The sequence below is a fragment of the Paraburkholderia sp. BL17N1 genome (assembly GCF_003634175.1).
Lineage (GTDB): Bacteria > Pseudomonadota > Gammaproteobacteria > Burkholderiales > Burkholderiaceae > Paraburkholderia.
This window is the reverse complement of record NZ_RBIW01000003.1, coordinates 288,358-346,028: the sequence shown is the minus strand read 5'-3', so window position 1 is coordinate 346,028 and position 57,671 is coordinate 288,358. Positions and strand designations below refer to the sequence as shown.

Here is a 57,671-nt window from a genome sequence, read left to right as displayed (position 1 = left end):
GCCTCGCACACCGCACTTAAACAGCCTTTGGCTGCATGACTGAGGCGAGTACCTTGACACGCGCCGGCTGACACCACGCCAAACGGATTGTTCAGGGCGGACGAAATAGCTTGCGCACGCCCGAAATATCGTCTCACAAATCAACCAACTCCCTTTATCAGTAGTGAGTCATGGCTGACGAAGCTACTCTCACGTTAGCTTGCTACAAACATCAATTTTATTTGTTTGATATGACCGCAGTCGATTTGATATCGTGGCATCCATGGATATTCGCCATGAATAGCATTTTTCTGCCGAGGAGCAGCACAGCTATCGGCAACGGAATAAATAACCTCGATCTCTTCTGTCGAAGGTCCCTGCGCTATTTCCAGCCATCATCATTCCTCAAGTGGATGCATTGCCACAAAGGAGAAAATCCATGAAAAATCACGTCGCATCTTCACAAAGTCCATCACCGACTGTTGACCTATTGTATGACTACGCGCCGTTCCTCCAGCTCTGCGAGTCTGAAGGGGCAATCGGCTCCTTTTCATCACGCACTCCAACTCCGCGCGTTGCCATCGTGGGGGCCGGTATTAGCGGTCTTGTGGCGGCGACTGAGCTGATGCGGGCAGGCGTAAACGACGTTACGGTCTTTGAGGCCCGCGATCGCATTGGAGGAAGAATATGGTCACAAGTATTTGATCCGCGGTACCCGCACCTTATTGCTGAAATGGGCGCAATGCGGGTCCCTCCGAGTGCAACCGGTCTTTTCCATTATTTGAACAAACACGGCATTTCCACGACCACGTCTTTCCCCGATCCAGGAGTGGTTGATACCGAATTGCATTATCGCGGCACTCGCCATACCTGGCCGGCGGGAGATTCACCGCCACCTTTGTTCAGGCTTGTTCATGAAAGCTGGAGGGCATTTTTACAGGAAGGGTGCGTGATCAATGGCACATCTCTTGTAGCGCCGGCAGAAATCACGGTCATGTTGAAATCACATCGCTTTCAGGAAGCGCGTGCGGCATGGCAAACGTGGCTCGATGTGTTCCGTGACAGTTCTTTCTATGCGGCCATTGTCGCGATTTTCACTGGCCCTCGCCCCCCGGAGGTATCCCTTGGGAAAGGCCTTATGACTTTGAGCTGTTTGGCTCTTTAGGAATAGGATCCGGAGGTTTCCTACCTGTTTATCAGGCCGGATTCACCGAAATACTGCGCTTGGTCGTTAACGGCTATCTGGATGATCAACGCCTGATTTCCTGCGGAATCTCTACACTGGCTGAGCGCCTGGCGGGAGCGGAGATCGCAGGGTGCTCCGTTTCTGAACGGGTTCGCTTCAATAGCGTGGGTCGCATCTACAAAGAGAATGGAAAGATAAAACTGGTAACTGATGAAGACGAGGCATTGGTTTTCGACCGAGTGATCGTCACTAGCAACAACAGGGCAATGCAGATGGTTCATTGCCTGACCGACGACGAAACGTTTCTCAGCCGCGACGTCTCACGAGCCGTCAGGGAAACGCATCTTACGGGTTCCTCAAAGCTGTTCATGCTCACCCGCGACAAGTTCTGGATCACTAAAGACCTGCCAGTCACCATCCAGTCTGACAGTTTTGCGAGAGGAGTATATTGCCTTGATTACGAACCCGATAAGCCAGATGGTCAGGGTGTAGTTTTGCTTAGTTACACTTGGGAAGATGACGCTCACAAGCTACTGAGTGTTCCCGACAAAAAACAGCGGTGTGAGTGCTTTGTTGACGACCTTGCTACATTCCATCCAGAACTTGCGCGCCACCTGGTTCCCGCCGATGACGACTATGAACGTAGCATCCTGCACCATGACTGGCTGACCGATCCGCATTCTTCGGGTGCCTTTAAGCTCAACTATCCGGGCGAAGATGTTTACTCGCAGCGTCTCTTCTTTCAGTTCAAGACCGCGAATGATCCCGCATGGGATTCCGGCCTTTATCTGGCAGGATGTGGCTGCTCTTTTACCGGTGGGTGGATTGAGGGAGCTGTGCAGACGGCTGTGAACAGCGCCTGCGCCGTCATACGTAGCGCAGGAGGAAATCTTTTACCGGGCAATCCTCTTGACGAGATCCGCAGTGCTTATCGTTACTGACATCGGACAGGATGACATCCTATTCGCGGAAATTTTATGTATCCAAAAAACACTGTGGAATCGCTTTGCGATGGCATACGTACCGGTGCACTTTCAGCGGCTGAAATCCGGGAGCGTGCACTCAGCGCTGATTCGCATCTGAAAAAGCTCAACTGCTTCATCCGCACTTGCGGCCCGGACGCGCATTTCGCTAAAGCGAATGATGCCCTGAAAGGCGCACCGCTCTACGGCATTCCCTTTTCCTTAAAGGACAATATTTGTGTTAAGGGGCTCCCTGTCACTGCCGGGACACCGGGGATGGAAGGTTGTATAGCCACGCGCGATGCGCTTGTTGTCAGAAAGCTGAGAGCGCTCGGTGCTGTCGTTGCCGGCAAGAACAACATGCATGAACTCAGCTTTGGTATCACATCGGTCAATCCTCGATGGGGAACGGTGGGAAATCCAGCGGCTCCAGGGCATTTGGCTGGTGGCAGCAGTGGCGGCTGTGCCGCTGCTGTGGCAGCCGGTATCGTTCCGATGGCGATCGGAACGGACACCGGCGGCTCCGTAAGGATACCGGCCGCCTTCTGTGGTATCACCGGCTTCAGGCCCACAAGTGGTCGCTGGTCTTCGGCCGGAATCATTCCAGTTTCTCGCACGAAGGATTCGCCGGGCCTTCTGACGCGGACGGCGAAAGATGCATTACTTCTATATGATCTGCTGTCCCCCGATAGCCACCTTCCGACAAAACAGAAAAATACTCGCGGCCGAATAGGCCTTCCGGCCTCCATGTGGACTGACCTGGAGGATGATGTCCGAAAGTATTGCTGGCATGCCGTCAGGCGATTGACTTGCGCTGGTTTCCAGTGCGTTGAACTGGATGACGCGGTTGTTGCTGACCTGAATAGAACCGGAACCTTCACCATTCCGGTTTACGAATTCTTCACTGACTTTCCCCGCACATTGCTTTCCTTAGGATGGGGAAACAGGATAAATGCTGTATTTGATAACATTCGCGACAAAATTGTTCGCAACATCATTCACGCCAATCTTGGTGGACAGCTTATATCTGCCGCAGATTATTCATCAGCAATCCAGAATATAGGCGTCTTACGTCTACAAATAGACTCCCTGTTCAGCACTCGAGGCATCGATTTTCTCGTGTACCCGACAGTTCCGCGTAGCGTCCCTCATCTGAGCGATGCCAGCAGGCCGGGACTGTTTGCCGAGGTGATACGTAACACCGACTTGGCCAGCAACGCCGCGATACCTTCTATCACCCTTCCAGTTGCTCCCGATGATGCATTACCGGTGGGGTTGAGTATTGACGCCGCGCGGGGCCAGGACCGCCGCCTTCTGGCCGCAGCAATGTCTATGGAAGACATTTTGGCTTCCTGAAAATGAGGCTGCCATTCAACACCGCACAGACGCACGGCACCGATAACAGCCAACATTCATACGCATTGCCAGGAGGCAGATAGCTAATGCAAATTTCGTTGAAAAGAATAAACGTGCTCTTTGACGCAGATAGTTTTGTTGACCGTCAACCTGCCGCAAAAAGTCATTTCATCTGCGGCGAAGGAACCATAAATTTGGTAAAAGCCTTTCTGGTCATGAATCGCGGAGGAGACTGTGAATTTCAGGGAGGCGGACAGTGGCGCACTGCCGAGCAGATCATCAGCACGGTAACTCGGGCCCGGGATAAACGTGCCCCCTTAATCTACATTCAGGACAAGGCAGGAGGGACAGGCAGTTTCGACACCACGAAAGTGCTCTCGCCGGACATGGCCAGATTACTTTTATCTCCATTCGGAATGGGCAGGGTCAGTGCATCCCTCGCAGAATTTGCAGAAGGAAATTTGCTAATTTCCGTCATACTCGGTCCGACCTCAGGTCCACTTGCTTTACCGTTGATGCTCGCAGACCTAGTGTTGATGACTGAGAAAGGTGCTCTATGTATGGGTCGTCCGGATATGGTGAAGGCAATGCTGGCCCAGGAGTCCGATCTCTATTCGCTAGGTGGAACAGACGTTCACAGCAAGGGCTCGGGCTCGGTTCAACTGGTATTCAAAGATGAAGAAAGTTTATTCAAGTGCATAAGAAAATTACTGCATGGAAGTTTCAAAGGCAAGGGACCCCATGGCCTTGAATATGAAGAACCCGATGCGGTTGATTTTGAAAAATTAATTCCAACAGATCATCGCACACCCTATGACATGCATCATTTGCTGAATTCCTTTATCGACAAAGGCAGCTTTACGGAAATAAGCGCCGAATACGCGGAGGAAGTGTTGACCGCCTACGCGAGCATCAAAGGAAATTTCGCTGTAATTATCGCCAACAACCCCCGACATAATGGAGGTGCAATTTATCGGAAATCCGCCTCAAAAATTGTAAAAATGATAAATATTGCCGCAAAAACCAACATGCCAATCATATTCATTGCCGATATCCCAGGATTTATGATCGGCAGAGAAGCTGAAAAAAGTGGCATATTTTCGGCTGCAGCGGAATTATTCAGAGCACATGTTCGATGCAAGGTACCAAAATTACTGCTCGTTGCCAGAAAAGCGTATACGGGAGGAGTGTACGCCATGGGTGGTCCTGGATTTGACCCTGTGGCAGTACTGGCGTATCCGCGGGCCCACATCGGCGTTTTCAGCCCGGACACGATGAAGAAAGTAATGTCTGAGTCTGATGAAACCACCAGATCCATAATGCGAAAACTGACCGATGAAATTGAAAACCCAGAATTGTTGAAAATTAATGGGCTGATTACTGATGTCATCGAGATAGAACATACTCGAGAACAAATTACCAAGTATTTGTTCCCTGTAGGGAGTGAAGCTAGCGCCTGAGTTGAATCGCAAGCGTCTCACTTCCACAGTCCAGCGCAGTCTGCTTGTCGGTAACGCGGATACATGGCGGGCGGATATCACCGCATTAAAGGGCGAAGTTTCGCGGTTTGGCCTCGGTCTGCCGTTGTTGAGAGCTAGCGAGGAGGTGCATGCGGCGTCGACTGAAGCCGACGCCGACCGAATGTCGACGAACCAAGTTGCAGTCTCCAGCGAAGCCACGCTCAACCGCGAGCAGATCCAGAAGGACCGAGAAAATGTTGAAACTAGCGCTTGCTGGCCGTGGAAGTCCGACGTTAAGTCGTGAGTTCGGTGCACGGAGTGGTGGCAGGCTGCCGAACCATCGCGATCACTCACAACCGTCCGAGAAACCTGTATTACATAACGGCCGCTAGCGTCGACCGACGACAGTCCCCGTGGCGCACAGCACGCGTACTGTGAGCGATAGACTTCATTAATGATCATCTTCAGCACCCAGCGACCGCGCAGTCGCAGCGTCGTCCATCACCGCAGCGCCATTCAGGCAACAACCAGATTGACACATGGCTTGCCGTTCGCGCCGAACCTGCTCGATCAGGCGTTTGCCGTCACCGCGCCGAATCAGGCCTGGTGTGGTGATATCCGTTATGTCGCCACAAAACCCTCGAAACCCCACAGATCCATGCCGCAAAAGCCTTGCTGAAAGATCCCATTTCCTAACCTGGGTGGATTGGTCTTCGCGTGGTCTCACGCGGAGCAACCATGCGTGACGCCTCCTGCAATATTATCTCCCGCATCCAGTTGCTTGCCGGATCACTGCTGTGAAGGGCAGACCATTGGACGGCCTCGGTGAATGCGGGCAGTGGCAGCGAAAGTTCGACGATCCGCAGAGGCATCGTTTTTTCGAAATGCTTGGCCAGCCTGAAGGGCATCGTCCCTATACGGTCAGTGTTTATTAGCATAGGCGGGATCATGCTAAAGCTCTGCACGATGACCTCGTTCCGTCTCTTGAGACCGTGCTCAAGCAAAAACCACTCGTCGATGGAGGGCCGCCGCGTACGTCCGAACCTGACCGAAACGTGCCCCATCGACATGTATCTCTCGAATGTAAGCTGCCCTGATAGCTGCTTGTTCGTGCGGCAGCCTACGCACACGAGTGTCTCCTCGAACAGCTTCGCTTTAGGATGCGCGCTCGACATGAACAATTCCGGCAAGATAAGAAAATCGGCTTCGCCGCGCCGGAGAACCTCATCGGGGTCATCGGCAAGTGGTAGCAATTCGAAGCCGACGGCGGGAGCTTCCCGTGCAATACGCTCCACGATCTTTCGAAAAAATACGACTGCCATGAAATCGGAAAGGATGATCCTGAAGCGGCGATCCGATTTGGCCGGGTTGAAGACGTCCCGGGAAATAACGGAGAGCTGGATGTGCACCAGAGCCTCGCGGATTGGAGCAGCGAGCCCTTCAGCACGCGGTGTGGGGACAAGTTCCCGGCCCCTCATCGTAAACAGTTCATCGCAGAAATAGGCGCGTAGCCGGGCGACGGCCGCGCTCATGGCCGGCTGGCTCAGGTTGATGCTGCGTGCCGCCGCGGTGAGGTTACGCTCGGTCATCAGAGCATCGAGCGCGACGAGGAGATTTAGATCGAGGCCCTTGAAACGCATGATCCCAACTTATAAATAATGTGGAGGTGTTCCATCAAAACAATCGACTTTACGAGTTGTGCGGCATGGAGGATAGTGTTCCTAGTACATCCGATTGAGTTTCGTCAACCTGCTGGCGCCTTCGTGGTGCCGGGGTAGCGGATGAAGTGTGTCGTAGAACTGAGCGAAGCCGAGGAAATGACATTGCAGCAGTTGTCGATCAATCACATGCATCGGGGCACGCGAGCGCGGCCCTGTCGCTGCTCGGACACAGGATCAAGCGCAAGCTACTCCAGCGGGCTTACTTCCACCGCCCTCCCATAGGATTCGTGCATCCGTCGATTCCATGAAGATTGTGGAGCTACTGAGCCTTACTGCAAGCAGCTCGACACTCGCCCACCGCCAGATTTTGCACAGACAGGAAGATTCCCCTGTGAAAACTTTGCCGCGCGGCAAAGCGTTCGTACCGCATTTGCATATAAACGTCTAAATTAGGAGTGCTATATGTACGGCCAACATCATTTCTTAATGACACCAGGCCCGTTGGCCTTGAGCGACGAAGTGAAGGCGCAGATGCAATTCGATATGGGCTCGCGCGACCGGAGCTTCAAAAACATCACGGCTTTGGTGCGTGAACTAATGATCGAGCTGATCGACGGGAATGACACACATTCGGTCGTCCCAATCCAGGGCAGCGGTTCCTACGGTATGGAAGCTGCGCTGGCTACCTTCATCTGTCCGTCTGATCGGCCGCTCGTCTGCATCAACGGAATTTATGGCGAGCGGATACTGAAAATACTGGAGCTGCGAGGCGTGCAGACCGTCAGCATGAAGGCGCCGAGCGATCAACCGCTCTCGGCCGCCGACATCGCCGCGTATCTGGAGCAGGACCGCACGATCACGCACCTTTGTTTCGTGCATTGCGAGACGACTACCGGTGTCATTAATCCACTCGATGCGATCGTGGATCTGGCTAAACGGCGCGGCGTCAGGACGATCATCGACGCGATGAGTTCTTTTGGCGCCACCGACATCAGTGCCAGGAGAATCGCTTTCGACGTGCTCGTAACGTCCAGCAATAAATGCATCGAGGGGCCGCCGGGCGCGGCTTTCGTCATCGCATCACTTGATCTGCTCAGGAGCAAGGGCAATCCGGTCAATTCCTTTGTCCTCGACGTCCGTAATCAGTGGCAAAGTTTCGAGCAAACCGGCGAATGGCGATCCACGCCACCCACGCATGTGATCCAGGCATGCGCAAAAGCGCTTGAAGTACTTGCCAGTGAAGGCGTGATTCACCGCGGCGAACGTTACGGCGCGGTGCGTGACGAAATCGTCCGCTCGACCGAACGATACGCATCGCCACTTCTAAACGCCCAAGTGCGCTCACCCGTGTGTCTGGCGCTCACGGCAAACGGCATCATTAATACCCAGAGGGATTTCGATGCGCTTTACGCGCATCTCACCAACTACAACCTCTATATCTATTCGAAGCTGCATCTTCAGACCCGCAGCTTCAGGATCGGATGCATCGGCTCCATCAAGCCGGCATGGATCCGCCTGCTGGCGACCGCATTTCGAGACTTTTTCGACGCGTCCCGGATTACCGGAAAGGCGTCAATCCACCCCGAAGCTGAATTCGTCAAAGAGGTCTTGTAACATGTCACGGAATATTCCCGGCACGGAAATGTCCCGAGAAACCGCGCTCCTGTATGCCGGTTATCGGCACGACCCCATCACCAAGGCCGTCGCGGTGCCGATCTACCAATCCACCGCCTATGAGCTCGACGGCGATCTGTCGAAGATTGCCGACATCTACAACGTCAAGGAAGACGGATTCACCTACACGCGGATCATCAATCCAACCACGCGCATCCTGGAACAGAGATATGCCACGGTGGACGGCGCCGCCGATGCACTCGCCGTGGCGTCGGGACAGGCCGCAACGTTCCTTGCCCTCGTGAATCTAAGCAGCGGGCAGCCTGGCGACAACGTGGTGGCATCGAAGTACCTGTACGGGAATTCTTGGAACCTGTTGTTCAACACGTTCAAACGGCTGGGCATCGAGGCGCGATCGGCCGACCCACGAGAGGTGTCATCGTTCGAATCGCAGATCGACGATAGAACCGTCGCGATCTTCGGCGAGGTGTTTTCCAACCCCTGTCTTATACCGTTTCCCGTCGCGGCGCTTGCCGAAATCGGCAAGCGCCGCGGCATTCCGCTTGTGGTCGACAACACGACCACGCCGCTCGTGTCCCGCCCCGCTTCGCTTGGCGCCGCCATCACAACATATTCGGCGACGAAATACATCTGCGGCCACGGCACGACGCTGGGCGGGTTGGTAGTCGACAACGGCAACTTCGCCTTCGACGATCCTTCCCGCTTGCCTTTACTCAATGAGCCCGACGAAGCGCATGGCGGAATACTCTGGCGCGATGCCGTGCGGAAACTGGGCGACCTTGGCGCGAGCGCCTATCTCCTGAAGGCACGGATGACCTGGCTTCGCGATACCGGTGCCGCGATCAGTCCGTTCGCGAGCTTCCAATTGATTCAAGGCCTAGAGACGCTGCATCTGCGCATGCAACGCCATTGCGAAAACGCGGCAGCGGTGGCCAGTTTCCTGAAGCAGCACCCGAAGGTCAGGCGCATCTCGTATCCGGGGCTCGCCACTGGACGCGATCGCGAACTCGTTGACGAACTGGTCGACGCCCGCGTCGGTCATGGCGCCATGATCATGTTCGAACTGGACGACGAGGCGGCTGGCCGGGCGTTCATCCAGAACATCCGGCTCATGTATCACGTTTCGAACGTGGGTGATGCGCGGACACTCGTGACGCATCCCGTCTCGACCACTCACACCACCGTCCCGAAAGAGAAACGCGAGGCCGCGGGAATATTCGACGGATCGATCCGCCTGTGCGTCGGCATCGAAAACGTGGACGACGTGATTTTCGATATTCAACGCGGGCTCGACGCCATCTGATGCCCAATCCGGCGAGGAAGATAACCATCATGGAAACGTCTCAAGTCTGGAAACTGCGGAACAAGCGGTTCGATACATTCCATTTCTCCCGCGACATCACGCGGGATCTGTCCGAATTGCGACCGGACAATATCACCGGCGCGCTGTACGTGCTGAAGGACTACCTGGTCATGCTGGCTTGTGCGTTTGTCACGGTTCGGTTCAGTTGGTGGCTTTACCCAATTGCGGTGCTCATGATTGGCGCGCATCAGCGGGGGCTGACGACGATCTCGCACGATGCCGCCCACCGGATACTCGCGAAAAATACAAAATGGAACCATTTTCTCGGCATTACGTTCGCCGCCTATCCGATCTTTCAACGGCACTGGGCCTATCGCGTTTCCCATGTGCATCTTCATCATCCGTACCTTGGCGATCCCGAGCAAGATCCCGACCTGCAGTTTTTCATCTCTTCCGGGGTTTATCAGGTGCGCGAGCCGCGCGAGTATGCGTTTTCGATCGTCTGGAAGGCCATTCTGGGCGGGGCCACGCTGCGCTATCTGAAGTACCTGTGGCACAACCGCTTTCTGATTTCGAACAAGGACGACAAGAGCGTCGACAAACGGGGCGCCGCCATCGATTCCTACGTGTTCGCGGCCTTCTGGGTGATCATCATTGCCGGCTTTGCCAAGGCCGGTGCGCTGCATTTACTGGTGCTGTTCTGGCTGATTCCCTATCTGACCACCTTCCAGATACTGGGCTGGTTCATTGAGATCGCCGAGCACTCGCCAATGTGCGAGACCGAGGTCGAAAACGTCTATCTCACGCGCAACCGAAAGGGCAACCTGATCGAACGGCTGCTGTTCGGCGTAAATTTCGATGAATACCATCTGGAGCACCATCTTTCGCCCGGTGTTCCGTTCTGGCTGTTAGCGCGCGCGCAGAACATCCGCATGCGCGATCCGAACTATGCCGAGATTACCGATTCCTGGGGCGGCCTGTTTGTGCGTGGCCCCAAGGGGCAGCCGAGCGTCATCGGCCAGTTGCTCGACCGGAACAGGCGTCTCTACGACGCGCGGCGTGCATCCCTCTCAACGGCGGTGCAAGAGCAATGATGGACAAACCTCGTGATGTGGGTCGCGCCGTCGTCGGAGTCACGGCCAATCGTCACCTTTACGACGGCGTTCACCGTGACTGGTTGCGGCGGCGCTACATCGATGCGCTCGACCGGCACGCATCCGTCGAATGCGTGATCCTGCCAACGATCGACGGCGATCTGCCCTGGGACGCAACCGTGCGCAATTTCCGCGAAGTGATGCGGCGCCTGGACGGCCTGGTATTGACCGGCGACGAATCGAATCTCGATCCCAGGATCTTCAACGAGCAGCAACGCGTCTGGAATCGCGGGGAAGACGATGTCATTCCCGGCGAGCGAGATCGGCCAAGGGATCGTCTGTCATGCGTCGCATTGTCGGTCGCTATTGAACTCGAAATGCCGGTCCTCGGTATCTGCCGCGGTTTGCAGGAGATGAGCGTTCATCGGAACGGCACGCTGCATGCCGACTTGTCAGTGGTGGGCCAAAGCATCGTGCATAGCGAGAACCCGAACGTGCCTCGCGATCAGCAGTATCTCCCCGTTCATACGATCCAGGTCGTTCCCGGCGGACTACTGTCGTCGATCGTCGAGAACCGCGAGCTCTACGTCAATTCCCTGCACAACCAGGGCATCACCACGGTGGCGTCCGGTGTTCAGTTGGAAGCGGTCGCCGAGGATGGCGTGATCGAGGCTCTGTCCTACACGACGTCAGCGGCCTTTCAACTCGCGGTGCAGTGGCACCCCGAATGGCATGCCGCCGCCGATACCACGAGCCGGAAGATATTCAGGGCATTCGGAAGTGCATGCCATGCTTATCAATCAACGGGGCAATTGTCGAAATAGCGGCCGGGCCGGTTTTTTGGCAATCCCATCTCCCTTGCAATTCAATCGCATCTTCAGGCTAACTGGACGATTTATGGATTTACATTTGTTGGCTTTGTTTTCCGTTGCCTTCACGTCCGCAATCGCCGTGCCCGGCCCCAACGTTGCGTTTGCAGTTGCCCAGGCGATCAGGCATGGAATCAAAACGACAATTCCCGGTGCATTATTCGGTTTTGGGCTGGGAACCGCCATTCACGCGACGGTCGTGCTGTCGGGCGTCGGTTTGATCATCTATGACCATCGCTGGATCCTGACTTACCTACGATGGATCGGGGCGATCTATCTCGCCTACCTCGCGGTCGGCGCCTTCTTCGCGAGATCCGGGCCGAGCGACGGGAAGGTCGGCGATTCGAGCCCGAAGCAGATGTTTGTCGATTCGCTGCTCGTTTCCCTGACCAACCCCAAGGGATGGCTGGCCAGCCTGCTCACCTACCCGAGTTTCATCAGCCCGCGCGTTTCGTACACCATCCAGGCAATCTCCTTGGGTCTGGCGGCGATGGTCATTTCGCTCTCGATCTATAGCGGGTATATGTTCCTCGCCCACAAGGCGCGCGCGGCCTTCGACAACAAATCTGCATTCAACAGGGTAACAGGCGTGATTTACGCGTTGGTCGCGCTTGGTCTGATCCTGTCTCCTTATTGACGGACTGGAATCACCGATGGTTTATCGATCAACGGCATGACAAAAAGGAGCACCATGATCTTCGACTATATTTTAATTGGCGGTGGCAGCGCGGATCGATCATCGCGCGACGGCTCGCCGATGCGAATATCGGCTCGGTCCTGCTCATCGAAGCAGGACCACCTGACGAGGGAATCCCCGCGATGATGGATATCTCCCGTCTGTTTGAACTCGATTCCGGTACGGACTGGGCGTTCCTGACCAAACCCAAGAAGCATTCCGGCCGCCAGATCACGTACTCGCGCGCCAGGATGCGGGGCGGCTGCGGCAATCACAACGACTGTGCCTACCTGGTACCGCCGGAAGCGAATTTTGATTCATGGCGCGAGCTTGGTACCGATGGATGGTCAGGAAAGGATGTCAGACCGTATTTCGAGCATCTGAAAGAACGCGTCACGATCGAGCAGCGTCCGGAGCGACACCTCGTTTCGCGCGCGTTTATCGAGGCAGGTGTCGCGCTCGGATTGCCGAAGGTCGATTTCGGCATTGGCATGCTGACCTTGAACGTGCACGGGCGCCTGAGGAATTCGTCGTCCGTCGCCTACCTCCATCCGTTGACGTCCTTGCCCCCTAATCTGGAGATCCAGACCGACACGCTCGTCGGCAGGATCAAGTTCATCGGCAGCGTGGCCAGCGCCTGCCTCACCGGGAGGGGGCGCATTGCCGCCGGGCGGGAAATCATTGTTTGCGCAGGGAGCATCCAACCTCCTCAGCTTCCTTTGAGCTCGGGAATCGGCGATGCGGCCGATCTGCGTGAACTCGGTATCGACGTGGTCCACCACAGTCCCGGTGTCGGCAAACACCCGATCGATCACTACTCAGTGCCGGTGATTTTCGAAACGGCGGCGCCGGTACCCGACCGGCACATCACGCCTTACGAGGCGATTGCCATGCTGAACACCACACCGGGCGCGCAATCGGTGGAGAGCCAGCTACAACTCGGCCCGACGGCCGGCTGGGTCAACGGGCGGTTCGGTGACGAATACCAAGCGTCGACCCCGAAGCGAGATCTATTATTGCGCTCGAGCCGAATGTCGCCAGAAGCCGGAGCCACGGGTTCCGAAAATTACCTCCCCCGATATTTGCGTCGCGCCGACAATCGACCTCAACTATCTTTCGGACGCCGATCATTACGACGAGAATATTCTGCTCGAGAGCGTTTCGTTTGCCGGCGGCTGGGCCAGACGGAAAGCTTCAAGAGAATTATCAGCAAGGAATTGCTGCCCGGCCCCGACATTATTCAAGAGAGCGATCTGCGCGAATACATCCGGAAAAATTGCCAGACGTACTATCACGCTGCCGGCACCTGTCGAGCAGGGTCCGCCAACGATCCGAACGCCGTCGCGTCCCCGATCTGAAGGTCAAGGGGGTTTCCGGGCTGCGCGTCTGCGACGCGTCCGTGTCCGTGTCCGTGTCCGTGTCCGGCGATGGTGTCGGTCAATATCAATACAACCGTCACGATGGTCGGCGAAAAGGCAGCAGATCTGATTGTTTCCGGTGCCAGGCAGTTTGCTTCCGCCGAAACTGGCAGCCAGTCAAGCGTGGATCGGCAAGTACCTGGCCGATCGATGCCGATATCGGCCAGATGCTCGGATTGGCATCGTCTCAGTCGCGCACTGAAGCAGAAAAGACGAATGAATACGCTGCAGAATAAATCGCAATTCCCGTATGGTTTCCGTGATCGATGCCGGCTGCGGCGAAAGCCGCGACCGAATCGTTTTGATACCTGGCGTACGTTTAACTCATAACGGAGGCTGCAAGCCCATGCCAATCAGAATTCCCAAAGGTTTGCCCGCAGTGTCCGCACTTGAGACGGAAGGCGTCACGGTGATGGACGAAGAGAGCACGGTATATCAGTATCACCGGCCGCTGCGCGTTGGCTTGCTGAATCTCATGCCAAACAAGATCAGTACGGAAATCCAGATTGCACGCCTGCTCGGCGCCACACCGTTGCAGGTCGAATTGACGCTCGTCAAGATCACCAACCACGCGCCCAAGAACACGCCGACTGAACATCTCGTGTCGTTCTACCACGACTGGTTGGACGTCAAGGCGCAGAAATTCGACGGATTCGTCATTACCGGGGCGCCGGTCGAAACGATCCCTTTTGAGGAAGTCAGTTATTGGGACGAGCTCGCCAGCATCTTCAGCTGGACGCAAACCAACGTCCACAGCTGCTTCAACATCTGCTGGGGAGCCCAGGCGGCAATGCATTATTTTCATGGCATGCCCAAATACGCGCTGAATGAAAAAGCCTTTGGTGTATTCAGGCATCACGGCCTAAAAATCGACTCGCCGTACCTGAAGGGTTTTTCCGACGATTTTGATATCCCGGTGTCACGTTGGACGGAAATGCGGCACACCGACATTCCGGCCGACAGCGGCGTCTCTGTGCTCATTGACTCGGCGGAAACCGGCCTCTGTCTGCTCAACGACTGCAAACATCACGCGCTCCAAATCTTCAACCACATCGAGTACGACTCACACACGCTGGCCGACGAGTACTTCCGCGATCGAAACGCGGGCAGAGACATCCATCTTCCGAGAAACTATTTCCCCGACGACTGCGAAACCTTGCCGCCAAAAAACCAGTGGCGTAGTCACGCACATCTGTTGTTCGGAAACTGGATAACCCAGATTTTTCAAACCACCCCATCCGATCCGGGCAGGATCGGCATCGATCGATGATGGCCGCCCGACGGCGTACGCCCATACGGATTGGAACCACCTCGGCCCCGGCCGCCCCAAGGGCCTCCCGTGCAGATAATTGAAATGACACCTTCTTCTTGATAGATGGCTGAAAACATGAGCATGAAATTCGATGAATTGAAGCACGCAGTGACCTCTGGCGCCATAGACACCGTGCTCGTCTGCATGGTGGACATGCAGGGCCGCCTGATGGGAAAGCGGTGTCATGCCGATTTTTTTGTCCATCACGGCTACCAAGAAACGCACGCCTGCAATTATTTATTGGCCGATGACATGGACATGCTGCCGGTGCCCGGTTATACCAGCGCCAGTTGGGTGGACGGTTATGGCGATTTCCTGCTCAAGCCCGACCTCTCCACCTTGCGGCGGCTGCCGTGGCTCGACGCAACCGCATTGGTGATCTGCGACGTGTTTGATCATAATGGGCAGCCGGTTGTCCATTCGCCGAGACAGATTCTGCAGAAACAGTTGCGCCGGCTGGCCGATCGCGGCATGTGCGCCTGTTTCGCATCGGAGCTGGAGTTCTATTTGTTCGATGAATCCTACGAGGCGATATCGAGAAAAAAATACAATAAGCTGGAGACATTCGGCGCCTACAATCAGGATTACCACATCCTGTCGACAACGCGCCAGGAATCCGTCATGCGCCCGATCAGAAACGGACTGCACGGCGCAGGAATCGCCATTGAATGCTCTAAGGGCGAAGGCGGTTCGGGTCAGGGAGAAATCAATGTCCGCTATTCCGACCCGCTGGTGATGGCCGATCACCATACGATCATTAAGCACGGTAGCAAGGAGATTGCGGCACAGCATGACAAGGCGATCACCTACATGGCAAAGTGGAGTTATGATCTGGCAGGTTCCTCCAGTCATGTCCACGCCTCGCTGCGGTCGCTGGACGGGCGACCGCTGTTTTATGACGACAAGTCGCCTCACGGCATGTCCGATCTGATGCACCATTACCTTGGGGGCCTGCTGAAATATTCGAAGGACATCACCCTCTTTCTGGCGCCCCACATCAACTCCTATAAGCGATTCCAGATTGGCACGTTCGCGCCGACCAAGGTCGCATGGAGCCAGGACAATCGGACGGTCGGTTTCCGCCTTTGCGGCGAAAGCTCGGACGCCGTCCGCGTGGAGTGCCGCATCGGCGGTGCGGATCTGAATCCGTATCTCGCTTTTGCGGCCCTGATCGCGGCGGGTCTTGCGGGCATCGACGAGAAACTGGCATTGCCAGACCCGTTTGTCGGCGACGCTTATCGGGATGCCGAGCTACCGGAAATTCCGAAAACGCTGCGGGACGCCACCGACATCAGTTCGAATTCGACGTGGCTGCGCGAGGTGTTGGGGAACGAGGTGGTCGATCATTACGTGCACGCCGCGCGATGGGAGCAGTTCGAATACGATCGGCGGGTCACGGATTGGGAGTTGGCCAGGGGATTCGAGAGAAGTTGAATCGCCACGGCACTGCCACGTTAAATTGTTCGCGACGCGATAGGGGTTGCCCTTCTACGAGCAGAAAGTTGTCAAGGTCATTTTCGAACTGACTCGTGAATCGCCGACATGTCCCTCCTACACCTCGTCAGGACGAGGTGATGTTGCTTAGTCGAATCTGCCGGGAGCACCCGTTTTGCAGTATCGAGTCCATATGTCGTAGCGTCCATCTGGGGCCTCTGTTCCTCAAGTGGTTGTGTCGCAACTCCACTTCGGCACATTGATGTCGTTCGGTCCTGGGGACCCTGAAGCGCGCCCACTTCTCCGGAGGGAGGGCGGCGTCCATTCCATCTCGACCTGTTCATGGCCAAATTGCTTTGTTAGCCTAATTATTTCGAGTACGCAGCAAGCGAACAGGTTCGACATTCCATCCGCTAGCGGATGGAACCGATCGAGCCACCTCCAGCGCGGCCGAATTGTCCGGAACGTAACATTCGCGACACGAACAATCGGACGATGCACCGCCATAACCCGACATTGTGCCGGTCGACATCCCGCAAATTGTGCCCCGACTGTAGATGCTCGCTTGGCACAACGCTTGCAATCCATCGGCGACAACTCAAGAGACCTGACATGCTCAATCCGATCATCAATGACACAACGCTTCGCGACGGCGAGCAGACCGCTGGCGTCGCATTTCGCACTGAGGAAAAATGCGCAATCGCCGCCGCACTGTCGCAGGCCGGCGTGGCCGAACTCGAAATCGGAATTCCTGCCATGGGTGAGGACGAAATGGCGTGCATCGCTGCAATCGTCGACCTGAACCTCGACGCTCGCCTGATGGTTTGGGGGCGCCTCACCGACGAGGATCTCACCGCGGCATTGCGTTGTGATGCCGATATCGTTCATCTCTCGGTTCCCGTTTCGGATATTCATTTGCAACACAAGCTGCGGCAGTCGCGCAGTTGGGTACTGGCGCAGATCGCACGCGTCGTCGGCGAGGCAGCGAAAAACCATCCCAGAATTTCCTTGGGCATGGAAGACGCCTCGCGCGCGGATCCCTCATTTCTCGTAGAAGTGGCTCAATGCGCGCAGCAGCACGGCGCCCAGCGCGTGCGCTTTGCCGACACTGTCGGTATCCTGGACCCCTTTAAGACCTTCTACGCCATTGCAGCGCTACGCGTTGCCGTCGATCTGGAGATCGAAATACATGCGCACGACGACCTCGGGCTCGCCACAGCCAACACACTAGCCGCCCTTGGGGCCGGCGCGACCCATGCGAGCACCACCGTCAACGGGTTGGGTGAGCGCGCCGGCAACGCAGCGCTGGAAGAAGTCGTGATGGGCGCACGGCACCTGCTGCGACGAGAAACTGGCGTCGACACCAGAGCGCTGCCCGACATTTCGTCGTTAGTCGAACAAGCCTCAGGCCGCGCAGTTTCCTTCAACAAGAGCATCATCGGTAGGAACATCTTTACTCACGAGTCGGGCATTCACACCGACGGCCTCGCGAAGCACCCCACGACCTACGAGGGATTCGATCCGGCAGAGCTCGGCCGGCAACGGTCGACGATACTCGGGAAACATTCTGGATCTCAAAGTGTGCGTGAGGCCTACGACGCACTAGGCGTGAGGGTGTCGGAGCGGCTCATCCCGCTCCTGCTTGCGCGCATCCGCTCTTTCGCCACGCAGTACAAGCAGGCGCCGAATGCAACCGATTTGCGCCGCTTCCTGACCCAAACCCGCAGCACGCGGGTGAAAGTCTCGTGAGTGTGGTTATGGCGGCCGAACTTGTCCAATAGAAGTAACGACATGCAAGAAGTTATCGAACAACTGCGTCACCTGTCGTCGGCCGAGGATTTCCTGCGATTCTTCGACATCGCATTCGACGAGAAAGTGGTGAACGTGAGCCGCCTGCACATCCTCAAGCGCTTCTTTCAGTGTATCGAGCAACAGAAAGAACTGCCGTGTAACAGCGCGACGGCCGTGCTCGCCGTTTACCGATGCTTACTGCAGAAGGCCGACAACGACTTCGTTGTATCCACGCCCGCGAAGCAAAAGGTATTCAAAGTTTTTTGGAAGCGGACGGTCGGCGGCTCGTCTCAGTTGACGACCTGCGCGCGTCGCTGCCGGCACGCGGCGGCGCCTGACCTGGAGTACCTCAATGCATATTGTCGTCTGCATCAAGCAGTTCCCGGATTCCGTGCAGGTCCGGGTTCACCCTGTCACCAACACTATCGTGCGCCAGGGTGTTTCGGCGATACAGTTCTTTACAACATACCCTGATCTCGTCGCTCAAGCGGCCCGCACCATGATTACGGTAAATGGCGTCGACAAAAAGACCAGAAAGCACGAGATCATGGCCAGTCTCCGCAAAAATCGCTCGCTGACCGGGCTGGTCAGCGACGCATACAAATTCGGAGAGCCTTCTGATGAAAACGGTCACTGTCAATATCGAGGAAAAGCTGTTTCAGAACCGCTACCGCGTGGACGTCGGGGCGCCGCACGTCCACATCAAAAGCATTGAAGTCTGCACCAACGACTGTGCCGAAAAAACTGCACGTTCGTGTGCCCGGTCTCCTGTTATCGGAAGGAGAGCAACGGCTCGGTCACGCAGATTACCGACGGCTGCCTGGAATGCGGTAGTTGCCGCATTCTGTGCACGGACCATCACAACCTCGAATGGGTGTATCCGCACGGCGGGCATGGCATCCAGTTTAAGTTCGGGTAGACAAACATATCCATCGTCACATCGGCTTCCGCGCGCCGCAAAAGCGGCCGGACGCCTCACCATATCGGAGTAAATTGTTGAATCTCATTACTGGTATCGAATCGACCGATCTGTTTGGCGGCAACGTCCCCTCCCCCGTGCTACAGTTGATCGAGACAACCCGCGGCGGCAGCAATCACGATGTGGCCGCCGCGTTGTGGACTGCGGTCCTGTCGTATCCGCGCTGCCTGCCATCCTACTATCTGCTGTATAAGTTCCATGCGAACCGGGGTGAACTTGGCGAGGCGCAGGAGGTCGCGACCAAGGCTTTGGCGGCCGCCGCCCGGCAAGCGTCGCTCGACAGCGACTGGTGTGCGGTGCAGCCGGGCGACACCGACTTCACCATTCTTGGTCCGGGCCGCTTCTGGCTCTTCACACTGAAGGCGCTCGCGTTCATCAGCGTGCGGCGCGGTGAGCGCGCCGTTGCACTGAAGCTGATCGCCAAGCTGCGCAGGCTGGACCCGCTCGATTGCATAGGCTTGGACGTCGTTGAAGCCTTGCTCGCACAGTCCGGGTCCCGATAATCGCCGTCGGAAGATCAACTGACAGATCGACAATATGCCCGCGGCATGGCTATGGTAGAACTCCATTGCAGTCCATGGCGATCGTTTCAGCATCGCTTCAGTAGTCAAAGCTGACGCTCACCGCACACTTCGCGCGGGCGCGCACGCAGGGCTACCTAGACAGCCAGATCTTCATTCTAGCCCGAAGCAATCCGCGAAATCGGCACAATCGCCGCTGAGCTCGGCTGAGAAAAGTGAACGCCAACATTCCGTAAAATTGAGGAATGGAGGTATTGATGAACCGAATCCCCAAGGCTGTGTACACTGTTACGTCGCACTAAATTTGGGTTTCAGCGGAGCTGTTCGTCTCGGTATCAAATAGGATAAGTTGTAGCACGCCGCCTTGAACATCATGAGATATGTCGGACGTGAAGAAGGCCAGTACTACTCTGTTATCGTGGGAAGTGACGAAGCCCCACACGAACAACAAACCAGACCGGCCTATGCCTCGAATTGTATTCGCGTTTCCTGTTCTTGAACGACATCTCAACGCGGCCGATCGCACGCCACAGGTCTATCGGCCCGTCGCTTGCGGGCACTGCGGCTGCTCGGGCGTGTGGTGTCACGGCCGCTATCACCGCAAGGCTGACCGCAGCGCCGCCGGTGATCTCAATCCGGTTCCCGTTTTGCGCTTTCGCTGTCGAGCCTGCAGCCGTACGTGTTCGCGCCTGCCGCTGTGCATTGCGCCCCACCGCTGGTACAACTGGGCGCTCCAGCAGCAGGTCCTGCTTCTGCTGTTTGCCGGCTGCTCGCAGCGCCCCGTGCCAGCGCGATCTTCGCGCTTGGTCGGCATACGGTACGGCGCTGGTGGCAACGCCTCGGCGAATGCAGTCTCACCTTCGAATTCTATTTGCGTAGCCGTTTCGGCCAACTCGGGCGCTCAGTCGAGATTGCTGAATTCTGGTTGCGCTGTCTGCAGCGCATGCCGCTGTGTGAGGCGATGGCCTGGCTCGATGGCGACGGTGTTTGCGTCCCGTGATCAACGGCTTCTGAACGGGTGCGCGACGGCGTAATTCCTGTCATTCCGGCTATCCACACACTTTGCCCACTCGCGCCGAATTCGGATCGCGGTTCTCATGGTTGCTCCCTTTTAACAATTGGAGTGCGCATGAAGGACATCGACCCGAAGGCCCTGTTTCGCCTATCTGTACTCGGACCACTGGTCAGTCGGGAACGGCTTGATCGTGGCGATTTGCAGAAGATCATCCGGCAACTGGCTCAGCAGGAGTACGCCATTCCGGGTTCCCGCCGACACCACATCGGCGAGAAGACGCTTCAGTCGTGGTATTACGCCTGGAAACAACACGGGCTGGAAGGCTTATGCGGCAAGCCTCGTGTTGATCGCTGGCAATCGAAGCTGCCGCCCGCAGTGCAAGCGGCGATCCTTGCGGCCAAACGCGAGAATCCGCGACGTTCGATCCGCCAGATCCGTCTATTGCTCGAGTCCGCCGGTATCGTGGCGCACGACACGCTCTCGCGCTGCGCCGTTCATCGGCTGTTGCAAGCCAATGGGCTCTCGCGGATCATTGGCTCGGCGAGTTTGCCCGAGGAGAAGCGCAGCTTCGTGGCCGAACACGCCGGCTCCATCTGGTACGGCGATGTTCTGCACGGTCCGCACCTGTCGCTCGGCCGTGGCCGCCGCAAGACTTACCTGGCCTCGTTGATGGACGACGCCTCGCGGCTCATCGCCCATAGCGCGTTCTGTTTCTCTGAGACCGCGATCGACATCGAGGGCGTGCTCAAACAGGCCTTGCTCAAACGCGGCGTACCGAAGATGTTGATCGTCGACAGTGGTGCCGCCTACCGCGCTTCCACACTGCCCGGGCGGTCACCCAAATTCCTCCGGGCGTGGTCACTTCAAACTCCCCCACCTTGCGGTCCGATCTGAGCAGACCGACGTCGCCGATCGCACCGCGTAGCCGGACGTTATTTTTACCTCCTTGGCCAGCCCGGGAGGTGGGAGTTGAACGTCTTGAAGCCGCATCAGCAAAGTACGGTGTTCACGTTGCTGGAACTCAACAAGAGCCAGCGCGAGATTCATCGGATCACTGGAATCGACCGCAAGACGATCCGCCGTTACATGGCGATCTTCGCTGCACGCGCAAGCGCGTCCGCAAATTCCCCCACTGCGGTGACCATCGGCTCGAGGCCACCAGATCAAACTCCTCCACCCCCGCGACCACCGGCTTTTGAGGTCGCACCGGCCGGGACACATAACTTCGATTTTGCCCGCTCGTTGTGCGAGCCTCACCGGCAATGGATCGAAGAGCAGGTCCGCCTGCAGCGAAACGCTCAGGCAATTTACCAGGATCTGGTCGACGAGTTTTCGTTCGCTGCGAGTTACGAGAGCGTCAAACGGTTCGTGCGCGCGCTGCGACACGTCGATCCCGAGCAATTCGACCGGCTCGATTTCCTGCCCGGCGAGGAGGCCCAGGTCGACTATGGCGAGGGCGCTCCGACCCGCGATCCAAAGACTGGACGTTATCGGCGACCGCGGCTATTTGTGATGACGTTGCGTTATTCGCGCCACAGTTTCCGGCGGGTTGTCTGGAAATCCGGGCAGGAGGTGTGGGCGCGACTGCACGAAGAAGCGTTCCGCTATTTCGGTGGTTGTGTTCATTACGTCGTCCTCGATAACCTCAAGGAAGGGGTTATCACACCGGACCTGTACGAGCCGGAGATCAATCATCTTTACGCTGCGATGCTCGATCACTATGGCGTGATCGCCGATCCTGCACGCGTCCGCGATCCGAACCGGAAGGGTACGGTTGAGAACGCGATCCAGCATACGCAAGGCACCGCGCTGCGCGGCCGGAGTTTCGATTCTATCGAAGAGCAGAACGCGTTCCTTGTGCGCTGGGAGGCGAACTGGGCGTCAAAGCGCCTGCATGGGCGCGCTCGCCGCCAGGTCGAGTCGATGTTCGAGGAGGAGAAGCCGCACCTCCGAGCATTGCCGCTGACTGCATTCCGTTACTTCAAGCAGGTCGTTCGCACTGTCTCCGACGATACGACCGTCCGGATCGACCATAGCTGGTACGCAGCCCGTCCCGCCGCAATCGGCAGCACGGTGCTGGTGCGCGTCTTCGATTCAACCATTGAAGTTCGGGATCGACAGACACAAGCGCTGTTACGCATCCACCCGCGTTTCACGGAGCCCGGTCAATTGCTACTGCCCGAGGACGAGCGTCCGTTCAATCCGTCCCGGCAAACCGCCTTCCTGCTCTCAGCCGCAGGCGACATCGGTCCGCAAACGAAGGCACTTTGCCAGCGAATGTTTGAAGCCCAGGGACGCGTTGGCCAGCGGGGCATGTGGGGCATCGTCGGTCTGGCAAAGAGATACCCGGCCCGCATCGTCGAGCAAGCCTGCAGCCAGGCACTGCAGTACCGCCTCCAATCCTACAAACAGGTTCGCAAGCTGGTCGAGCGACTGTTCGAGCAGGCACTGGAACAGCTTGATCAGGCGCCCCAGGTCGCTTTGCCTCTTACCCAGAATCACGCGCTAATCCGTCCAGCTGCCGAATACGGTGAGCTGTTCAGCCTCGGCGCACGACAGCAACTCAACCCATTGTCGTTGAACAACGGAGAGACCAACGAATGACCATGTCGATGCCAGAAATCGAGCGTTCGCTCAAACAGCTCCACCTGTCCGGCGTGCGCGACACGCTGGAGACCCGCATACTGCAGGCACAGGCGGCAAATCAACCGTTCATCGAAACCTTCTCGATCATTCTGCAGGACGAACTGGATCGTCGTCAGTCCCGGCTGATCGATCGTCGGCATAAACAGTCGGGCCTCGACGAGAAGCTCACGTTCGCCGAGTTTGACTGGACATTCAATCCAAAACTCCCTCGGCAGGCCTGTCTGGAGTTGCGAACGCTGAAGTTCGTTTCTGCTGGCGAGAACGCACTTCTCATCGGCAAACCCGGCACTGGCAAATCGCACATCGCGAAGGCCGTCGCGAATCAGGCGGTGATGCAAGGCTACAAAGTACAGTATCTCGAAACCGACGACTTCTTCGCCCGCTTCAATCTCAGCGAGCCCGAGCAGCAGGAGAAACGCCTGCGCACCATTCTCGACTGCGATCTGCTAGTTCTGGACGACCTGTTCCTGTCGCGATCGATTCCAGATGCCGCTGGTGCGCTGCTGCAGACCCTCGTCCATCAACGATACAAACTACGCCGCAGCACCATGGTCACGTCCAACCGCGTCGTTCAGGACTGGGGCGCCTACCTCGGCGATAACACCATGAGCAGCACCATTCTCGACCGACTCATGCACCACTGTCACTCGCTTGAATTCGACGGCCGAAGTTACCGGCTGAAGGAGGCTGCTGAAACTCTTGCGCGCAAAACCAAAGCGAGCTAAAAAACAATCTTGTCCTGCTGCCGGGTGGAGGAGTTTGCGCGACCACAAGTGGGGGAGTTTGAAGTGACCATCCGGGCACACTGCAAGGCATTTGCGCACGGCTGTCGATCAGGCTGGTTCATTGCAGGCCGTATGCGCCTGAGGGTTATGTGCCGGCCAAATATATGGCGCGGCGAACGGCCAGAAGTATGCAACATATTTTAAATCGTTCGATACTGGTTCGCCCATGTTTTCAAAGGAGGGCAAGCCATGTTGGAAACCCTATTCACTCGCCCTTGTCATCTGGCTCGACACTGCTCAAACCCGTTCGCCGCATCGATAGATCAGTATCTCGAACATTGCCTGGAACAAGGCTATCCACGGTCGTCATTGAAGAAGATCGCCTGGGTCGGCTTCGCCGCGCCGGAGAACCTCATCGGGGTCATCGGCAAGTGGTAGCAATTCGAAGCCGACGGCGGGAGCTTCCCGTGCAATACGCTCCACGATCTTTCGAAAAAATACGACTGCCATGAAATCGGAAAGGATGATCCTGAAGCGGCGATCCGATTTGGCCGGGTTGAAGACGTCCCGGGAAATAACGGAGAGCTGGATGTGCACCAGAGCCTCGCGGATTGGAGCAGCGAGCCCTTCAGCACGCGGTGTGGGGACAAGTTCCCGGCCCCTCATCGTAAACAGTTCATCGCAGAAATAGGCGCGTAGCCGGGCGACGGCCGCGCTCATGGCCGGCTGGCTCAGGTTGATGCTGCGTGCCGCCGCGGTGAGGTTACGCTCGGTCATCAGAGCATCGAGCGCGACGAGGAGATTTAGATCGAGGCCCTTGAAACGCATGATCCCAACTTATCCATAGTGTGGATGTGTTCCATCAAAACAATCGATTTCACGAATTGTACAGTATGGAGGATAGTGTTCCTGGTACATCCGATTGAGTTTCGTCAACCTGCTGGCGCCTTCGTGGTGCCGGGGTAGCGGATGAAGTGTGCGGTAGAACTGAGCGAAGCCGAGCAAATGACGTTGCAGCAGTCGTCGATCAATCACATGCGTCGGTAGTCTTCTTCGCGGGCCCGCCGCATGCTTGGCAACGATTTGGGATTTTCTCCAGGTTCCAGCGCCTCAGCTTTCTGGTCGCGTCATCCTTCAGCGCCAGGAAACGCGACCACTGGACCAAACGGTACGGAATTTTCATGAATTGCGGCGCCATTTTGCAGACGGACCCTACGCGAGATTCTTCGGGGCTGGTGAGGTCTGACTGGTATTCGCAGCGGCGAGCGATAGCCTACCTTACTTAGGTGGTACGGGTTCGAGTCTTGCCAATAGGGCCTTCCTCCCACAATCAAGGAGAGAGACATGCTGTGCTTAGGAGTGAGCGGCGGGCTGGACAAAGTTCATGAAAATCCACTCGAACTGCCGAACACATTTCTGCACGATGGCGCTGCGGTGCTTGTCCGGGACGGACGCGTAATAGCGGCCGTCGAAGAGGAGCGCCTCAACCGGATCAAGCACTCTAACAAGTTCCCGAGCAGTTCGATTCAATACTGCCTTGCATCCGCAGGGATTCAGCTCAGCGATATCGACCGCATCGCGTTTTACGCTACCGAGGCCTATTGCAACGTCATGCTCGAACGCCTGTTCCTGTCCCAGCCGAACATCTCCATTCCGGTGGATGCCAAGCTGTTTCTGCGTAAGTTACTAATGCAGGAGTTCGGTACCGAAGTCGATCCTTCGCGAGTCTCATTCGTGAGTCACCATCTGGCGCATGCCGTGAGCGCGTTTGCGATGTCTGGATTCGAGCAAAGTCTGATCCTCGCGGTCGATGGCGGTGGTGATTTCCTCTCGGGGCTTTTGGCGCTCGGGTCCGGAACAGAAATTACGCAACTCGCGACTTTCGCAGAGCATAATTCTCTAGGGCTGTTCTATCTCGAAACAATCCGGTATCTCGGTTACGGCTTGTTCGACGAATACAAGGTCATGGGGCTTGCACCTTATGGGGACCCCGCTCCCTATCGCGGGCTCTTCGAGCAATTCTATCAACTCTCCGCCGACGGTGAGTACCGCGTCTACCTGGACCGCATCGGTCCGACGTTGCTCCGCAGCATCCAGGTCCGGCGAAAGGGAATGCCATTCACACAGCAGCATCGAGATGTGGCTGCTTCATTGCAGGAAGCGCTGGAGCGGATCGTGTTTCACATTCTCCGCCATCATCGCGAGGTCACCGGTATGAAGCGGCTGTGTATAGCCGGAGGAGTAGCTCATAACTGCACCATGAACGGTAAGCTGCTGTATTCGGGACTTTTCGAAGACATCTTTGTGCAGCCCGCAGCGCACGACGCCGGTTGCGCATTAGGCGCCGCCCTTATGATGTCAAACGACTTCGGTCAGCCCGCGCCGCGTGAGCGATTGCAGGAGGTCTATTGGGGGCCAGATCTTGGGAGCGATCTAGTCGTGGAGCAAGAATTGAATGCGTGGGCCGGACACCTCGACGTTGAACGCAGTGATGACGTGGCAGGCAGAGCAGCCGACTGGATGGCAAATGGCGCCGTGATCGGCTGGGTGCAGGGTCGTTCGGAGTTCGGGCCACGCGCGCTTGGCAACCGCAGCATTCTTGCCGATCCCAGGCCGACCGCAAACAAGGACCGGATCAACGCCATGGTCAAGAAGCGCGAGGGTTACCGACCGTTCGCGCCATCAGTGCTGGAGGATGATGCGCACGAATTTTTTGACCTCCCAGAGGGTACCCGCGAATTCCCTTTTATGAATTTTGTAGTTCGCGTGCGCGACTCCAAGCGTGCCTTGCTCGGCGCCATCACGCACATTGACGGTACAGCGCGGCTGCAAACAGTATCGCGGAAAACCAATCCCGCCTACTGGGAGGTTATTAATGCGTTCAAGAAGCGGACAGGAATCCCAATTCTGCTCAACACTTCCTTTAATAACAACGCTGAGCCAATCGTAGATTCGGTTGCAGACGCGATTGCCACATATCTGACGACAGAGCTGGATGGACTTGTGGTCGGGCCGTTCCTCGTCAAAAAACGGCCCGCAACGCAGGAACATTGGACTGCGCTCGCGGTTTCACTGCCGCCCTATGCATCGCTCTATCGAATCCGCGCTCACACAGCGCGGGATCGTCAGGAGACGGTATGCGAAATTCGCACCGGCGGCTCCATCTGTGACAGTGTGCGCATTTCACATGAGTTGTTCGATATGCTAATGCAGATCGAAGGCGAAGCCGTGCTCGGACATCTTCTCGATACAATTACGCTTGAGCAGACGCGACGTGAAACCCTCGTCAAGGAACTGCGCGGATTGTGGGAACAGCGTCGGGTTCGACTGCATCCCTCACGGGCGTTGTCACGGTAACGACGCCCTTCCAATGAGTGGCTGAAGGTCTGAAGCTGCGTAACAGCCCTCGCGAGCTATTTTTTCTGGAAGTTAAACAATAGCGTTTGGTCGCCGTGCAGTTCTCGTAGCAACACGCCTGTTTTCAACGGAGCACCAGTCCCGGCCCAAGGTCCGGATACTTGCAGCGGCGAACCATAAAGGTATGGCGGAATTGACACATCAAACGAACTTCGAATTGCTGCGCCGGGAATTGGACACAGACGATCCATGGCGGCTCGACAACAATCCGTTTGAGCACGAGCGCCACAGGCAAATGCTTCGGATGGCACTTTCGCAGGGATCTGTCACAAATGCGCTCGAAGTCGGATGCGCCGGCGGAGCCTTTACGGAAAAATTGGCACCGCACTGCCAACGGCTCACCGTGATCGATATTGTGCCACGCGCAATTGCTAGGACACGCGAACGGATGATGGACCCACCACACATCAATTGGATCGTCTCCGATGTCCAGCATTTTTCGACTGAGCAACAGTTCGATCTGATCGTGGTGGCGGAGGTTCTCTATTACCTCGACGGCAGCGTCGAGGTGCGCGCCGCTGTCCGCAATTTAGCACGGATGCTTGCGCCCGGTGGACAGCTGGTTTTCGGATCGGCACGTGACGCCAATTGCCGGCGATGGGGCCACGTTGCCGGAGCCGAGACGGTCATAGCCATCCTGGAAGAAGAGCTGGTTGAGATCGATCGTTTGAGCTGCGTCGGTCAGTCGTTGAATGAAGACTGTCTGCTCGCCTGCTTTCGCAACGGGACTTCTCCTTCGTGTGGACCAACTTACCAGCGTTAGGCAGGGAGATATTATGCGCATCTGTGGGATCAAACTGACACACGACGGAGCGATCGCCCTTGTCGAGGATGGAAAACTCGTTTTTTGCGTGGAGCAGGAAAAGCGAGACAACAATCCGCGGTATCAGGCGATCGACGACCTCGACGCGATCACGATCGCATTGTCCGAGCATGGTTTCCGTGCGCACGATATCGACCAGTTTGTCATCGACGGCTGGGACGGGGTAGTCGAGTCGCAGTTTCGGGTCCTCAGTGGGTCGCTTCCCGTCAGCCTAAAAGGGGCCCCTTATGCCGAACGCCGAGCCGATGATCTGCTCGCTTCGCTCGACGGCTCCGGACTGCTTGTCGGCGGCCACTCCTTTCCTTATAAAAGCTATCCTCACGTGTCAGGCCATGTGGCCTCCGCGTACTGCACCAGTCCCTTCGCCCAAAGCGGGCAACCTGCATTCTGTTTGGTGTGGGATGGTGGCATCGTCCCACGGCTCTATCATGTAGAACGCCACCACGCCCGCCATGTTGACTGCCTGTTCCCCATGATAGGTCACATCTACGCCGCGGCGGGTCATCACTTTGGTCCTTATAAGAAGCCGGGCGGCGCCCGGTGGGATCTGGGTGTGGCCGGCAAGCTGATGGCTTACATCGCGCTGGGCTCCGTTGACGAAGATATCGTTGAGGTATTTCGCGGGCTTTATCAGGCACGCTTTGCTGGCGACGCGGAGTGTGCGCAAGCTTATCGCGAGAACATCCACAGCGCGGACGCGTCACTAGCGGCTGTAGGAGAGTTCTTCGAAGCTAGCGCGCTGCGACTGGAAGCCAGGCCATCCGAAGACGTACTCGCCTCGTTCCATGTATTCCTCGAGCGTCTTCTCGTTCATGAAATGGGTATCGCGCTGCAGCGCCATTCGATTCCGGGGCCGAGAAATTTGTGCATCGCTGGCGGATGCGGGCTCAATATCAAATGGAACAGCGCCCTGCGCGCGAGCGGTTTGTTCGACGCAATCTGGGTACCGCCGTTTCCCAACGATAGCGGGTCGGCGATCGGCGCCGCTTGTTGCGCGCTGGCAGCTGAGAAGGGCTTCGTGCCGCTGGAGTGGTCGGTATATAGCGGACCGGTCTTAAAAGGTTGCCAAGTACCGCCCGGATGGACGGCGTCTACTTGCTCCATTGCAGAACTCGCCAGCATACTCGCCAGTAGCAAGCCCGTCGTTTTCCTTGCCGGCCGGGCCGAGCTCGGACCACGAGCATTGGGGGGCAGAAGCATTCTGGCCGCCGCGACTTTGCCCACAATGAAGGATCATCTCAACGACATCAAGTTTCGAGAGCACTTCCGTCCCGTGGCGCCAATTTGCCTTGAGGATCGTGCGCCGACCATTTTTAGCCCGGGGAGCCCTGATTCCTATATGTTGTTCGATCATCAGACGCGCGCGGAATGGCGAGAAAAAATCCCTGCCGTCGTGCATCTTGACGGATCTGCCCGATTGCAGACCATTTCAAGAACTTCCGAGCATCCGGTGGCGCAACTTCTGGTCGAATACGAAAAGCTGACGGGTATTCCGTTGCTCTGCAACACGAGCGCCAACTATCACGGACGAGGTTTCTTCCCGGACGCTGCTTCAGCCTGTGCGTGGGGACGCGTCGAACGTGTGTGGTGCGATGGTTTGTTACTGACCAGGACTGGTCTGTCGCCGTCAGTCGACGAAACACTTTTCGCTACGTCGCCGTTCGAAGATTGCTGACGTTGCAGCTCAGTGGTCAGTACGATGCGGTCAATTGTCCCGGCAGCTCGCTTTATCGCTAAGGTCCGAAGACGATCAGCAGGCCGCCCCTGGCTCGATTTTCGCAAGCACTTATCCCGGGCGGAGGTTGCTCATCGACCCACGGAAGCTCGATGCCATCCTCGGAAATTTTCAAGGTAGTTGTTGCCTCAACGTTTAGAGTTCAGACGGTCTTTCGCTCCTGCTTATCGCGCTGCGGAGTGCCTGGCAGGTTGTGAGTTCGATCCGGGTTCAGATGCACAGTACTTATGCGCTGCCACTTGCGCGTGCGGCCTGTCCATCGCAGCGGATTGCGTTGCCGGGCAGTCTCATAGAGCGCCATGCGCCGATCCAGAATGTCCTGATCAAGGTTGGCATGACGCTGCGCCGGCGTCACGAACAGGATCGCGCTGTGACGATGTTCGTCGTTGTACCCGCGCACCAGTGCGCCCACCCAGGTGCGCGCGACGAACAGGTATCGAACGCCTTGAGCGGGTAAGCGGGCCGGTACTTCAGGGGCTTGAACAGCGACTCGGAATAAGGGGTTGTCGTTGCTCACGCCCGGGCGACTCAACGACGGCATGACACCCAGCGCCTGGAGTGTGGCGAGCATCGCCGTGCCTTTCATCGGGCCGCCGTTATCCGAATGCAGAATCACCCAGTCAGGCTGTATCGCTTCACGCGCGCAGAGGTCCCTGAGAACCTCGCTGGCCAGCGCGCTGCTTTCCTCCGCATAGATCTGTCAACCGACGATCTTGCGTGACTGAATACATCCAGAAACAGGTATAGATAAAAGTACTGCCGACGGATCGTCGTCGGCAAATACGCGATATCCCAGGAATACAACTGGTTCGGCGCGTCGGCGTGAACGGAATGCGGTTTGCTGCGAGCGTGGCCGGCCGTTCGCTGCGCCGGTGGGCGAGTTGTTTCTCGGCCTTCAGTATCCGGTAGAACGTCGATTCGGAGGCGAGATAGCGTTGCTGGTCTGCCAGTCGCGACGCGATCTGGCCTGGCGGCAGATGACCGAATTCGGCCGAGTTCGCGACCACCTGCAACTCGGCGCGTTCGTCGGCAGAAAGCTTGTGACATGCCTCGTGGTGCCGTAACGAGCGCCCGTCCGCCGCGTCAGGTTTGCCGCGTTGCCAGCGCTGAACTGTCCGGGCACTACTAAGCCCCAGCATGTTGCACGCGTGTGCCTGGCGAGCCCCGGCCAGGGTCGCCTCGCTGATCAGGCTGGTCAATGTCTTGCGCTCTTCAGGGCCCGTCATTCGGCCTCGCCCTCGAACAGCGCGCGGTACTTTTTTTGCAGCACCAGTAGCGCTGCAGCTTCAGCCAGCGCCTTCTCCTTGCGGTTCAATTGCGCTGCAGTTGGAGATTGGCCTGCTTCAGATCCCGCACCTCCTGGTGCGCTCTCGCGCCGGCTACCACCGATTCCACCAACGGCGCAGAAGTCCGTTCGCCACTGCGCGAGATGATGCGCAAACAGGCCGCGCTCACGACACCAGCCGTTCAACGATTCGTCGACCAACCCGTGGCTCTCCTGCAAGGCCATCAGCCGTTCCTCCAGCGAACAGTCATCCGGACGCTTTGCATGTCCCGAGCTCGAGCTCCGGTTCGCGGCGGCTGCACCTCCCATCCATTTCGTCAATGTCAAAACATTCACGTTCAATTCGTCCGCTACAGTTCCAACCGTTCGGTTGCCCCCGCAGGACCTTCGAGAGCGCCTGCTCCCTGAACCCGACAGAATACGTCTGCTTCGCCTTCAACTTGCACCTCTGACTCTTCTTGATAAAGAAATTCAGAAGCGACAACTATGACGCCGGAGGATTGTTGCGCACTGGCCCGACAAACAGTAGCCCTCAAGGACCACCTGAGTGAACACTTAACCAAGAAGAGTTGACCTAGATTAAGGGTACACAGGGAGGCAGCGAATAGTATGAAGCAATACGACGGGCGGATATCGACGTCCGTCACGCCAGTTCACCCACAACATTACCGATGCGAACGCTGCAGTGCCTGCGTCAACGGGGGACCAATATGTAGATCTCGGATGACAGCAAGCTCTATACATGAATGCTACTTCAAAGTCCGTGGGAAGGATCTCAGTACACGCGAGCGAGCGACCGTCAAAAGTTGAGACCAGTCATTGAGTCCGCGGAGAGCCCAATAGCGGAATGGGGCAGGAAGAGGCGCCCTTCTCTTGCCTGGATCGTGCCGCCCACCAACAAACCGCACTATCAATATCATGAGCATGCCAAATTACGACCTACCGAAAGACATAGCAAACCATCTGGTTGATCCGCAGTTCTATACCAACCTCAATCGCCTCCATGAAACCTATACTTGGGCGCGTGCAAACAACCCCGTCGGGCGCGCCATGGCGGATGGACATGACCCGTTCTGGGTGGTCACGAAACACGCCGATGTCTCCATGATTTCAAGAGAAAATGCCTTGTTTCACAACGGCGACTATTCTGTCGTCTGCAGGCCAAGAGCGTCGATCGAGCATGTCATTTCCACCACCGGTAGTCCAAACATCGCCCGATCACTCGTGCACGTCGACGGCGACGAGCACAAGAGTCTACGCGCGCTGACGCAGTCGTGGTTCATGCCTACCAGCATTCTCGAGCTTGACGACCGCATTCGATCGCTGGCAAATATAACGATCGCGAAGCTGTTGCATCACAACGGGCAAGTGATCGATTTTGCGAATGACTTTGCATTGCATTTCCCACTGAGCGTGATCATGGATATTCTCGGCGTTCCGCAGGAAGATTCCCTGCGCATGTTGACGTTGACTCAGGAGATGTTCGGAAGCGAGGATGCCGAATACAAGCGCGAAGTGCAGCGCCAAGGCGATGCGAGCAGCGCGATGGGCAAGGCCCTGCTGTCCATTGTGGCCGACTTCAAGGATTATTTTGACCGCCTGACCGAAGACCGCCGGAAGAACCCACGTAACGATATCGCAAGCTTGCTGGCCAACGCGGTGATCAACGGACAGCCTATCGATGAAGCGACCCGTCTTGGCTATTACGTGATCATCGCCGCAGCAGGACATGATACGGTTTCGTCGTCCATATCGGTCGCAATGTGGGCGTTGAGCCGCTTCCCTGAGCTACTGCCGCGACTACAGGCGGATCGTTCGCTGATTCCGCAGTTTATCGACGAAACCCTTCGCTACGCATCGCCGGTGCGTCATTTCATGCGTACGGCGACTGCCGACACCAACGTCCGGGGCCGGACAATCCGCAAGGGCGATTGGCTGATGCTCTGCTATGGCTCGGCAAATCGTGACGAGCAGGTCTTCCCTGAGCCATTCGCATTCAATATCGACCGCAAACCGAACAGGCATCTCGCTTTCGGCGCCGGCGCCCACGTGTGCCTGGGTCAGCATCTCGCGAACATGGAAATGCGCATCTTGTTTGAGGAACTGGTCCCGAGGTTGCGGCTTATCGAGCCGGCGGGCGAAATCGAATTCGTTGCGTCCAGCTTCGTGAGCGGCCCAAAGCATCTTACAGTTCGTTGCGTGGTGCATCCGCGTTGACCCACCGGAGTCTGTAGTTGGAGTGAACCCTTGAGGCTCCGCCTTCACTGCGGAAGTTACCAGGCGGCTACGTACGGGTCCCGGCGTGAAGCCGAATATGAGCTCGGGCTTGACGATGAACCGAGCGTCCTCTTTGCGCACCTCTGCATGCAGCGTGGGTTGTGGCGGCCGCACAGCATGGCGATTTCGGCGAGCAGTACGTTAGCCAGTCGGAGGCAGTGCAGTGTAAGCGGCATTGAGCGCGCGGCTATAGCAATGACAGCGGCATCGCGCGCGTCAATCTAGGCATTGCCATCGAGCAGGTCGGCAATGCGGCGCATAGTGAGGCTGGTAAGGATGCGACTAGGACACCAAGGTCAACAGCAACTGCCACGGACAATGCTTCGATGGTGAGCGTGATCTACGACGAAAAAAAGTTCACCGAACGTCTTCAGTTCGGAGATGAGTGCACAGTTTGGTCTCATCGTCGGGCCGGCGCTTTGTTGTACCAACGCTTTCGGTTTCGGCCGAGGGCTACGGGGTGATGGTGGCCTTTGCCTACGTCAACGCTCATGAATGGATCGACTAAGCGACGTTGTTGGCTTTTCATGCATCGAGGGCTTCGGACGTTGCACGGTTCGGTCTGCAACATCGGCGGCAGGTCTCCGCATTCACGTACCGGATGGCCTACCGATGTTCCGGCTGAACTCCTATTAGCGATCACCTGCCCCACCAAGCCCGGTGCCCCCGGCTCACAACTGCAACTTGGAAAATCATGCCGGGCCTAGATTCCCAATTCTCAATTATCGAGGCGTGAAGAAAATAACGGAGTGCGCATGGCATAGATTTGGCTGTTACTTCATGCAACTCCACTTTCTGTCGGATTTGTTCAATGACCACGATATTGGCTCATCAGAAGCAAAAAGAGATTTGGCTTCCAAATGATAAAATCAGTATGCGCAGTGGTGATGGGAGTGTTTTTTGGATTAGCGTGCTGCGATTCAAACCGTGCGCAGAGTAGCGTCACGCTATATGGAGCATTAGACGTTCTCACTGATATCTCAAATCAGGGCAGAGGAACCTTAACTAAAATGTCGAATGGCGGCACGTTCGGATCGCGGCTTGGCCTTATGGGTAGCCAAGCCTTCGGCGACGGATACAAAGCTATTTTCAGACTTGAGAGTGGTTTCGCGCCTAATACCGGCACCATACAGCAGGGCGGCGCACTTTTCGGCCGGCAAGCGTATGTTGGCTTCGAAGGTTCTGAAGGGACTTTGACTTTTGGTCGCCAATACTCGCCAGAGTTTCTTGCGATGAGTGACAACGACGTTTTTTTAGGAGGCTTAGGAGGGAGCGTCTGGGACGTTGATCGCACTTTGCCTAATGGTACCGTCCAAGCTACGCTCCTTACCGAGGTCATTACGTGCCGCGTTAATAATTCCGTTCTTTACTCATCTCCGAAAATTTATGGATTCTCGGTCGGGTTGATGTACGGTCTCGGCGGTGTTGCGAAATCTACAAGTGGTGGAACAACTTTTAGCGGGGCAATCAACTACACCAATGGCCCCGCAACGTTTCATGCCGGATATGTCTATCAGAGGGACGCATTGGATCGGGGATATTACAAAGCATGGGGTGTCGGCGGTAACTATGGGATTGGGCCGGTAAGAGTGTATCTCGGGTACACTAAAGATGACTATTCTATCATAACTGACGCAGCATCGTTTAATAATTCGTGGCGGTATGCAATTGCCAATCTGGGAGTGAGCTACCAAATTACACGTTCGACCGTTTTAATGGCACAAGTTATAAAATTGATTGACACCTCGAATGGAATTACTCAGTCAAAAAACTCGTACATTGTTGGATTAGGTGTTTTTTATTCTATTTTTAAACAAACCAGTATATATATCGGGTACGCACAAACAAAAAATAAAAATGGGTCCACTTACACGTTGGGGCAAGCCCTATATTACGGGGAACCGGCATACCCCAACACCACGGCACGCGTGCTTAGATTCGGCATGCGAACGACCTTCTAGTGTTCTGTTCCGCTGATTCGCGAACAAAGTCTGTGTAGCTTTTCGAGGATGGAATCAGCGGAAGCGGTCCACATGAATGGTTTGCAGTTTTCGTTGTAGTAGGAAACGAACTGATCGATACGCTTGATCAGTTGTTTGACCGAGCCGAACGAGCCCCTACGGATGGCCTTGTCGGTGATCAGCGCAAAGAAGCGTTCGACCTGGTTCAGCCACGAACTGTAGGTCGGAATGAAATGCATGTGCCAGCGGGGCTTTGCTGCCAGCCACGCCTTGACCTTGGGATGCTTGTGACTGCCATAGTTGTCCACGATGCAATGCACGTCGAGTTCAGCCGGTACGGCCTTGTCGATTTCGCGCAGAAACGACAGGAACTCCTGATGCCGATGACGCGGCTTGCAGGTGGCGAGCACAGCGCCATTGAGTACGTTCAGGGCGGCGAACAGTGTCGTGGTGCCGTGGCGAACGTAGTCGTGCGTGACGCCTTCGACGTAACCGAAACCCATCGGCAGCATGGGTTGCGTGCGCTCGAGCGCCTGACACTGGCTCTTCTCGTCCACGCACAGCACCAGAGCGTTCTCCGGTGGGCTCAAGTACAAGCCGACCACATCACGCAGCTTCTCGATGAAGAACTGATCGGTCGAGAGCTTGAAGCTTTCGCTGCGATGCGGCTGCAGACCCAGCAACTTGAAGTAGCGGTGCACGCTCGTTGGCGAGATGGCAGTTTCGGCGGCAATCGTGCGCACGCTCCAGTGAGTGGATCCATCCGCCGGCTTCGTGTGCAGGGTCTTGTGAATCAGTTGAGCCAGCCGCTCGTCCTCGATCGTGCGTGGCTTGCCGGGACGTACTTCGTCATAGAGTCCGTTGATTCGCTGCTCCAGAAACCGCAGACGCCACTTGCCCACCGTGGCGCGCGTGAGTTGCAGGCGTTGTGCGATCGCGCTGTTGGGTTCGCCATCAGCAGCCGCCAGCACGATGCGCGCCCGCGCGACCAGCGCAGCCGAAATCGAACGAGAACGTGCTATCGACATCAGTTGCGAGCGCTCGTCTTCGCTCAGCACCAGTTCCGCCTTCGGTCGTCCCATTGCCATGCTGACGTCTCCCGTTCCGTTGACGTCAACATGCTACGCGAACATAGATCAGTTAACAACGGAACAGAACACTAGATTAAAGTTGAAAATCGGTGGCTAATTAGCCCGTCCTGAACAATTCGCTTTGCGACCACCGGCGTTACGGCGATGGGACCGCAGCAGTGCGGCGCTCAAGCAAGGCAGCCAGAATAAAGACACAAAGAAGCCGTAGCTTCCTCAGGATCATCCTCAAGTTGTGGCCGGCGCCGCACAACACCGCGTGCATTGCATCACCCAGCGCGCCTTTGAGCCAGTTTCTGCCGAGCTTCCCGTCAGCCTTCATGTGACCGATGGCTGGCTCGATTGCGCTGCGTCGCCTGATCATCGCGCGTAGTCCGCGTGTGATGCCGCGCCGCAAGCCCGGGTGGTAGATCTTCACGCCGTCGACAGCGACACCCTTGTATCCACGGTCGACGATCGCGACTTCCGGCGTGATGTCGCACAGGATTGTCGCCTACTCCAGCGCTTCAGCCAGCGTATGACCGTCGTACGGATTGCCCGGCATCGAGCGCATCCCAACTACCAGTCCTTCCTTGTGAGTCGTCGTGATCGACACTTTCACGCCGAATTCGTACGGCTTGCGCGCCTTGCCTTTGGCCAGACACTCCACTTCCGGCGCGTGCAGCGCATAGAGCTTGTTCTTGTCCTTCAGCTTCTGCAACAGGATGCGCTTCGTGCGGCCAATCAGCTCCACCAATGCAGCGCGTTCTGGGTCTGCCACTTGGGCGGTAAATTTCAAGCTAGATGTCGCCTCAACGATTAAATTCAGGCGGCCTTTTGCTCCTGTCGGTGGTCGCGTTTGATGGGTTCGAAGTTGTCTGTCTGATCGGGATTCAGATGAACCGTGTGTACGCGCTTCCAGTTTCGCGTGGGGCCTTTCCATCGTAGCGGGTTGCGCTGCCTGGCCGCCTCGTAGAGCGTCGCGCGGCGATCGAGGATCTGCTGGTCGAGATTGGCGTGCCGTTGGGCAGGCGTGACGAAACGGATCGCGCTGTGACGGTGTTCGTGGTTATACCAGCGCACGAGCCCGGTGACCCAGGCGCGCGCGGCAAACAGTGTGTCGAACGCCTGCAGGGGATAAGCCGGTCGGTACTTCAGAGTTTTGAACAGCGATTCCGAATACGGATTGTCATTACTCACGCCCGGTCGACTTAATGACGGCATGACACCCAGTGCCTGCAGGGTGGCGAGCATAGTGGCACCCTTCATCGGGCCGCCGTTATCTGAATGCAAAATCACCTGACCCGGTTTGATCGCTTCACGCGCACATAGATCCTTCAGAAGCTCGCTGGCCTGGGCGCTGTTCTCCTCGGCGTAGACCTGCCAGCCGACGACCATCCTACTGAACACGTCCATGAACAGATAGAGATAGCAATACTGCCCGCGAACTGTCGTTGGCAGATAAGTAATATCCCAGCTGAACAACTGATTGGGCCCGTCGGCACATACTGCGCGTGGCTTGCTGCGGGCGCGGGCCGGTCGTTCACTGCGCCGATGAGCAAGCTGTTTCTCTTCGCGCAGCACCCGGTAAAACGTCGATTCCGAGGCGATCTAGCGGCCCTGGTCGGCCAATCGAGGCACGATCTGGCTCGGTGGCAGATGACCGAATTCGACAGAGTTGGCCACCGCCAGTAGTTCAGTGCGCTCCTCGTCCGACAGTTTGTGGGCAGGATCATGATGGCGTAAGGTGCGCCCATCCATCGCCTCAGGACCGCCGCCTTGCCAGCGCTGCACGGTGCGCGCGCTTAGTCCGAGCATGGCACATGCGCGTGCCTGACGAGCCCCGGCTGTCGTCGCCTCACCGATCAGCTCCTGCAATGTCGCGCGCTCTTCGGGGGAGCTCATTCGTCCTCGTCCCCGAACAGCGCCTGATACTTTTTTGAAAGTACCAGCAATGCGGCTGCCTCCGCTAACGCCTTTTCCTTGCGTTTCAGTTCGCGCTGCAGTTGTGCATTGGCCTGTTTCAGCTCGCGCATCTCTGGAGCGTTTGCACGTGCGCTGCTCGCGGTGCCGGCCGAACAGAACTGGGCGCGCCACTGGTCCAGATGATGGGCAAACAGACCCCGTTCACGGCACCACGCGTTCAGCGCCTCGTCGCTCAGTCCATGGTTTTGCTGCAAGGCCAGCAGGCGCTCTTCCAAAGACCAGTCTTCCGGGCGCCGTGCATCGACTGGCCCCGGGTTGCGGTTTGCGGCGTTAGACACGCGGATCCACTTCCTCAAGGTTAATACGTTCATGTTCAGTTCCGCGGCAACCGCTCCTACGGACCGGTTGCCTCGTTGCAGGACCTTTGCCAGCGCCTGCTCCCTGAATTCGACAGAATACGTCTGTTTGGCATTCAACCTGCACCTCTGAGTTCTTCAAATTAAGAAAATTCAGAGGCGACATCTAGTGAGACGCAGGGGGTGGGCGACCTGTCGCTCCACATCGCGCATCACCCGTCCGACGCGTGAACGCAGCGTGCGCAGTGCTTTCCTCATGCGCTTGTACTGCTTCGCGTGAGCGTAGCGACCAATCTGCAGCCCCAGATACGGCGCCTCGCGGTTGTAGTTCTGCCTCAGCTTCAGGCCGTGCCGCCGCCTTCACCAGATGTTCGCGACATCGCTCGAGCAGGCGTGAATCGGTTGGATGGGCAATCGCCTTCTCGTCAGGTAGCAGCAGCGCATTGCTGCGCCGCCGCCCCCTTCTAAGGTATCCGAACCACTGAGCAGCGTGACAACTCTCTCTTTGGACTGCGGGTGATCCGGCGTCTGAATCCGACAACGCCGCGTGGACAATTGACGCACCGCAAGGTTTGCGTATGTTCAAAGTGTTCAGCTTCTCAATTCCTCGTATGATTCACTCAGGCGGCCCGAGGTGATGTCAAACCAAGCATAGAGCTGGTCAGAATGCCATTGGGAAGAAAAGCGATCGTCATCTACGGTTTTCGTTTTCCTGCAGCGGGCATCGGCTACGCAGTACGCCGGTACGACCGCCTCAATCTTAGTCCACGGGAATTGCGCTGCACTATATCGGCTGGCCCATTTCCCTCTAACGGCGGAACAACCTTCCTATGGACATGCTAGACGTCATCGGTATTGGTATTGGACCCTTCAATTTAAGCCTCGCGGCGCTCATTCAGCCCACCGGTTTGCGAGCGCTCTTCTTTGAGAAGCGCATAGAATTCTCCTGGCATCCCGGGCTCATGCTGACCCAAAGTCAACTCCAGGTGTCGCCGCTCAAGGATTGTGTGACCTTGGTAAATCCCACAAGCCCATATTCCTTTCTCAACTATCTCTCTGTACATCGACGCCTGTACAGCTTCGTGAATAAAAGTGGAAACAGCACATCGCGAAGTGAGTTCACCCACTATTACCAATGGGTCGCGCAATGCCTGGACACGCTTCGATTTGGCGAGGAGGTGATCGATATCAGGCCTTGCAATAAGGGCTATTGCGTGACCACTACCGCGCGCACATATCATGCGCGCGCGGTAGTGGTCGGGGTCGGCGTCGAACCCAAGGTGCCGGCATGTGCGCGGCAGGTGGTTGGCGAGACGGTCTATCACGTAGACGACTACCTTAACCGGAAACCTTTCAGCGAAGACGAACATGTGCTGGTGGTGGGCGGCGGGCAGAGCGGCGCGGAAGTCGTCGAGCACATGCTGACCGAGTCAGGTCCCGACAAGATCACTTGGGCGACGTCGCGCGCCAATCTGTTTGCGATGGACGACAACGCATTTGTCAATGAAGCATACATGCCCAGTTATAGCCAAAGCTTTCACACGCTGCCGATCCAGCAGCGCAGGGCCATTGTCGAAAGCGAAAAGCTCACCAGCGACGGCATCTCCGCCAGCCTGTGCAACCGGCTCTATGAAGCGTTGTACGAACGCAGCGTCCATGGCACGCTAGCCGACTGCTTTCGTCTGTTGCCTTCGGTGACAATGGACGAGATCACCCGCCGCAGCGGTCGCTGGCACATCGGGTTGACCTCGCGGGTCACGTCGCAGCGCAACGGCATAAGCGCGGACAGAATCATCCTGGCAACCGGTTTTCAGCCGCGCCATTTACCATTCGTTCAGAAGCTGTTCGACGGCGCAAGCCTTGAAGACGGTCTGCCAACGCTCGATCCCGATTACGCCGTGCGCTTCGATGCGCCAATGCCCGGTCCCGTGTATCTGCAAAACCAAAGCCGCGTGCAGCATGGCCTGCAAAGCGTCAATCTTTCGCTGGTCGCGTACAGGAACAGTCGCATCATCAACAGTCTGCTGGGTCTTGCCTTCTATCCGGATGTTCCGGACCGGCAACTGCTCGACAGCCTTGAGGATCAGGAGACTGAAGCAGGATCAATACTGTGCGACGCGGCTCAGGCCTCGCGCCGGCCGGCAGTGGCGTAAGCGGATGACTGACTCCTCCATTTATCTATCGACTGGCAAGCGTGCGATCTCGCACCCCGAGCACTTGCCGGCATCCCTGCAATTACGGGCGTTCATTCCGTTTCTGATCGCGTCACTGGTGATCGCCGCTTCGTACGGGACGAGTTTTCTCCTGCCCGAGTACCTGCAATCCCTAGGCATGAAGAGCGATGTCGCCGGCGCCGTGATTTCGAGCGGCATGGTCTCGACCATGATCTGCTGCTGCGTAGCTGGGCGCATAGCCCAGCGTATCGGTGTCATGCCGACCATCGCCCTGGCCTCGCTCGTCATGGCAGGCAGCATGCTCTGCTTAGCCGCTCCGCCAATAAACATTCGTGCCGTCTATGCAGGCGGTTTGCTGTTGGGCGCTGGGTGGTCCGTGTTCTTCATACTCGCGCCGCTGCAAATCATCCATCATCTGTGCCCCGACGCACGTATCCAGTACCTGACCTTCGTCTCCGGCACGCAAATGGCCGGACTAGGCATGGCGGCGCCTTTGAGCCGCCTGATCGCCCAACATACCGGCTCGATCGCGCTGGCCTACCTTCTGTTCGCTGCGGCATGCGCGGTGGCGGCAGTCTGCGTCAAGATCGCCAGCGAGGCGATGAGGGATGGGTCCTGTTTGCCGATGACGCGCGTGGCCATTACCGCGACCGACACGTTGGCCCTGCTCACGGCACGAACAGCAGTGCCGATCGCAATGATCGCACTGGCAGCCTGTGTCTTCGCCGGGCTGGCAACTTACCAGACACCCTATGCCGTCTCGCGTAACCTCAGGCCAGACCTGTTCTTCCTGACGTTCACGACAACCAGCGTGGCACTGCGCTTGTCGCTCGCGAGAACCATGGGACGTATCAAGCCCGACCGACTGGCGCTCGTATTGTTTTTGCTGACTGGCGCCTCGCTCGTACTGTTCCTGTTGAACCACGGCAGCACGACGCTTTATATCGTCGCTACCGCGCTGTTCGCCACGGGCTACGGACTGAGCTACTCGACCCTGAACGGCATGGCCGCGAACCTCGCCGGAGACCACGGCGTTTCGGTGCCCGTGACTTCGCAAATCTTTACGCTTGCCTATTTCATCGGTCTGTTCGGATGCCCTTTCCTATGTGGCACCCTGATTCACGTTTTCGGCGCCGATGCAATGCTCGTCGTCCTGCTAGGCGCCGTACTCGCCAATGTGGTGCTACTCGGCGTCATGCGCATGAAGGTGCATTTCGCCGCCTGACTTCTCCTTGAAAACTCCGTTCTTTAACGAGGTGGTTCGTATGCTGAATGAAACGCAAAAATCCAAGTGGCACGAAGATGGATATCTAAAAGTGGAGGGCTTTTTCGATCCGGTCACCCGCGAAAAGATTTCTGCTCTGGTCAACGATGTCTCGCGCTGGGAAATCAGCGAAAACAAATGGATGATGTGGTTCGAGAAGACCGAGGATGACCGCAGGATCGTTTCAAAGATAGAGAACTTTTTGGATTTCAACAACGAACTGCGCGACCTGTTGCTGGCCGCCAAGCGCATCCAGACTGCCGTCGAATCGCTTCTCGATGAAGATACCCGCATGCTCAAGGAACTGCTCATCTTCAAGTACCCGGACAGCGGCGGCTATCGTCCGCATCAGGACATCTATCACATCCCGCACAATATTCCTCAACGCATGGTGCATGCCGTGGTCGCCATCGGCATCGACGATTCCGATCCGGACAACGGCGGCCTGTTCTTCAGTCCGGGCAACCATCAGAAAGGTGTGTTTCCGATGGACGCCGGCGGCGTGATTCATCCGGAGGTGGCCGAGACGTTCAAGTGGGAACCCGTGCCCTGGAAGGCCGGCGACATCTTCGTCTTCGACGACTACGCGCCGCACTATTCGCAGCCCAACAAAAGCAATCGTTCGCGCCGTACGCTCTATCTGGTGTTCCAGCGCGCCTCAACTGGTGGCCCCACGCGTACGGAATACAACAAACTGAAGCGTGCCTACAACCCACCCGAAGACAAGGAATCGGATATCCAGGATCTGAAGCCGCCAAATGGCATTTTCTATCGTACCTGATGTAATTCACCGGAGGATGTGCGTGTACACAAAGCAGATTGACCAATCCACGATGCGGCCGGAAAACGGCGTTCTTGTTTGCCGGCTGCTCGAACATCTGCCGGCTGGCCTGACAACAGCGTTCGGCACGTCGATTGTTGAGGTCGTGCCGGCGGGCGCTGTCGATCTGCACTCCCATTCCGAGCATGAACTGTGGATACTCATTTCAGGCAAGGGAGTCTTCGAGGTGAATGGTCAGGCGCGGCCAGTCGCAGATTCAACACTGCTCTATATCGAGCCGAACCAGGAGCACGCGATTCGCAATGCCGATCCGGCGGCGAGCCTGAAATTTCTATCGATATGGTGGGACTAACGTGAACACACGCACTTTTTTCGTTTGCCCCGCACCGCCCTGCCCGAACGGAAAACTGCATCTCGGCCATATTGGCGGGGTCTATCTGCTCACCGATCTTTTCGTTCGCTTTCAACGCATGAGAGGTCACCGCGCCTACCACGTCACAGGTGCGGACGAGCATGGCACCTACACAGTAGTGAAGGCGCGCAAGCTCGGTCGCCCGATTGACGAAGTCGCGCAGTTGCATATTGACGAGATAACGGATTGCTTGCGGGCAATGCACATCGAGCCCGATGTCTTCATCAGAACAACGGACGCTACGCATAAGCAGAACAGTCTGAAGATCTTTCGCGAGCTGGAAGCTGCAGGCTACATTGATGTGCGTAATGGCCATCAACTCTACTGCGAAAACTGTGACGAGTTCGTGGCCGATTCGCTTGCCGTCGGCCTCTGCCCCGCGTGCGATGCGTCCACCGACAGCAACTTGTGCGAAAACTGCGGTTTGGCGCAACAGCACTCGAAGTTGCGAACGCCAGTCCACACGTCGTGCGGCAAACCGCTATCGCTTCGCCCCATCGAACAGGCTGTTTTCGACATCCCTCGCATGGCAGCCATGCTTGACGATGCGATCAAGGGGAGTGAATGGGATCAAACGATCCAGCGTAAAGCGCGTGCATGGTTGCGTGACGAATTGCGGCCACTGCCTATGTCGCGCATTTTCGACCGGGGTGTGACACTTGAAGCACCCGCGAAAATTGCGGGGCAAACATTGATGACGTGGTTCGAAGGGCTTTGGTGTTTCGAGACGGGGATCCGCTTGCAGTGCGCGCGCGACGAGGTCAACTACGACACCGTGATGCGCGACCCAGATACACGCCTCCTGTTTTTCATGGGCCAAGATAACCGCTTCTACTACACCATCGGCGTGGCTGGCAGCCTGCTTGCGCGTGGCTATCCGCTTCCGGCAAATCATTCGATCCAGGACTTCTATAAATTGGAGGGCCAGAAATTCTCGACTAGCCGCGACCATGCACTCTGGGCAGATGAAGTATCCCGGCAGGTCGACCCGAGTGTGTTGCGCTATGCGCTCGCTCGGATTGCCAAGCCGTTCGGCACCAACAATAACGATTTCCAGATCGGCGAACTGATCCGGTCGGCTTCGCACATCCTTGCGTGGGAAAGCGCCCTCCGCCGCGATTCACTGCACTCGGCGAATGTCGATGGAAGCGGTCTTACGCCGGCGCACGACGACATAGTCCAACGTTATATCACCGCGATGGCCCAGGTACGCTTCTGGAACGCCCTCGATCTGATTGACGAATACTTCGTCGCGACGGGCTTCGGCACGAGCCCGGAAACGTGGCGGCCGGTGCACGTATCCGTCTTTCTGAGCATGCTCCATCCCGTGATGCCAGTGCTGGCCGAACGCTATGGAAACGTGTTCTTTGGCGAGAATTGGACACCGGCACTCGGCGCAAACGCCACGCTATCGGCTACGCCTCCCAGAGCAACGGCCGAATTTCCGCCGTTCGGAATGCCAATTGCCGACTCGTTCATCCGCCAATATCAATCGCGCTTCCAGCGCGCTGTCGATGCCGCGTAACCAACGATGGAGCCAGTCATGTCGATGCGCAGTCGCACTTCGCTCAGTTATGGGGTATTCGACCACACCTCAGGCAAGGACACAGTCAACTTCGCCTATGGGCTTCCCGATCCTATGACGTTCGCCCGCCTGCAATGGCCGGACCCGCTTACCGTCGAGACGGGCGTCAGCATCTCCGACCTACCGCAGTACACCGACGCCCATGGCCTTCCCGAACTGCGCGGACAGCTTGGCCAAAGGTACCGGATGGCGCGTGGCAATGTCATTCTGACGAACGGCGCTTCACAAGCCCTGCAACTGCTCGCCGATGCTTTTATCGACCCAGGAGACGTCGTGCTGACCGAAGACCCGTCCTATCTCGGCGCGTTGCGCATTTTCTCTATTGCGGGCGCGACGGTGGTTCAAGTAGGTGCGGATTCCTTGGGTGTCGACCTCGATCTGCTCGAACAAGCATTGCTGCACGCAAAGGGGCGAGCCAAGTTGTACTACACCACTCCGGCGTTCCACAATCCGACTGGACGATACTTTGCACACCGGCATATGGTCGAGGTGGAGGCTCTACTGTCCCGCAACGGCGTGCGGCTGGTGCAGGACCTGGTTTATAGCGAGTTGCCCTACGATGGCGCGTCACCCGAGGTTCTGCAGGCGGGTGGCAACATCATCAATGTGCATAGCTTCTCCAAAATCTCAGGCCCCGGGCTTCGCGTAGGCTGGGTGCTGGCCGAGCCGGAAATTGTCGACCGCCTGGCCCACCTGAAATGCGATGGAGGTGTGAGTCCCATTGTCAGCAATATGGCGCTCGCCTTATTGCAGTCGTCGTCTTTGGACGCTCACGTCGAACACCTAAGGACGCACTACCGGAGCAAGCGTGACGCAATGCATAGGCTGTTACAGGCCTGCCGATTCTGCAAACCGGATTACGAGATTCCGAGTGGTGGATTTTCGTTCTGGGTCTCGCTTGCCGAAGGCATCGATTCCGCCGAATTGGTCCGCGAGGTGCGCCGGAAGCACAATGTGAAACTCGTCGAAGGAAAGCACCATGGACCGTGCGGTGCAGCCCGTGTACGCTTAAGCTTCAGTTATCTCCAGCCGCGTTTGATCGAGCGCGGCTTGGCTCAGATAGACGATGCGCATGCGAGCCTTCTGACATCGACGCGCTTTAAGCTGCGTGGCTAGAGAATGCCAAGTACTACGGATAGTCGGTGCGAGATGCACAAGCGTAGGCCGAGCGAAGACATCCACTGCGCCGCCCCTACCGCAAACAACTCGACGAACGCTTTTCGGCATGGCACTACGTCACTGATTTCGCCCAGGATCCGTCCGTTATATAGACAGCCCCCCCTTCGCGCGTGTCTCGGAACCCTCAACGTGAGAACCTCAGTACATTCTGCGTTCGGTTCGGCAATTGATTTACCGCAATAGTCGATTGCTGTGCGTTCTGTACGATCAACGCGTCATCGCTCTGAAGCCGATATCAACATCAAGACCTACCTGATGTAAACGGTATGGAATTCCGACCAAAGTCGAAGCAGGAGAGCAAGTGAAGAAACTTCTGATCGTATCGATCGCCGTCGTGCTGATAGGCTATCTATGCATCAGCGGTATCGCGTACATCCACGACAAGGACTATGCGGAAAGAGCGGCCGTGAGACTGGCCGCGTCCCCACAAGCGTACGGCATCCGTGAAGTGTTAGATCGAAACGCGTGCTATTACTGCCACTCGACGAAAACCATCCTGCCCAACTATGCCGCGCTACCAGGCATTCGTCAGCTAGCCGAGCACGACATACAGACGGGCCTCGCCTACTTCCGCATCGACAGCCTGTACGCGGCGCTCGAGAGTGGCGCACCGGCCCCCGAAGCCGATCTTGCAAAGCTGGAAACCGTTGTGAACGAACGCACAATGCCACCAAATCTGTTTCGCTTCGTACACTGGACCACCGGCTTGAGCGCCTACGATCAACGTGCGCTTCTCGACTGGATCGCGTCCCAGCGACGCAGCGCATATGCGACGCCCGGCGTTGCACCAGAGTTCGCTAACGAGCCGGTACAACCTTTGCCTCATTCCTTGCCGACTGACGCGGGCAAGGTCGCGCTCGGGAAGCAGCTTTTCAACGATGTCAGACTATCGGCGGACAACACGATATCGTGTGCGAGCTGCCACACGCTAGCGATCGGTGGCGTAGATGGAAACAAGGTTTCGTCCGGCGTGGGCGGCCAGTTGGGTGCAATCAACGCACCGACAGTGTTCAACTCGGCACTCAACCGCAAGCAGTTCTGGGACGGTCGCGCCGCCACGCTGCAGGAGCAGGCCGGCGGCCCACCGCTGAATCCGGTCGAAATGGCGTCCACGTCATGGAGTGAGATCATCGATAAGCTGAAACAGGACTCATCGCTGACGCAACAGTTCTTGCGGGTATACCCGGACGGTTGGTCAGGCGAGAACATCACAGACGCGATCGCCGAATATGAGACGACACTGCTAACGCCGAGTCGCTTCGATGCTTACCTGCGCGGCGACATGGATGTGCTGAATGGCGAGGAACTGCGCGGCTACCAGTTATTCAAAGCAAACCATTGCGCGACCTGCCACGTTGGCAAGAATCTGGGCGGACAGTCGTTCGAACGGATGGGCCTTGCGGCTGACTACTTCGCCTCGCGGGGCTACGAACGCACCGACGCAGACAACGGCCGCGCCAACTTTACGAAAGATCCGCTCGATCGCCATGCGTTCAAGACGCCGACGCTGCGCAATGTTGAGTTGACCGCGCCCTATTTCCACGACGGTAGCCGCATCGATCTGCGCGAAGCTGTACGTGACATGGCGACATATCAGGTCGGTAAACAATTGGCCGAATCGGACGTTGACGCAATCGTCGCGTTCCTGAGGACGCTAACGGGTACGCACCAACCCGTCGCGACCCATTGATCCAACCACCGCGGCTGACATTAGGGCGCGACAAAAGCACCTTGCAACGGCCGCGCGCACGCGCTGATCCTCCCCGCAAGGCGCATTGGGGAGAGATGGCGATACCCCTACGGGCCGGTCGGGTGGCCCGACATAGACGTACGACGCGCATGCGCTGATGCAATGAGCACTCGGTCAGTGATTCCGTGGCAAGCGCCGCGATTTTCTCGGTACGTCTCAGCTTGGCGGAATATATGTTCGGAGAATCTTCATGCGTCTTACTGTCCAGCTCGACATGTTCAATCGGGCCCATCCGATGGCATTTGCAATCCTCTGGATCGACAAGGAAAAGCGGCAATGGTCGCGCGAAGGTCATTTTGGACTTGAACTGCCTAAATGGGGCTCGCTGCACGTGGATTGCGGCAATACGCTAGTGTGCGAGCCCAACGACAGGACACCAGTATATGTTCTAGAAGGACTGAATCTAGACTGTTGCTACGGACTCTTCCAAGGTGAAGCCGGACGCGTGCAGTGGTGCACGGAAGGCGACCTCGCTCTGATGTCCGGCCATTGGCGTGTGCAGTGTATCGACAACGAACGGGCGCAGCCGGAACACGGACTGTTCGCTACCGGTGGCGACTCCTAACGCAATCTGGGTTACAGGTTGTGTCGCAGTAAGAGACAGGCGGTAGAATCCGGCTGGTTTTATCGCATCAACGCGGTCAAGTAAAATCCGTCGACCGCAACGCATGACAGGCATGATGGCAAAGACGAAGACGCGGCGCAAGACGCTGCCCACTGGCATTGGCAAGGTACTGAAGCGGCTGCACTACCCGTTGGACGTGATCCTGCTGTGCGTGCGCTGGTACGTGGCGTACTCACTGAGCCTACGTAACCTCGAGGAAATGATGGCCGAGCGGGGTATCGAGGTGGATCATTCGAGCGTGTACCGGTGGGTCATCAAGCTGCTGCCGGTGCTTGAAAAAGCATTCCGCAAACGCAAACGGCCCGTGGGCAAGAGCTGGTGCGTCGATGAGACCTACGTCAAGGTCAAAGGCCAATGGAAATACTTGTACCGTGCCGTCGACAAGACACGTAACACGGTGGATTTCCTGCTGCGCGCCCATCGGGACAAAACCGCGGCGCGCCGCTACTTCGAGAAGGCGATTGAACAGAACGGCGAGCCCGAGACAATCACCATGGACAGGAGCGGCGCCAATCTGGCTGCGCTTGAAGCACTCAATGCCGAGCGTTTAACACCAATCAAGGTTCGTCAAAACAAATACCTGAACAACGTCGTCGAGCAGGATCACCGTGCCATCAAACGCATCATCAAACCGATGCTGGGGTTCAAGGATTTCCGCTGTGCGCGCATCATCCTGTCTGGCATAGAGATCGCACACATGATCCGCAAGGGGCAGATGCGTGTCGATGGCGTCACCTCGACTGCAGCCGAACAATTCTACTCGTTGGCAGCTTAAGCAGTACTACTGATATCACGCTTTTCTCAAGCTGTAATCGTTAGCGCGACAGAACCCGGAAACGCCTCCTTGATGTTGGCGGCCAGGCCCTTGCCGGTCACGCGGCCCAGACTGGCGCACATCGCCTGGACGGCCGCCATTAACGGAAACGCGAACGGCATCGTCCACAGCATGCTCAGACCGAATTGCGCACCGGCCTGCGAATATGTGGCGATGCCGCCTGGATCGTCGTCGGCGACGCCCGTGATGAGGCCGAGGCCGATGCGCGCGAGCGGGTGTTCCTTGAGTCGTGCGAGTAGCGCGCCCGGGCGTTTTCGCTGTGTTGCCTCGAGTTCCACGGCGCTCTCCTGAACATGCGCGTGCCGCACGGCGTGTGAGGGCGGCCGCACACGGCGCAAAACCAGCATTGCCGGTTAGTGCCTGTGCAACGCGGAGGCCGCGCTATACACCACGCGCGGATCGTGCTGGCCTTTGTACACTGCCGGAGCGGTTCTGCAGCGTGTACACAGCTGTCTGCGCCGAGCGAACCGAATATTCGACGGTGAACACGACGTCGTTCGGCAACTCGCAAAACTGTCCGACGAACGCGAGGTTTGCCCAGCCTTCGGGCATCACTTGCGGCCGGTCGCCGCGCTTGCGCCGCAGGAACGGGCTGGTGATGAAGGGCATCAGGCACGGAATGCAGATCGCGTCGCCGAGAATATTCGGGGCTTCCGCCTGAACGTTCAGATGACCGAGAAGTTCCGTCATGATTTCGCGGCCCGTGCATCCGGCCATCGGCTTGGCGATGAAATTGCCCGGCCGGTCGACGAAAAGCCCGCAACCCCAGAACACCTCGACACCTTTCGGCTGCCCCAGGAAATGCGGCTGGTGCGGCAGCACGATCGAGACGAGCCAGTTCGATTGGGGAAAGGTAATCAGGCCACCTTCGCCGGGCACGTTGCCCGTCAGATCACGGATCAGGCGGAACAGCGTCGGATCATGCAACGTCGCTGTAAAAGACAGCCATTTGGATTCTTCGACATGGTCGGCGAAAACGGATGGATGGCCGAATTCGGCTCGTCCTGCTGCGATAGTTTTCCAGAGCGCCCACGCGCCGCTGCTGTCGTTATGATTGAACACGGCAGGGCGGTTCGTGCCGCCGAGGCTCGACCCTGCCGTCATTGACCCGAGCGTGACAATGACCTTGTCCGCCGCACCGACTGGAATCTCGACGCGACGGCTTTCATGTTCGCAGACGATGCCTGCCACCCGATTCAGTTCACCGCTTTCGTCATAGCGCAGATCGATGACCCGCGTGTTGGTGCGAAATCTCACCCCGTGGTCATCGAGCCATTTGCGCAGCGGCCGCACCATCGAATCATACTGATTGTAGACCGTGCGCATGATGCCGTGCAACTGGTTGAAGCCCGACGTCATATGCGCGAAACGCAGCAGATAACGCCGGAATTCGGCGGCGCTATGCCAAGGCTGGAAGGCGAACGTCGTGCACCACATATACCAGAAATTGGTTTCGAAAAAGTCCGGCTCGAAGTGGTCGGAAATCCGGCTGCCGCCGAGCTGGGCTTCCGGTTCGAGCGAAAGACGGCCGAGTGTGAGCAGGTGCGTTTCGGCGAGCCAGTAAGGGGGCGCGTCTTCGCGCTGGCCGTTGCGTATGAGCCGAGCCTTCGAGCAAGTGCGGCTCGTCTCGTTCCAGTCGAAGATTTCCTTCGTGACGCTGATGCGGCCGTCAAGCGTGGGAATTGAATCGAACAGATCGTAGGTGCACAGATACTTGCTCTCGAGCATGCGGCCGCCGCGCACGACGTAGCCTCCCTGTGGCGTGCCGGCGCCGTCGAGGCTGCCGCCCGGTTTGTCGAGCGCTTCGAGGATCATGATGCGGCAGCCGGGTACGTCGGCGTCGCGAATCAAAAACGCCGCGGCCGCCAGCGAAGCGATACCGCCGCCGACGAGATAGAAATGGCCGGATGCGATCGCTTTATCGCGGCCCTGACCCGCGACAGGATGCATGCCAGAGTATTCGGAATTATTCATGTCGTGCTCCCCGTAGGGTGATGGCCTTGGATGTATTGCTTGGACCATACCCGCGCAGCGGGAAGGCTCGTTGAGTTGGATCAACAGAGCGCGACCGGGCTCGCCAATGCAGTGCAAGTGATCCACACGCATGCCTGGCAAAAAAGGGGTATTGCCTTTATACGACCCACCACGCGAGCGCGGCTGTTATCAGCACGACCGCCCACGACGGCACTCGCCACCAGCCGAGCAGGACCAGGGCCGCGACGACCAGCGCGAAATCGCGCCCGGTATGCACTGCGCTGGTCCACACGGGGTCGTACAGCGCGGCGAGTAGAATGCCGACCACAGCGGCGTTGATGCCTGCCATGGCGCCGCGCATTGGCGCGAAAGCGCGCAACTCGCCCCATAGAGGCAGCGCCGCGCCGACCAGCAGGAATGAAGGCAGAAAGATCGCCACGGTAGCGATCAGTGAGCCGGCCGTACCCTGCACGGCTGACCCGTGCTGGCGGCGCCGAGAAACACGGCGACAAAAAAAGCGGACCCGGGACCGTCTGCGCCGCGCCGTAGCCTGCCATGAAGGTGTTCGCGGGAACCCAACCGCGCAGCACGACGACCGCTTCCAGCAGCGGCAACACAGCGTGGCCGCCGCCAAACACAAGAGATCCGACCCGGTAGAACGCCGAAAACAGATCGAGCGGATAACTGTGGAGATAGGCCGCTACCGTGGGCAGTCCGAACAGCAGCAGTGCGAAGGCCGCGAGACAAGCGAGCGCGCCGGCTTTGGACCCGGGCATGCCGAGCGGCGCGCGCGGCACTTCGGTCGACGACTTCAGAAATGCGGCGCCGGCAATCCCCGCGGCGACGATCGACGCAGTCTGACCGTAGGCCGCACCGAGCAGGATTACTGTGATGGCCGAGGCCGCCGCGATCGTCGCGCGTGCGCGGTCAGGGCAGAGCATGCGTCCCATCGACCAGACTGCCTGGACGACCACCGCGACCGCCGCGATCTTCAGCCCCCGCAGCAGATGAAGCGAAGTTGTATCCGACAGATGCGTGAAGCCGTATGCAAAAGCCACGAGTAACAACACCGACGGCAGCGTAAAGTCGAGCCACGCAGTTACCGCACCGGCAGCGCCGCCACGCAGACGCCCGATTGCGATGCCGACCTGGCTGCTGCCGGGCACTGGCAGAATCTGGCACAGCGCAACCATGTCGCTGTACGTGTGTTCATCGCGCCAGCGGCGGCGTCTGACGAATTCGTCGCGAAAGTAGCCAAGGTGAGCCGCCGGACCGCCGAACTAAGTCAGGACGACCCTCAGAAAGATGCAAAAGAGCGTCCACGGCGAGCTATGTGCGGGGAGGGCGAGGGGCGTCTCTGTATCCGCGTTACGCATGGGGAAGGTTGTGTCGGCACGGGCTCCGAAAAATAGCACACGCCGGTTCGCTCGGGTGCCATGTCCCGCGCCCGCGCTCAATCAACCTGCCAGCGCAGGCTGCGCAGCACTGCCACGCCATTGATGCAAGTCAATCGGAAGCCACGAATAGCGCCGATGATTTCTTCATCGGCTCGCTGACGTACGCGGCTTTGGCCGCCGGAACGGCCGATGGGTAGAACAGCACGCGCGGAGGCAGTATGGGGAATCGATATGCAGATCGTCTACCTCGGATTTACAGGATCCGCGCAAATCGGATCTGACGCAGCAGCACAACTGGTGCGCCTCGAGCGGTTCGGCAAATCCATTTCTGGTTGCCATCTTGCGATCGAGGCCATTCGCGGGCATGCGCCGAATGACGCAACCGACATACGGCACGCTGTGCCGGACGCGACGGTGAACCACCTCATGTTCGATGCACGTCTCGATCTGGTCCTGCGCACGGGTGAACTGGTCCCGCTCGAGCACCGGCAGAGTCCTGATCCCGATGTCGCGGTGAAGGCGCCCTTCGATGCGGCCGAACGGCTGCTCGAGCGCGGAGCCACGCGCGTCTGATTTCCGACGGTTGTTTCAAAGTTTCAACAGGAGGCAGTCATGTACGCAAACATCGTGGTGGCCGTGGACGGCAGCGAAGCCTCGAAATGTGCGCTTTCCGAAGCGATCCAGCTCGCAAAGCTCTCGCGCGGCAAGTTGACCGCGGTTTACGTGCAGGATCAATCGGCGGCTTTCACATACGCGGGCGTGTGCGATCCGCATCTACTGACGGACGCTGCGCGTCAAGTCGGCGTGAGCTTGCTACATGGCGCGCTCGCCCAGATGCGCGAGCTCAATGTCGCGGGCGACACGGAGATCGTAGAGACGCAAGGCATCGCCGAGAACATCGCCAGCGCGTTGATGCGCTGCGTGCAGCGCCGTGACGCGGACCTGGTCGTGATGGGCACGCACGGACGCCGCGGTCTGCGACGCATGGTGATCGGTGTGGCCGAGCGGTTCGTCCGCTATGCGAGGTTCTGTCGCGCTAACGATTACAGCTTGAGAAAAGCGTGATATCAGTAGTACTGCTTAAGCTGCCAACGAGTAGAATTGTTCGGCTGCAGTCGAGGTGACGCCATCGACACGCATCTGCCCCTTGCGGATCATGTGTGCGATCTCTATGCCAGACAGGATGATGCGCGCACAGCGGAAATCCTTGAACCCCAGCATCGGTTTGATGATGCGTTTGATGGCACGGTGATCCTGCTCGACGACGTTGTTCAGGTATTTGTTTTGACGAACCTTGATTGGTGTTAAACGCTCGGCATTGAGTGCTTCAAGCGCAGCCAGATTGGCGCCGCTCCTGTCCATGGTGATTGTCTCGGGCTCGCCGTTCTGTTCAATCGCCTTCTCGAAGTAGCGGCGCGCCGCGGTTTTGTCCCGATGGGCGCGCAGCAGGAAATCCACCGTGTTACGTGTCTTGTCGACGGCACGGTACAAGTATTTCCATTGGCCTTTGACCTTGACGTAGGTCTCATCGACGCACCAGCTCTTGCCCACGGGCCGTTTGCGTTTGCGGAATGCTTTTTCAAGCACCGGCAGCAGCTTGATGACCCACCGGTACACGCTCGAATGATCCACCTCGATACCCCGCTCGGCCATCATTTCCTCGAGGTTACGTAGGCTCAGTGAGTACGCCACGTACCAGCGCACGCACAGCAGGATCACGTCCAACGGGTAGTGCAGCCGCTTCAGTACCTTGCCAATGCCAGTGGGCAGCGTCTTGCGCCGCGTCTTCGTCTTTGCCATCATGCCTGTCATGCGTTGCGGTCGACGGATTTTACTTGACCGCGTTAATGCGACACCCATTAGCCGGCCGAAGTCAAGGCACAAGTCTATCCATCGGCGGATGACCATGACGATGAAAGAGACCATCGTCATGGTCATCCGCCGAAATTCGTTCCGTCGTCCCTGTCGCGACTGCCTGCAGGGTCGGCATCGCGTCCGTTTTCTCGAGCTGGTTGCGAACCGGATCGCACCAGACAACCATCGGGATCAATCATGCCGTGATGGAACTCACGGCTGCCCTGGCGGCCGTTGCCGCCCCAGAGAAACTACAAGGGCTTCCCCGTTGAGCGCAAGCTCAATCGAGGTTCGCGTTAATACATGCTGCAATGCCACGTCGGCGCGCGTGAGAAGATGAAGGACTGCTGTACTACAACCGGTCATGTTGGGCCGCTGGCCCGGACCCTGATGAAAGACGCGCGCAAGGACCTCATTCGTTGGGCGGGATAGAAATCCCCGTTTCTCTGACAGGTATGCCTTGCGCGGGGTCCAACCCGCTTCACATCACCGCTGGCAGTGCAAAGTGATCGTTTATCCGCTCATGATGACTATCGTTGGTCGTCGGCGTTTGGTCAGGCGCGACGACTTCACGCTGCGGCCGGTTCGTGCTTGAAATCCTCGCCGTAATTTAGCATTGCCCAAGCCATTCTCGCATTCTTGGCCGCAATCGCGACTGCCGCACGCCAGTAGCCGCGGCGTTCCACCAGGCTGCGTACCCAGCGGCTGAACCGGTCCTGCTTCTCGCCGAGACTGGCGATCACGGCGCGCGCCCCGAGCACCAGCAGGCTGCGCAGGTAGGCGTCGCCTGCCTTCGTGATGCTGCCCAGCCGCGCCTTGCCGCCGCTGCGTGCTGGCCGGGCGTCAGGCCAAGCCATGCAGCCACCTGGCGACCGTTCCTGAAATCATGTCCGGCACCGATGCTCGCAAGCAATGCGCTTGCGGTGGTCGGACCGATGCCGCGCAGTAGCATGAGTCGCTTGCTGCGTTCGTCCTCACGCGCGATCTCCCTGATCGCGCGGTCGTATTCGGCCAACCGGTGCTCAATGAGGTAGCCTGACTTTCTAAGACACTCCTTTTTGATAAACTTTATCAATGGGAGCACAGATGACGAAACCAAGAACATACACACCAGAGCTTCGTGAAGAAGCTGTAAAGCTTGTGCTTGCACAGGCCTGACGCTGGATGAAGCGGCGAAGCGAATTGCCATTCCGATGGGGACTTTGGCCACGTGGGTCAAAGCAGCCAAGCTTGGCAATGGCGCCGTGACGGCGCCAGGCAGTCGTACGGTTGCCGAATTAGAAGCCGAGGTAGCCAGACTACGTAGGGAACTGGCGGAGACCAAGATGGAGCGAGATATCGTAAAAAAACCGCAGCGTATTTTGCGCAGGAGTCGCTGCCAAATACGCAGTCATGAATACGATGCGACTCGATTATCCGATTGCTGTCCTGTGCCGTGCCTTTAAGGTTTCGCGCAGCGGCTTCTATGCCTGGTCTAAAGGTAAGCTGTCTCCATGTGCGCAGGTTGATGAACGCCTGAAAGTCGCCATCAAGGCTGTGCACAAGCAGAGCCGCGAGACCTATAGCACGCGACGCGTGCAGCCTGAGCTTGAGGCACAAGGCTTTATAGCCGGCCGCGACCGCATCGCTCGCCTGCGCCGAGAGCTCAATCTGCGGTGTAAGAAGAAGCGCAAATTCAAAGCCACGACGAGTTCGAATCACAACTTGCCTGTCGCCGACAATCTGCTGAACCAGACGTTCGCGCCAACGCGGCCAAACGAAGCCTGGGTGACAGACATCACCTATTGTGCCACCGACGAGGGATGGCTCTACGTCGCCGGCATTAAGGACGTCTTCACCTGTGAGTTGGTTGGATACGCCATGAGTGAGCGCATGACGCAAGGACTCACGGCGCAAGCTCTGTGGCGTGCTGTGCACAACAAACGCCCCGAGAAAGGCCTGATTCATCATTCGGACCGTGGGAGTCACAACCATCACTGTAACGTCGAACCCCAGCGTTGTATTTACGCAAAAAATGGCACGAATTTAAAGCCCGCCGCAAATGAGTACATCAATGAGTACGCTACGAAGGAAGAACAACAAAAAATCCTTTAAACTCAATATGCTATAAGACGAACATGAGTCCTCTCCTGGAGTCCAAAATCGTATGAGGAAGTATAGAGAAGCTTGAATACTTCATAAACGTTTGATTCGATGTCTTTTTGCCGATTACCGCTCCATCCGAAACCTGGTATGGCAGAGCGTGAAGCACTTCTTGAGAACATCTAAGTTCGAATCCTCGAAACGTACTCGTAGTCTTTCTCTTTCGCACGCTCAAGCGCTGCCAACTCTCCTCGTTTTCCGTGATATGCCCCAAGGCAGCAGCACTGCGTGCGCCGGCAACGCCAGCAGCGAAACTCAACTTTATCGACGCTGCATTCGCCCTTGGCGATCTCAAATCAAGCCCCTATCTTCATCGCCTGGGGTAGTTTGAGGACGGCTCAATGTTGCGCCTCGTCACGGGGGTCCGCAGACGACCCTGAAGCTGTTCGTCACGATCAATGCATCCGACGGCGGCGCGCGCAACAGCGGCAGCAGTTTGTTTTCCGTGCCACTTTCATTGACAGATCGTAATGCTCGTTGTTGAAACCGAACGATCCCGCCATGCAGCAGCATCCTGTGTCCAGCAGGTTCCGTCGCCCGCCGAGTTTGTCGGGCAGCCCGGTTTCGCCCTTCATGCCGAACAGCGACTTCCGATGTCAATGCCAGGCCACAGGTGCCAGCCCGGAGTGCAGACGCGGCAAACTCAGAAAGCCAGGACGGCAGTCCAGGAATGTGCTGGGCTGAGAACCCACACGGTCGACGGATTGCCCGCCTTCATGCCGGTGCCGATGCTGCGGGCCGTCTCATTTCAAGACGACGGTCATCGCGAAAAGATAGTTGCCTGCTCCTGTGCTCATCCACCAACCTTGGCTCTTGCACGAATGCGGTCC

The 57,671-nt window shown here is 57.4% G+C and carries 40 protein-coding genes and 15 pseudogenes; 39 read left to right on the top strand and 16 right to left on the bottom strand.

What is annotated here, in order from left to right; genetic code table 11:
* The first annotated feature begins 418 nt into the window (after window positions 1-418).
* The 5 genes and pseudogenes from B0G82_RS41165 to B0G82_RS37365 all read left to right on the top strand — a co-directional run.
* Window positions 419-1,144 (top strand): FAD-dependent oxidoreductase, encoded by a 726-nt coding sequence (locus B0G82_RS41165; protein WP_277872819.1) that lies wholly within the window; start codon window positions 419-421, stop codon window positions 1,142-1,144.
* Window positions 1,099-2,106: an NAD(P)/FAD-dependent oxidoreductase gene (locus tag B0G82_RS41160; protein ID WP_347237593.1), complete on the top strand. Its 1,008-nt coding sequence runs from the start codon at window positions 1,099-1,101 to the stop codon at window positions 2,104-2,106. The genes B0G82_RS41165 and B0G82_RS41160 overlap by 46 nt, the downstream gene beginning before the upstream one ends.
* 36 nt (window positions 2,107-2,142) lie before the next feature.
* Window positions 2,143-3,483: an amidase family protein gene (locus B0G82_RS37380; RefSeq protein ID WP_105512316.1), complete on the top strand. Its 1,341-nt coding sequence runs from the start codon at window positions 2,143-2,145 to the stop codon at window positions 3,481-3,483.
* A gap of 86 nt (window positions 3,484-3,569) precedes the next feature.
* On the top strand, window positions 3,570-4,943 hold the full coding sequence (locus B0G82_RS37375) for a carboxyl transferase domain-containing protein (RefSeq protein WP_121311300.1): 1,374 nt from the start codon (window positions 3,570-3,572) through the stop codon (window positions 4,941-4,943).
* Between the two features lie 517 nt (window positions 4,944-5,460).
* Window positions 5,461-5,577: pseudogene (locus tag B0G82_RS37365) on the top strand (IS3 family transposase); the annotation flags it as partial.
* A 58-nt stretch (window positions 5,578-5,635) separates the two neighbouring features.
* Here B0G82_RS37365 and B0G82_RS37360 read toward each other — a convergent pair.
* Complete coding sequence (locus B0G82_RS37360; protein ID WP_121311299.1) at window positions 5,636-6,583, bottom strand: LysR family transcriptional regulator; 948 nt, start codon at window positions 6,581-6,583, stop codon at window positions 5,636-5,638.
* Between the two features lie 483 nt (window positions 6,584-7,066).
* On the opposite strand from B0G82_RS37360, the gene B0G82_RS37350 reads away from it, so the two are divergent.
* The 17 genes and pseudogenes from B0G82_RS37350 (at window position 7,067) to istB (ending at window position 24,022) form a co-directional block, all read left to right on the top strand.
* A complete protein-coding gene (locus tag B0G82_RS37350; protein WP_105512309.1) occupies window positions 7,067-8,218 on the top strand; it encodes a 2-aminoethylphosphonate--pyruvate transaminase in 1,152 nt (383 codons plus the stop codon).
* 28 nt (window positions 8,219-8,246) lie between these two features.
* Window positions 8,247-9,542: a PLP-dependent transferase gene (locus B0G82_RS37345; RefSeq protein WP_241975111.1), complete on the top strand. Its 1,296-nt coding sequence runs from the start codon at window positions 8,247-8,249 to the stop codon at window positions 9,540-9,542.
* Between the two features lie 29 nt (window positions 9,543-9,571).
* Entirely contained in the window at window positions 9,572-10,636 is a 1,065-nt protein-coding gene (locus B0G82_RS37340) for a fatty acid desaturase family protein (RefSeq protein WP_121311298.1), read from the top strand.
* Window positions 10,633-11,460, top strand: a complete 828-nt coding sequence (locus B0G82_RS37335; protein ID WP_121311297.1) for a gamma-glutamyl-gamma-aminobutyrate hydrolase family protein — start codon at window positions 10,633-10,635, stop codon at window positions 11,458-11,460. The genes B0G82_RS37340 and B0G82_RS37335 overlap by 4 nt, the downstream gene beginning before the upstream one ends.
* Window positions 11,426-12,142: a LysE family translocator gene (locus B0G82_RS37330; RefSeq protein ID WP_241975110.1), complete on the top strand. Its 717-nt coding sequence runs from the start codon at window positions 11,426-11,428 to the stop codon at window positions 12,140-12,142. The genes B0G82_RS37335 and B0G82_RS37330 overlap by 35 nt, the downstream gene beginning before the upstream one ends.
* A 182-nt stretch (window positions 12,143-12,324) precedes the next feature.
* Window positions 12,325-13,539, top strand: coding sequence for a GMC family oxidoreductase (locus tag B0G82_RS37325; RefSeq protein ID WP_347237586.1), 1,215 nt, complete (start codon window positions 12,325-12,327; stop codon window positions 13,537-13,539).
* A gap of 310 nt (window positions 13,540-13,849) precedes the next feature.
* Window positions 13,850-14,869, top strand: a complete 1,020-nt coding sequence (gene metA / locus B0G82_RS37320; RefSeq protein WP_241975109.1) for a homoserine O-succinyltransferase — start codon at window positions 13,850-13,852, stop codon at window positions 14,867-14,869.
* A 123-nt stretch (window positions 14,870-14,992) separates the two neighbouring features.
* Window positions 14,993-16,345: a glutamine synthetase family protein gene (locus B0G82_RS37315; RefSeq protein ID WP_105512310.1), complete on the top strand. Its 1,353-nt coding sequence runs from the start codon at window positions 14,993-14,995 to the stop codon at window positions 16,343-16,345.
* A gap of 612 nt (window positions 16,346-16,957) precedes the next feature.
* Window positions 16,958-18,094: a homocitrate synthase gene (gene nifV / locus B0G82_RS37310; protein ID WP_121311294.1), complete on the top strand. Its 1,137-nt coding sequence runs from the start codon at window positions 16,958-16,960 to the stop codon at window positions 18,092-18,094.
* A 42-nt stretch (window positions 18,095-18,136) separates the two neighbouring features.
* Window positions 18,137-18,474: pseudogene (locus B0G82_RS37305) on the top strand (nitrogenase-stabilizing/protective protein NifW).
* Between the two features lie 14 nt (window positions 18,475-18,488).
* Window positions 18,489-18,587, top strand: a pseudogene (locus tag B0G82_RS40870) (nitrogen fixation protein FixA); the annotation flags it as partial.
* Window positions 18,588-18,740: pseudogene (locus B0G82_RS40865) on the top strand (FAD-dependent oxidoreductase); the annotation flags it as partial.
* Window positions 18,741-18,756: 16 nt separating this feature from the next.
* Window positions 18,757-19,055 (top strand): annotated as a pseudogene (locus B0G82_RS40860) (ferredoxin family protein).
* Between the two features lie 77 nt (window positions 19,056-19,132).
* The gene (locus tag B0G82_RS37285) at window positions 19,133-19,618 is read left to right on the top strand and encodes a hypothetical protein (protein ID WP_121311293.1); all 486 of its coding nucleotides are present in this window, start codon (window positions 19,133-19,135) and stop codon (window positions 19,616-19,618) included.
* A gap of 1,147 nt (window positions 19,619-20,765) precedes the next feature.
* Window positions 20,766-21,545 carry a helix-turn-helix domain-containing protein gene (locus B0G82_RS37275; RefSeq protein WP_121311292.1) on the top strand — a complete coding sequence of 260 codons (780 nt, stop codon included), beginning with the start codon at window positions 20,766-20,768 and terminating at the stop codon, window positions 21,543-21,545.
* Between the two features lie 75 nt (window positions 21,546-21,620).
* Window positions 21,621-23,255 carry an IS21 family transposase gene (istA, locus tag B0G82_RS37270; protein WP_116116776.1) on the top strand — a complete coding sequence of 545 codons (1,635 nt, stop codon included), beginning with the start codon at window positions 21,621-21,623 and terminating at the stop codon, window positions 23,253-23,255.
* A complete protein-coding gene (gene istB, locus B0G82_RS37265; protein WP_116116777.1) occupies window positions 23,252-24,022 on the top strand; it encodes an IS21-like element helper ATPase IstB in 771 nt (256 codons plus the stop codon). The genes istA and istB overlap by 4 nt, the downstream gene beginning before the upstream one ends.
* A 387-nt stretch (window positions 24,023-24,409) precedes the next feature.
* Here the strand turns inward: istB and B0G82_RS37260 are convergent.
* Window positions 24,410-24,850: pseudogene (locus B0G82_RS37260) on the bottom strand (LysR family transcriptional regulator); the annotation flags it as partial.
* Between the two features lie 516 nt (window positions 24,851-25,366).
* On the opposite strand from B0G82_RS37260, the gene B0G82_RS37245 reads away from it, so the two are divergent.
* From B0G82_RS37245 to nodU, 3 genes are all read left to right on the top strand, one after another.
* A complete protein-coding gene (locus tag B0G82_RS37245) occupies window positions 25,367-27,379 on the top strand; it encodes a carbamoyltransferase (protein ID WP_116140763.1) in 2,013 nt (670 codons plus the stop codon).
* A 184-nt stretch (window positions 27,380-27,563) separates the two neighbouring features.
* Window positions 27,564-28,202 (top strand): nodulation methyltransferase NodS, encoded by a 639-nt coding sequence (nodS, locus tag B0G82_RS37240; RefSeq protein WP_105512239.1) that lies wholly within the window; start codon window positions 27,564-27,566, stop codon window positions 28,200-28,202.
* Entirely contained in the window at window positions 28,180-29,937 is a 1,758-nt protein-coding gene (gene nodU / locus B0G82_RS37235) for a nodulation protein NodU (protein WP_277872818.1), read from the top strand. The genes nodS and nodU overlap by 23 nt, the downstream gene beginning before the upstream one ends.
* Before the next feature lie 202 nt (window positions 29,938-30,139).
* Here the strand turns inward: nodU and B0G82_RS37230 are convergent, their stop codons facing one another.
* From B0G82_RS37230 to B0G82_RS40230, 3 genes are read right to left on the bottom strand one after another with little or no spacing between them, the layout of a single operon-like run.
* A complete protein-coding gene (locus B0G82_RS37230) occupies window positions 30,140-30,583 on the bottom strand; it encodes a hypothetical protein (protein ID WP_120291344.1) in 444 nt (147 codons plus the stop codon).
* Window positions 30,584-30,632: 49 nt separating this feature from the next.
* A complete protein-coding gene (locus tag B0G82_RS37225) occupies window positions 30,633-31,223 on the bottom strand; it encodes a helix-turn-helix domain-containing protein (RefSeq protein ID WP_121311291.1) in 591 nt (196 codons plus the stop codon).
* Window positions 31,220-31,507 (bottom strand): hypothetical protein, encoded by a 288-nt coding sequence (locus tag B0G82_RS40230; RefSeq protein ID WP_199730247.1) that lies wholly within the window; start codon window positions 31,505-31,507, stop codon window positions 31,220-31,222. The genes B0G82_RS37225 and B0G82_RS40230 overlap by 4 nt, the downstream gene beginning before the upstream one ends.
* Window positions 31,508-32,200: 693 nt before the next feature.
* Here B0G82_RS40230 and B0G82_RS37215 point away from each other — a divergent pair.
* Complete coding sequence (locus tag B0G82_RS37215; protein ID WP_116140757.1) at window positions 32,201-33,499, top strand: cytochrome P450; 1,299 nt, start codon at window positions 32,201-32,203, stop codon at window positions 33,497-33,499.
* Window positions 33,500-33,666: 167 nt separating this feature from the next.
* Here the strand turns inward: B0G82_RS37215 and B0G82_RS40855 are convergent.
* Window positions 33,667-34,130, bottom strand: a pseudogene (locus tag B0G82_RS40855) (transposase); the annotation flags it as partial.
* A 289-nt stretch (window positions 34,131-34,419) separates the two neighbouring features.
* Between B0G82_RS40855 and B0G82_RS37210 the strand changes: the two are divergent.
* Window positions 34,420-35,520, top strand: a complete 1,101-nt coding sequence (locus B0G82_RS37210; RefSeq protein ID WP_121311290.1) for a porin — start codon at window positions 34,420-34,422, stop codon at window positions 35,518-35,520.
* On the opposite strand, the gene B0G82_RS37205 is transcribed toward B0G82_RS37210, so the two are convergent.
* The 4 genes and pseudogenes from B0G82_RS37205 to B0G82_RS37190 all read right to left on the bottom strand — a co-directional run.
* Window positions 35,517-36,608 (bottom strand): IS630 family transposase, encoded by a 1,092-nt coding sequence (locus B0G82_RS37205; protein WP_121311289.1) that lies wholly within the window; start codon window positions 36,606-36,608, stop codon window positions 35,517-35,519. The two genes, B0G82_RS37210 and B0G82_RS37205, sit on opposite strands and share 4 nt — an antisense overlap.
* Before the next feature lie 139 nt (window positions 36,609-36,747).
* A pseudogene (locus B0G82_RS37200) lies at window positions 36,748-37,347 on the bottom strand (transposase); the annotation flags it as partial.
* Between the two features lie 65 nt (window positions 37,348-37,412).
* Window positions 37,413-38,989, bottom strand: a pseudogene (locus tag B0G82_RS37195) (IS3 family transposase).
* A 69-nt stretch (window positions 38,990-39,058) separates the two neighbouring features.
* Window positions 39,059-39,293, bottom strand: a pseudogene (locus B0G82_RS37190) (IS5/IS1182 family transposase); the annotation flags it as partial.
* A gap of 406 nt (window positions 39,294-39,699) precedes the next feature.
* Here B0G82_RS37190 and B0G82_RS37185 point away from each other — a divergent pair.
* The 9 genes from B0G82_RS37185 to B0G82_RS37145 all read left to right on the top strand — a co-directional run bounded on the left by B0G82_RS37185 (window position 39,700) and on the right by B0G82_RS37145 (window position 49,414).
* Window positions 39,700-41,022 (top strand): SidA/IucD/PvdA family monooxygenase, encoded by a 1,323-nt coding sequence (locus B0G82_RS37185; protein WP_121311288.1) that lies wholly within the window; start codon window positions 39,700-39,702, stop codon window positions 41,020-41,022.
* Between the two features lie 4 nt (window positions 41,023-41,026).
* Window positions 41,027-42,268 carry an MFS transporter gene (locus B0G82_RS37180; RefSeq protein WP_121311287.1) on the top strand — a complete coding sequence of 414 codons (1,242 nt, stop codon included), beginning with the start codon at window positions 41,027-41,029 and terminating at the stop codon, window positions 42,266-42,268.
* 40 nt (window positions 42,269-42,308) lie between these two features.
* Complete coding sequence (locus tag B0G82_RS37175; protein WP_121311286.1) at window positions 42,309-43,088, top strand: phytanoyl-CoA dioxygenase family protein; 780 nt, start codon at window positions 42,309-42,311, stop codon at window positions 43,086-43,088.
* A gap of 16 nt (window positions 43,089-43,104) precedes the next feature.
* Window positions 43,105-43,440 carry a cupin domain-containing protein gene (locus tag B0G82_RS37170; protein WP_105512248.1) on the top strand — a complete coding sequence of 112 codons (336 nt, stop codon included), beginning with the start codon at window positions 43,105-43,107 and terminating at the stop codon, window positions 43,438-43,440.
* A 1-nt stretch (window position 43,441) separates the two neighbouring features.
* On the top strand, window positions 43,442-45,025 hold the full coding sequence (locus B0G82_RS37165) for a class I tRNA ligase family protein (RefSeq protein WP_121311285.1): 1,584 nt from the start codon (window positions 43,442-43,444) through the stop codon (window positions 45,023-45,025).
* Window positions 45,026-45,043: 18 nt separating this feature from the next.
* A complete protein-coding gene (locus B0G82_RS37160; protein WP_121311284.1) occupies window positions 45,044-46,201 on the top strand; it encodes a PLP-dependent aminotransferase family protein in 1,158 nt (385 codons plus the stop codon).
* Between the two features lie 364 nt (window positions 46,202-46,565).
* Entirely contained in the window at window positions 46,566-47,954 is a 1,389-nt protein-coding gene (locus B0G82_RS37155) for a cytochrome c peroxidase (RefSeq protein WP_121311283.1), read from the top strand.
* A 250-nt stretch (window positions 47,955-48,204) separates the two neighbouring features.
* Window positions 48,205-48,579, top strand: a complete 375-nt coding sequence (locus B0G82_RS37150) for a DUF3564 family protein (RefSeq protein ID WP_116140739.1) — start codon at window positions 48,205-48,207, stop codon at window positions 48,577-48,579.
* A gap of 112 nt (window positions 48,580-48,691) precedes the next feature.
* Window positions 48,692-49,414: an IS6 family transposase gene (locus tag B0G82_RS37145; RefSeq protein WP_199730284.1), complete on the top strand. Its 723-nt coding sequence runs from the start codon at window positions 48,692-48,694 to the stop codon at window positions 49,412-49,414.
* Window positions 49,415-49,461: 47 nt separating this feature from the next.
* Here the strand turns inward: B0G82_RS37145 and B0G82_RS37140 are convergent.
* From B0G82_RS37140 to B0G82_RS41265, 4 genes and pseudogenes are all read right to left on the bottom strand, one after another.
* Window positions 49,462-49,752: pseudogene (locus B0G82_RS37140) on the bottom strand (divalent metal cation transporter); the annotation flags it as partial.
* 75 nt (window positions 49,753-49,827) lie between these two features.
* A pseudogene (locus B0G82_RS37135) lies at window positions 49,828-51,448 on the bottom strand (oleate hydratase).
* Window positions 51,449-51,605: 157 nt separating this feature from the next.
* Window positions 51,606-51,920, bottom strand: a complete 315-nt coding sequence (locus B0G82_RS41270; RefSeq protein ID WP_258168513.1) for a chromate transporter — start codon at window positions 51,918-51,920, stop codon at window positions 51,606-51,608.
* 91 nt (window positions 51,921-52,011) lie between these two features.
* Window positions 52,012-52,668 (bottom strand): annotated as a pseudogene (locus tag B0G82_RS41265) (chromate transporter); the annotation flags it as partial.
* 408 nt (window positions 52,669-53,076) lie between these two features.
* Between B0G82_RS41265 and B0G82_RS37125 the strand changes: the two are divergent.
* Together B0G82_RS37125 and B0G82_RS37120 are read left to right on the top strand one after the other, a co-directional pair.
* Window positions 53,077-53,418 (top strand): hypothetical protein, encoded by a 342-nt coding sequence (locus tag B0G82_RS37125; RefSeq protein ID WP_121311281.1) that lies wholly within the window; start codon window positions 53,077-53,079, stop codon window positions 53,416-53,418.
* Window positions 53,419-53,457: 39 nt separating this feature from the next.
* On the top strand, window positions 53,458-53,910 hold the full coding sequence (locus tag B0G82_RS37120; protein WP_121311280.1) for a universal stress protein: 453 nt from the start codon (window positions 53,458-53,460) through the stop codon (window positions 53,908-53,910).
* Between the two features lie 15 nt (window positions 53,911-53,925).
* On the opposite strand, the gene B0G82_RS37115 is transcribed toward B0G82_RS37120, so the two are convergent.
* Window positions 53,926-54,648: an IS6 family transposase gene (locus B0G82_RS37115; protein ID WP_199730284.1), complete on the bottom strand. Its 723-nt coding sequence runs from the start codon at window positions 54,646-54,648 to the stop codon at window positions 53,926-53,928.
* A 620-nt stretch (window positions 54,649-55,268) separates the two neighbouring features.
* Window positions 55,269-55,738: pseudogene (locus B0G82_RS37105) on the bottom strand (IS110 family transposase); the annotation flags it as partial.
* 47 nt (window positions 55,739-55,785) lie between these two features.
* On the opposite strand from B0G82_RS37105, the pseudogene B0G82_RS37095 reads away from it, so the two are divergent.
* A pseudogene (locus B0G82_RS37095) lies at window positions 55,786-56,664 on the top strand (IS3 family transposase); the annotation flags it as partial.
* Window positions 56,665-57,671 lie beyond the last annotated feature (1,007 nt).

Bases quoted from the DNA above. Each gene is read 5' to 3' on its own strand.
- B0G82_RS41165 (WP_277872819.1), top strand. From the start codon at position 419: ATGAAAAATCACGTCGCATCTTCACAAAGTCCATCACCGACTGTTGAC.
- B0G82_RS37380 (WP_105512316.1), top strand. From the start codon at position 2,143: ATGTATCCAAAAAACACTGTGGAATCGCTTTGCGATGGCATACGTACC.
- B0G82_RS37375 (WP_121311300.1), top strand. From the start codon at position 3,570: ATGCAAATTTCGTTGAAAAGAATAAACGTGCTCTTTGACGCAGATAGT.
- B0G82_RS37360 (WP_121311299.1), bottom strand. From the start codon at position 6,583: ATGCGTTTCAAGGGCCTCGATCTAAATCTCCTCGTCGCGCTCGATGCT.
- B0G82_RS37350 (WP_105512309.1), top strand. From the start codon at position 7,067: ATGTACGGCCAACATCATTTCTTAATGACACCAGGCCCGTTGGCCTTG.
- B0G82_RS37345 (WP_241975111.1), top strand. From the start codon at position 8,247: ATGTCCCGAGAAACCGCGCTCCTGTATGCCGGTTATCGGCACGACCCC.
- B0G82_RS37340 (WP_121311298.1), top strand. From the start codon at position 9,572: ATGGAAACGTCTCAAGTCTGGAAACTGCGGAACAAGCGGTTCGATACA.
- B0G82_RS37335 (WP_121311297.1), top strand. From the start codon at position 10,633: ATGATGGACAAACCTCGTGATGTGGGTCGCGCCGTCGTCGGAGTCACG.
- B0G82_RS37330 (WP_241975110.1), top strand. From the start codon at position 11,426: ATGCTTATCAATCAACGGGGCAATTGTCGAAATAGCGGCCGGGCCGGT.
- B0G82_RS37325 (WP_347237586.1), top strand. From the start codon at position 12,325: ATGATGGATATCTCCCGTCTGTTTGAACTCGATTCCGGTACGGACTGG.
- metA (WP_241975109.1), top strand. From the start codon at position 13,850: ATGGTTTCCGTGATCGATGCCGGCTGCGGCGAAAGCCGCGACCGAATC.
- B0G82_RS37315 (WP_105512310.1), top strand. From the start codon at position 14,993: ATGAAATTCGATGAATTGAAGCACGCAGTGACCTCTGGCGCCATAGAC.
- nifV (WP_121311294.1), top strand. From the start codon at position 16,958: ATGCTCAATCCGATCATCAATGACACAACGCTTCGCGACGGCGAGCAG.
- B0G82_RS37275 (WP_121311292.1), top strand. From the start codon at position 20,766: ATGAAGGACATCGACCCGAAGGCCCTGTTTCGCCTATCTGTACTCGGA.
- istB (WP_116116777.1), top strand. From the start codon at position 23,252: ATGACCATGTCGATGCCAGAAATCGAGCGTTCGCTCAAACAGCTCCAC.
- B0G82_RS37245 (WP_116140763.1), top strand. From the start codon at position 25,367: ATGCTGTGCTTAGGAGTGAGCGGCGGGCTGGACAAAGTTCATGAAAAT.
- nodS (WP_105512239.1), top strand. From the start codon at position 27,564: ATGGCGGAATTGACACATCAAACGAACTTCGAATTGCTGCGCCGGGAA.
- B0G82_RS37230 (WP_120291344.1), bottom strand. From the start codon at position 30,583: ATGAAAGGCACGGCGATGCTCGCCACACTCCAGGCGCTGGGTGTCATG.
- B0G82_RS37225 (WP_121311291.1), bottom strand. From the start codon at position 31,223: ATGACGGGCCCTGAAGAGCGCAAGACATTGACCAGCCTGATCAGCGAG.
- B0G82_RS40230 (WP_199730247.1), bottom strand. From the start codon at position 31,507: ATGGCCTTGCAGGAGAGCCACGGGTTGGTCGACGAATCGTTGAACGGC.
- B0G82_RS37215 (WP_116140757.1), top strand. From the start codon at position 32,201: ATGAGCATGCCAAATTACGACCTACCGAAAGACATAGCAAACCATCTG.
- B0G82_RS37210 (WP_121311290.1), top strand. From the start codon at position 34,420: ATGATAAAATCAGTATGCGCAGTGGTGATGGGAGTGTTTTTTGGATTA.
- B0G82_RS37205 (WP_121311289.1), bottom strand. From the start codon at position 36,608: ATGGCAATGGGACGACCGAAGGCGGAACTGGTGCTGAGCGAAGACGAG.
- B0G82_RS37185 (WP_121311288.1), top strand. From the start codon at position 39,700: ATGGACATGCTAGACGTCATCGGTATTGGTATTGGACCCTTCAATTTA.
- B0G82_RS37180 (WP_121311287.1), top strand. From the start codon at position 41,027: ATGACTGACTCCTCCATTTATCTATCGACTGGCAAGCGTGCGATCTCG.
- B0G82_RS37175 (WP_121311286.1), top strand. From the start codon at position 42,309: ATGCTGAATGAAACGCAAAAATCCAAGTGGCACGAAGATGGATATCTA.
- B0G82_RS37170 (WP_105512248.1), top strand. From the start codon at position 43,105: ATGTGCGTGTACACAAAGCAGATTGACCAATCCACGATGCGGCCGGAA.
- B0G82_RS37160 (WP_121311284.1), top strand. From the start codon at position 45,044: ATGTCGATGCGCAGTCGCACTTCGCTCAGTTATGGGGTATTCGACCAC.
- B0G82_RS37150 (WP_116140739.1), top strand. From the start codon at position 48,205: ATGCGTCTTACTGTCCAGCTCGACATGTTCAATCGGGCCCATCCGATG.
- B0G82_RS37145 (WP_199730284.1), top strand. From the start codon at position 48,692: ATGATGGCAAAGACGAAGACGCGGCGCAAGACGCTGCCCACTGGCATT.
- B0G82_RS37125 (WP_121311281.1), top strand. From the start codon at position 53,077: ATGCAGATCGTCTACCTCGGATTTACAGGATCCGCGCAAATCGGATCT.
- B0G82_RS37120 (WP_121311280.1), top strand. From the start codon at position 53,458: ATGTACGCAAACATCGTGGTGGCCGTGGACGGCAGCGAAGCCTCGAAA.
- B0G82_RS37115 (WP_199730284.1), bottom strand. From the start codon at position 54,648: ATGATGGCAAAGACGAAGACGCGGCGCAAGACGCTGCCCACTGGCATT.